Here is a 56695-nt window from a genome sequence, read left to right on the forward strand (position 1 = left end):
GACGGCCAAGGCGGACAAGGGCGCCACGTCGAACGGCGCCAGGGTCGACGCCCGGGTGTACCTGGCCGGCCGGGACGCCGCCGGCCTCGCCGCGTACGCGAAGGCGGTCGCCGACCCGTCCTCGCCCTCGTACGGCAAGTACCTGAGCGCCCAGCAGGCGCAGGCGCGCTTCGGCGCGACCAAGGCCCAGGTGGCCGCCGTCAAGTCGTGGCTGAAGTCGGCGGGCCTGAAGGTCACCTCCGTCACCCCGCACTACATCGCCGTGTCGGGCGACGTCGCCGCCGCCGAGAAGGCGTTCGGCACCCAGCTGCACGACTTCGCCAAGGGCTCCAGGACCTACCGCGCGCCGGCCCAGTCGGCCTCGGTGCCGGCCGGGCTCGCGGGCTCCGTCCTGACCGTCACCGGCCTGGACAACGCCCCGCACAAGGCGAACCACAAGGACCAGCTGCCGCCGCCGGACGCGGTGTTCAAGAACGCCGGGCCGTTCTCCTCGTACTACGGCTCGAACACCGCTAGCACGCTGCCGTCCGCCTACGGCACCAAGATCCCGTACGCTGTCAAGGGCTACACGGGCAAGCAGCTGCGCGCCGCCTACGGCGCCGGCGAGTACACCGGCAAGGGCGTCCGGGTGGCCATCACCGACGCCTACGCCTCGCCGACCATCGCCCTCGACGCGGCCTCCTACGCCAAGAAGAACGGCGACAAGGGCTGGAAGACCGGCCAGCTGCGCCAGGTCCTCCCGGCGGACTACACCAAGACCGAGGAGTGCGGGGCGGCCGGCTGGTACGGCGAGGAGACCCTCGACGTCGAGGCCGTGCACGCCGTCGCGCCCGACGCCGACGTCACCTACGTGGGCGCCGCGTCCTGCTACGACGACGACCTGCTCGACTCGCTCAGCAAGATCGTCGACAACCACCTGGCCGACATCGTCTCCAACTCCTGGGGCGACATCGAGGCCAACCAGACGCCGGACCTGGCCGCCGCCTACGACCAGGTGTTCCAGTTCGGCGCGGTGGAGGGCATCGGCTTCTACTTCTCCTCCGGCGACAACGGCGACGAGGTCGCCAACACCGGCACCAAGCAGGTCGACACCCCGGCCAACTCGGCGTGGGTGACCGCGGTCGGCGGCACCTCGCTGGCCGTCGGCAAGGGCGACAAGTACCTGTGGGAGACCGGCTGGGGCACCGAGAAGGCCACGCTGTCCGCGGACGGCAAGAGCTGGACGGGCTTCCCCGGCGCGTACACCTCCGGCGCCGGCGGCGGCACCAGCAAGACCGTGCCGCAGCCGTACTACCAGAAGAACGTCGTGCCCAAGGCGCTGGCCACGGCCAACAACGCCGCCGGCAACCGCGTCGTCCCGGACATCGCGGCGATCGCCGACCCGAACACCGGGTTCCTGGTGGGGCAGACGCAGACCTTCCCCGACGGCACGCAGCGGTACAGCGAGTACCGCATCGGCGGCACCTCGCTGGCCGCACCGGTCATCGCGGCCGTCCAGGCGCTCGCCCAGGAGGCCCGCGGCGGCAAGGCGATCGGCTTCGCCAACCCGTCGATCTACGCCAAGTACGGCTCGAAGCTCTACCACGACGTGGTGGACCAGCCGACCGGCAAGGAGCTCGCGGTCGTCCGGGTCGACTACGTCAACGGCCTCGACGCCACCGACGGTCTGAGCACTTCCGTCCGCAGCCTCGGCAAGGACAGCTCGCTCAAGGCCGTCAAGGGCTACGACGACGTCACCGGCGTGGGCTCCCCCGCCGAGGGCTACGTCGACTCCTACCGTCGCCACTGACGCCCGACCGGCCCCGCCGAGCGGCCGGGGCCGCACCGGCCGTGCGCCCGTCCCTCCACCCGGAGTGGCGGGCGCACCCGCGTGCGGCGGCGCACGGCCTCGCACCACCCCATCGCGTCGCTCTGACGATTACACTGGGGCGCGTGCCCCGACTACGTCTCGCCCTGAACCAGATCGACTCGCGCGTCGGCGACCTCGCCCGCAACGCCGAGGAGATCGTCCGCTGGACCCGGCGCTCGGCCGAGCGGGGAGCGCACCTCGTGGCGTTCCCGGAGATGGTGCTGACCGGGTACCCCGTCGAGGACCTGGCCCTCAGGTCCTCGTTCGTGACGGCCTCCCGGACCGCGCTGCGCGGCCTGGCCGCCCGGCTCGCCGAGGAGGGCCTGGGCGAGCTGCCGGTCGTCGTCGGCTACCTGGACCGCTGCGGGACCGCGCAGCCGAAGTACGGCATGCCGGCCGGCGCGCCGCAGAACGCGGCGGCGGTGCTGCACCGCGGCCGGGTGGTGCTGAGCTTCGCCAAGCACCACCTGCCCAACTACGGCGTCTTCGACGAGTTCCGCTACTTCGTGCCCGGTGACACCATGCCGGTCCTGCGGCTGCACGGCGTCGACATCGCGCTCGCCATCTGCGAGGACCTGTGGCAGGAGGGCGGCCGGGTCCCGGCCGCCCGCACCGCGCGCGCGGGACTGCTGCTCTCCGTCAACGCCTCCCCCTACGAGCGGCTCAAGGACGACACCCGCCTGGAGCTGGTCCGCAAGCGCGCCCAGGAGGCCGGCTGCACCACCGCCTACCTGGCCATGACCGGCGGCCAGGACGAACTGGTCTTCGACGGCGACTCCATCGTCGTCGCCCCGGACGGCGAGGTCGTCGCCCGGGCCCCGCAGTTCGCCGAGGAGTGCGTGGTGCTGGACCTGGAGCTGCCGGCCGCGGTGGCGGACGCGCCCACGGGCGTGGTCGACGACGGGCTGCGCATCGACCGGGTGGTGCTGTCCGAGGATCCGCCGCCGGCCCGCGAGCCGCGGCCGGCCGCCGGGTGCGCCGGGCGGCTGGACGACGCCGAGGAGGTCTACACGGCGCTGGTCGTGGGCCTGCGGGCGTACGTGCGCAAGAACGGCTTCCGGTCCGTGCTGATCGGCCTGTCCGGCGGCATCGACTCCGCGCTGGTCGCGGCCATCGCCTGCGACGCGGTGGGCGCCGAGAACGTGTACGGCGTCTCCATGCCGTCCAAGTACTCCTCGGAGCACTCCAGGGACGACGCGGCGGAGCTCGCCCGGCGCACCGGGCTGAACTTCCGCACCATCCCGATCGCGCCGATGTTCGACGCCTACATGGGCTCGCTGGGCCTGACCGGCCTGGCGGAGGAGAACCTCCAGTCCCGGCTGCGCGGCACCCTGCTGATGGCCCTGTCCAACCAGGAGGGGCACATCGTCCTCGCCCCCGGCAACAAGTCGGAGCTGGCGGTGGGCTACTCCACGCTGTACGGCGACTCGGTGGGCGCGTACGGGCCGATCAAGGACGTCTACAAGACCTCGGTCTTCCGGCTGGCCGAGTGGCGCAACCGGGCCGCCGCCGAGCGGGGCGGGACGCCGCCGATCCCGGAGAACTCCATCACCAAGCCGCCCAGCGCCGAGCTGCGCCCGGGCCAGGTGGACACCGACTCGCTCCCGGACTACCCGGTCCTGGACGCGATCCTGGAGCTCTACGTCGACCGCGACAAGGGCGCCGACGAGATCGTCGCGGCCGGCTACGACCCCCAGCTGGTCGCCAGGACGCTGCGCATGGTCGACACGGCCGAGTACAAGCGCCGCCAGTACCCGCCGGGCACGAAGATCTCCGCCAAGGGCTTCGGCAAGGACCGCCGGCTGCCGATCACGAACGGCTGGCGCGAGGACGGGTAGCCGCCGGGCGCCCTGCCGCGCTCGGCCGCCCCGCCGCGCTCGCCGTGCCGTCGCCGGCGGTCGCCGCGCCCGCTTCCCGGGCGACCGGGGCGGCGGGCGGCCAGGGCGGCGGGCGACCGGGGCGCCGGCACCGGTGGTGAGCGGCGGACAGCCCCGGCCGACGGGGGAAGATCGGCCGGGGCTGTCCTCGGTGTTTCCGCGGTGGTCCGGTGCCGCGGCGATCGGCCGCGGGGGTGCCCGATGGCGGAAGGGTCACGGGCGTGGCCCTAGTGGACGGAGTGCTCCTCCAGCGGGAAGGCGCCGCCGACGACGTCCTCGGCGAAGGCCTTGGCCGCGTTGCCCATGACCTCGCGCAGGTCGGCGTACTTCTTGACGAACTTGGGCACGCGCCCGCCGGTCAGCCCCAGCATGTCGGTCCACACCAGGACCTGGGCGTCCGTCTCGGGGCCGGCTCCGATGCCGACCGTCGGGATGTGCAGCACCCGTGTCACCTCGGCCGCCAGTTCCGCCGGCACCAGTTCCAGGACGACCGAGAACGCGCCCGCGTCCTGCACTGCCTTCGCGTCGCGCAGCAGCTGCTGGGCCGCCTCCTCGCCACGGCCCTGCACGCGGTAGCCCATGGCGTTGACGGACTGCGGGGTCAGGCCGATGTGCGCCATGACCGGGATGCCGGACTCCACCAGGAGCCGGATCTGCTCGTGCGAGCGCTCGCCGCCCTCCAGCTTCACGGCGCCGACGCCCGCCTCCTTCACCAGCCGGGTGGCCGAGCGCAGCGCCTGCGCCGGACCCTCCTGGTAGGAGCCGAACGGCAGGTCGGCGACGATCAGGGACCGCCGGGTGCCGCGGACCACCGCGGCGGACAGCATGGTCATCTCGTCGAGGGTGACGGGGACGGTCGTCTCGTACCCGAGGTGGCAGTTGCCGGCGGAGTCGCCGACCAGGATCACCGGGATGCCGGCCTCGTCGAAGACGGAGGCGGTCATCGCGTCGTACGCGGTGAGCATCGGCCACTTCTCGCCGCGTTCCTTGGCGAGGGCGATGTCGCGCACGGTGATGCGGCGCGTGCCCTTGCCCCCGTACAGCGTCCTGCCGTCGGAGGGCTTCGTCTGGGCAGCCGAAAGCTGCGTCATTGCAACGGCTCCTTCAGTCATCTCGAGGCGCCCTGACGGCGTCCCCGGACTCCCCTCCATGGTGGCACCTCGCGCCGGACGGGGCCAGAGGACCCCCCTGTGCGCAAGATCTCGGACCGCCCCGGCCGGTCGCTCCACTCAGCTTGTAAGTTCTGAGTAAAATCATTCCGATACGAGACGGTCTCGTATCGGAAATGGCCTAGTCTCGTCGGCATGACTACTCCTGCCGGCCCCGCCCGTCACGGCTCCCGGATACCGGAGGCGGTGCACCGGCGCCGCTGGGCGATCCTCGGCGTCCTCATGCTGAGCCTGCTGATCGTGGTGCTCGACAACTCGATCCTCAACGTCGCCATCAAGACGATCTCGACCCCGGCCCCGACCGGGCTGGGCGCGACGCAGAGCGAGCTGGAATGGGCGATCAACGCCTACACGCTCGTCTTCGCCGGTCTGCTGTTCACCGCCGGCCTCCTCGGCGACCGCGTCGGCCGCAAGAAGGTGCTGCTCGGCGGCCTCGTCGTCTTCGGCATCGGCTCCGCGCTGGCCGCCGAGTCCGGCTCACCGGGCCAGCTCATCGCCTACCGCGCCCTGATGGCCCTGGGCGCCGCGTTCGTCATGCCGGCCACGCTCGCCGTCCTGATGAACGTCTTCGAGCGCGAGGAACAGCCCAAGGCCATCGGCATCTGGGCCGGCGGCGTCGGCCTCGCCATCGCCATCGGCCCGATCACCGGCGGCCTGCTCCTCGACCACTTCTGGTGGGGCTCGGTCTTCCTCATCAACGTGCCGATCGTGATCGTCGCACTGGCGCTGATGGTGTGGCTGGTGCCCGACTCCCGCGACCCGCGCCCCGGCCGGCTCGACCCGGTCGGCGTCGTGCTGTCCGTCGTCGGCCTGGTCCTGCTGGTCTACGGCATCATCAAGGGCGGCGAGCTCGCCGACTTCACCGACACGACCGTGCTGGCGACCATCGTGGCAGGTGCGGTGGTCCTCGTGGCCTTCATCGTGTTCGAGAAGCGCAGCGACCACCCGTCCCTGGACGTGACCTACTTCCGGAACAAGGTCTTCTCGGCCGCCATGACCGCCATCGCGCTGGTCTTCTTCGCCCTGATGGGCGTGACCTTCTTCTCGGTCTTCTACACCCAGAGCGTGCGCGGCTACTCGCCGCTGGAGTCGGGTCTGCTGATGCTGCCGCTGGCCGCCGCGCAGATGGTCTTCGCGCCCCGCGCCCGGCTGGTCGTCGACCGGTTCGGCTACAAGGTGACCACCACGGCCGGCCTGGTGGTGCTGGCCGGCATGCTGGCCGCCTTCGCCGGCTTCGAGGCGGACACCCCGATCTGGGTGCTGGAGGTCGTCTTCTTCCTCATGGGCACCGGCATGGCGCACATCATGACGCCCACCAGCGTCGTCATCATGCAGGCCCTGCCCCGCGAGAAGGCCGGTTCCGCCTCCGCGCTGAGCAACACCTTCCGCCAGGTCGGCGGCGCCCTCGGCATCGCCGTCCTCGGCTCGGTGCTCTCGACGGCGTACCGCAACGGCATCGAGGGAAAGCTCGGGACGCTCCCGGCCGGCCTCAGGGACACCGCCGGCGAGTCGATCGAGGCCACCCTCGGCGTCGCCGCGAAGCTCGGCCCACGCGGCCAGGCCCTGGTGGACCCGGCCAACAGCGCGTTCCTGCACGCCATGCACGTCACCGCGCTGTGGGGAACGGTGGTCGCGCTGGTCGGCGCGGCCGTGACGGCGGTGTTCCTGCCCGGCAGGCCGGCGGCGCCGCGGGCGGGCGAGGAGGAGCAGGAGCTGGTGGCCGCGGTGGAGTAGCCGCCGCGCGGGGCCGGGTACGGCGGGGCCGCGGCGGCGCGGCGGCCGAGGGGCGGACGGAGAATGGTCACGGGGGCGGACGGACGGCGGTGCGAGGATCACCGCCGGCCGCCGGGCAGGACAGACCTCCCGGCACGACGAAAGGACGTCTTCAGTGAGCCTCCCCGACAGCCAAGCCGCCCCGGAGGCCCCCGCCCGCGGGCGCCCGCGGAGCGAGGCGGTGGAGCGCGCCATCGTCGAGGGGGTGATGAAGCTGCTGGAGGACGGCGTGCCGCTCGCCGAACTCTCCATCGAGCGCATCGCCCGCACCGCGGGGGTCGGCAAGGCCACCATCTACCGCCGCTGGAGCGGCAAGGAGGAGCTCTTCGTCGACGTCGTGCGGGCCGCCGAACCGCCCGACCCGGAACTGCCCGGCACCTCCGTGCGCGACGACCTCGTGGTCATCCTGGAACAGTTCCGGCAGCGCGGACTGGCGAGCCGCTCCTCCGCGATCCTGCACAACGTCTACGCCCAGATGAAGAGCAGTCCCAAGATCTGGTGCGCCTACCACGCCACCGTCGTCGAGCCGCGGCGCAGGCTCCAGATCGAGGTGCTGCGCCGGGGACAGCGCAACGGTGAACTGCGCACGGACATCGACGTGGAGGTGCTCAACGACATCGTCGTGGGCCCCATGCTGGTCCGCAGCGTCATGCGCCCCGACGCCGAACTCCCCGAGGACCTGCCCGAACAGATCGTCGACGCGGTACTGGAGGGGCTACGGCCCGTCAGCTCCCCGTCCTGATGTGCGCGTTTCGTCACAGACCATGATCGGAGCACCGTAACCGGAACTGTCCGCGCCGAGTTGTTCGTCCTCGTGCCCGTACGGTCGTCATGGGACGGCGGAACGGAGCCGATCATCCCCTAGGGTCATAACCCCACGGGGCGAACGGTGTGCACGGCAGGCAGTGAGGCGGCGGTATGGCGCAGCAGGCGTACATGGCGGAGACGGACAGCGGCGGCTCGGGTCCCGAGCGCCACAGAGACCGGCTTCGGCGCCTGGCGAACCGCCTCCTCGGCGGCTGGCGGAGCGACCGGCGGATCTGGCGCCGGGGCCTCGTGCTCGCCGCGGTCGCGGTGCTGCTGGCCCTGGTGATGCTGCTGCACTCGCGCATCCCCAACCGTGTCGGCAACCTCGGCAGCCTGACCGAGACGTTCCTGCCGTGGCTGGGCCTGCTGGTTCCGGTGCTGCTCGTGCTGGCGCTGGTGCGCAAGTCGGCGACCGCGCTGATCGCGGTGGTGCTGCCCGCGACCGTCTGGCTGAACCTCTTCGGCGGGCTGCTCTTCGACAAGTCGGCCGACGGCGGCGACCTGATGGTGGCCACGCACAACGTCAACGCCGACAACCCCGACCCGTCCGGCACCGCCCGCGAGGTGGCCGCCTCCGGCGCCGACGTGCTCGCCCTGGAGGAGCTGAAGGCCTCGGCGGTCCGGGTGTACGAGAGCGCGCTGGCCCCGACCTACAGGTACCACTCGGTGCAGGGCACGGTGGGGCTGTGGAGCAAGTACCCGATCAGCGGGGTGCGACCGGTGAACATCAGGCTGGGCTGGACCCGGGCCATGCGCGCCACGGTGGCGACCCCCGAGGGGCCGGTCGCTGTGTACGTCGCCCACATGCCGTCGGTCCGGGTGAAGATGAACGCCGGGTTCACCGCCGCGCAGCGCGACCAGAGCGCGGACGCGCTGGGCGAGGCGATCGCCCACGAGCGGCTGCCCCGGGTGGTGCTGCTCGGTGACCTGAACGGCACGATGAACGACCGCTCGCTCAACGCCGTGACCGCCCAGATGCGTTCCACGCAGGGCGCGGTGGGCAACGGCTTCGGGTTCAGCTGGCCCGCGTCGTTCCCGATGGCGCGGATCGACCAGATCATGGTCAAGGGGGTCGAGCCGGAGAGTTCCTGGACCCTGCCGCGCACCGCCAGCGACCACCTTCCGGTGGCGGCGCGTGTGAAGGTCACCACATCGGCAACGGCCTCGTGACCTGTTGGAATACCGGGCCCGGAAGGCTTTGTTCCGCAGCTGAACTTATTGATCGACCGCTGTGCGGAACTCACCCGAAAGGCCCCTCATGCCCCTGGCCCTGCTCGCCCTCGCCGTGGGCGCCTTCGGCATCGGCACGACCGAGTTCGTGATGATGGGCCTGCTGCCCGACGTCGCGGACGACCTGGACATCTCCATCCCCGCCGCCGGGCACCTGGTCTCGGCGTACGCCCTCGGCGTCGTCATCGGCGCCCCGCTGCTGGCCGCGCTCACCTCGAAACTCTCCCGCCGCGGGGTCCTCATCGGCCTGATGGCCCTGTTCGTCGCGGGCAACGCGCTGTCCGCGCTCGCCCCCGGCCACTACTGGCTGCTGGCCGCCCGCTTCCTGAGCGGTCTGCCGCACGGCGCCTTCTTCGGTGTCGGCGCGGTGGTCGCCACCGGCATGGTGCCGCCGGAGCGCAAGGCCCGCTCGGTGTCCCTGATGTTCCTCGGCCTCACGGTCGCCAACATCGCCGGTGTCCCGGCCGCCACGCTCATGGGCCAGCACCTGGGCTGGCGGGCGACCTTCCTCGGGGTGAGCGCGATCGGAATCGCGGCGATCGCCGCCCTCGCCCTGCTGATCCCCGCCGACCGCGCCCGGTCCGCCCCGGCCGCCAGCCTGCGCGGCGAACTGGCCGCGTTGCGCTCGCTGCCCGTCTGGCTGGCGCTGCTGACGACGGTCGCGGGCTTCGGCGCGCTGTTCGCGGCGTACAGCTACGTCACGCCGATGCTCACCGGCTCCGCCGGGTACGCCGAGACCAGCGTGACGCTGCTGCTGGCGCTGTTCGGCGTGGGCGCCACGGCCGGCAACCTGCTCGGCGGCCGCCTCGCCGACCACTCGATGCGCGGCACGCTGTTCGGCGGCCTCGCCTCGCTGGCGGCCGTACTGCTGCTCTTCCCGCTGCTGATGCGGGCCGAGTGGAGCGCGGCCGTCGCGGTGGCCCTGCTGGGGACGGCCGCCTTCGTCACCGGCTCGCCGCTGCAGCTCATGGTGATGGAGAAGGCGTCGGCGGCCCCCTCGCTGGCCTCCTCCGCCAACCAGGCCGCCTTCAACCTCGCCAACGCGGGTGGCGCGTGGCTCGGCGGCCTGACGCTGGCCGCGGGTCTCGGGGTCGTCTCCCCGGCGCTCGCCGGCGCCGCACTGGCCGTGCTGGGCCTGGCCGTCGCGGCCCTCGCCCACGCGGTGGACCGCCGCCGGGCCGGCGCCGCACAGCCGGGGCGGGTCGTGGCCGGCCACGTGCCGGACACGGCGGAGGCGCTGCGGCACTGACCCCTGGCCCGGGCCCGGGTCGGCCCCGGCCGCTGTCGGGCGGTTGTAGGCGGCCGGCACCGGCTGTCGGCGGGGTGTCGGTGGTTTGTCGGTGGGGGCTGGGAGCGTCATCGGCATGACGCGAACCGACAACAACCCCGGCGGCGGACGAGCCGCAGTGACCGTACGGGGGCTGGTCAAGCACTACGGCGAGACCAAGGCGCTGGACGGCGTGGACCTCGACGTGCGCGAGGGCACCGTGATGGGCGTCCTGGGGCCGAACGGCGCCGGCAAGACGACCCTCGTACGGATCCTCTCCACCCTGATCACCCCCGACGCCGGCCAGGCCACCGTCGCCGGCTACGACGTCGTGCGGCAGCCGAGGCAGCTGCGCCGGGTGATCGGACTCACCGGCCAGTACGCCTCCGTCGACGAGAAGCTCCCCGGCTGGGAGAACCTCTACATGATCGGGCGGCTGCTCGACCTGTCCCGCAAGGAGTCCCGCGCCCGCGCCGACGAGCTGCTGGAGCGGTTCTCGCTCACCGAGGCCGCCCGGCGCCCGGCGAGCACGTACTCCGGCGGTATGCGGCGGCGGCTGGACCTGGCCGCTTCCATGATCGGGCGGCCCGCCGTCCTCTACCTCGACGAGCCGACCACCGGGCTCGACCCACGCACCCGCAACGAGGTGTGGGCCGAGGTCAAGGCGATGGTCGGCGACGGGGTCACCGTCCTGCTGACCACCCAGTACATGGAGGAGGCCGAGCAACTGGCCTCCGAACTCACCGTGGTCGACCGGGGCAAGGTCATCGCCAACGGCGGCATCGAGGAGCTCAAGGCCAAGGTCGGCGGGCGCACGCTGCGGGTGAAGCCGGCCGACTCGGGGGAACTGCGCCCGCTCGCCGGGATGCTCGACGAGTTGGGCATCACCGGTCTCGCCACGACGACCGTCGACACCGAGACCGGCTCCCTGATGGTGCCGATCCTCAGCGACGAGCAGCTGACCGCGGTGGTCGGCGTGGTCACCGCGCGCGGTATCACGGTCTCCTCCATCACCACCGAACTGCCCAGCCTGGACGAGGTCTTCCTGTCCCTCACCGGCCACCGCGCCAGTGCCCCGCAGGACGCCCGCCCCGCCGACGCCCGCGAGGAGGTCGCCGCATGAGCACCCATCCTTCACCCACGACCGCGCCGCCCGAGGGGCGTCGCACCGCCCCGCCTTCCGGTGTCACCGCGCCCCCGGTCCTCCAGGCGGACGGCCGGATCCCGCTGCGCGGGCATCTGCGGCACACCGGCGCCCTGATCCGCCGCAATCTGCTGTGGATCCGCCAGGACCCCGAGTCGATGTTCGACGCACTGCTGATGCCGATCGTCTTCACCCTGCTCTTCGTGTACGTCTTCGGCGGCTCGATCGGGCAGGCGCTGGGCGGCGGGCAGGAACGCTACGTCCAGTACGTCGTCCCCGGCATGCTGGCGATGATGAGCATGACGCTGTCGCAGGGCGTCGGCACCGGTTTCAGCCAGGACTTCAACAGCGGTGTGATGGACCGCTTCCGGTCCCTGCCGATCGGGCGCGGCTCGGTGCTGTTCGCCAAGATCGCGGTGGAGCTGGCGCGGATGCTGTTCGCGACGGTGGTGCTGATGATCGTCGCCGTCCTGGTCGGCTTCCACATCACGCACTGGGCCGGCCTGATGGCGACCATGGGCCTGTCCGCGCTGTTCGCCTCGTCGATCATGTGGATCTTCCTCACGCTCGGCGTGGTCCTGAAGAACGCGCAGTCCGTGCAGGCGATGGGCTTCCTGGTGCTGTTCCCGCTCCAGTTCGGCTCGTCGATCTTCGCGCCGACCGATTCGATGCCGGGCTGGCTCCAGCACTTCACCGACTACAACCCGCTCTCCACGCTGGCGGACTCGGCCCGCGGCCTGATGACGGGCGGCGCGGTCGCCCACGACGTGTGGATCACCGTCGCCTGGTCCGTGGCGCTCACGGCGGTGATGGCCCCGGTCGCCATCCACAAGTTCCGTACCAAGAGCTGACCGGGAGGGGCCCGCACGGCTCCGGTCGGTACGCGTCGTCACACCAGGGCGGCGGCCTCCTGCGGGGAGAGGCCGCCGCCCTCGGCGTACGCGACCCGGTACTCCCGCTCGCCGAGCACGGCCCGGATCCGGGCCAGGACCTCTTCGTGGGCGTGGCGTTCCAGGTTGGAGCGGAGGTGTCCGGCCGGCAGCAGGGCGTCGGCGGCCCCCAGACAGCGGGCCGCGTCCCGGGCACGGGCGCCGCCGTCCACGCCGGCGACGGCCATCGCGCCGATGGTCAGGTAGGCCGAACGCATGTGCGGCGCGATGGCCAGGGAGATCGGGTCCGCGGCCCGCTCCAGCGCCCGGCGGATCTTGTCCAGGGCCTCCTCGTCGCGGTCGTCGACGGCCGCCAGCCAGGCCTCCACGCCGAGGATGAACCCGTCGAAGACGACGAAGTGGGTAAGGGTGAACTCCTCGCGCAACAGACGTAGTTGCTCACGCGCCTCGGGTATGCGATCGGTCATTCCGAGCCGGCCGGCCAGGCAGAGCCGGGCGAACGGCATCGCCTCGTTGACGGCGCCGGCCTGCTGACCGATCACCTCGCGCAGGATCCGTTCGCCGCGTTCGCTCTCGCCCGCCTCCAGCAGCGCGCCGCCCAGGCGCGCTCTCAACATGGCCACCTGGGCGTGCGCGCCGAGCCGATCGGCCTGCTCGACGGCCGCCTCGTAGTCGGCGGCGGCGCTGAGGTGCCGGCCGCCGTGCTCGTGGGCCTCGCCGCGGGCGGAGAGGGCCTCGGCGGCGCCCCAGGTGTCTCCGATGCGGCGGAAGATCTCCAGCGACTCGTCGGCGTCGCGGGTCGCGTCGCCCGCCCGGTCGGCGCGGTTGGCCAGCAGGTTGGCGCGCATCTGGAGGGCGTTGGCGAGCTCCCACTCGAATCCCGGGGTGTTGCGGCAGGTGTGCACGGCGGCGTCGACGATGGTACGGATCCGCTCCATGTCGCCGGTCATGACCACGGCGAACAACGACAGCATTCCGGGGCTGCGGCAGGCCTGCGGCAATCCGGGCTCGTAGACGTCTGCGATGACGCGGAGTCTGCGTTTGGCCGCCGGGGAGTCCCAGGCCTCCAGCTCGGTGTCCATGCAGGCCAGGTGGGCCAGGTGCAGGCCGCGCCGGGCCTCGGCGAGCACCTCGCCGGTCATCGGCGGCGGGGCGTCCGTGCACCGTTCCCACACCGGGGCGGCACGGCGCACCGGCTCGGTGAAGGGGTCGGGGCCGAGCGCCATGACCTCGCGGCACCAGTTGCGGGCCTCGACGCGCGCCTCGCGCATCTGCCAGTAGGAGATGAGCGAGAGGATCAGGCACAGGCTCTCCTGCTCGTCCCGCGCGGCGACGGCGTGCCGCAGCGCGGTGCGCAGGTTCTCGTACTCCAGCTCGAACCGGGCGATGGCGGCGCGCTGGCCGGGTCCGCGCAGCAGCGGGTCGGTGGTGCGGGCGAGTTCGCGGTAGTACGTGAGGTGGGCGCGTTCGGCCTCGATGCGGCCGCCCGTCTCGTCGAGGCGTTCGGCGGCGTACTCCGCGACGGTCTCCAGGAGCCGGTAGCGCATCCCGCCGTCACCGTCGGGGGCGGCCACCACCAGGGACTTGTCGACGAGGGAGCCGAGGGCGTCGAAGGCGGCGGGCCCGCACACGGCCTCGGCGGCGGCGAGGTCCGAGCCGCCGGCGAAGACGGACAGCCGGCTCAGGACGTCCCGCTCCTCAGCGTCGAGCAGGTCCCAGGACCAGTCGACGACGGCACGCAGGGTCTGCTGGCGGGGCAGGACGGTACGGCTGCCGGAGGTGAGCAGGCGGAAACGGTCGTCGAGCCGGTCGGCGATCTGCCGGGGAGCGAGCATCCGCAGCCGGGCCGCGGCCAGTTCGATGGCCAGGGGCAGGCCGTCCAGGCGGCGGCAGATCTCCGCGCAGGCGGCCGCCGTCTCGTCGTCCGCGTCGATCCGGAAACCGGGCCGTACGGCCGCCGCCCGGTCCGCGAGCAGCCGCAGCGCGACCGGCTCGGGCAGCGGTTCCACCGGCCGCAGCAACTCGCCCGGCACGCCCAGGGGCGCGCGACTGGTGGCGAGGACGGTGAGGTACGGGCAGCGGGCGAGCAGTTCCTCGACGAGGTGGGCGACGGCGTCGACGACGTGCTCGCAGTTGTCGAGCAGGAGCAGCATGCGGCGCCGGGCGCAGTGCTCGACGAGCCGCTCGACGGGATCGTCGTGCCGGTCGGCCACGGCGGCCCGCATCTCCTCGGCTCCTGCGCCGTACAGGACGGTCTCGCGGGCGCCGACGGCAGTCAGCACGGCCGCCGGCACGGCGTGCGGATCGTCGACGGGAGCCAGCTCGGCCAGCCACACCCCGTCCCGGCACACCGGCCGCACGGCTTCGGCCGCCTCCTGCGACAGCCGGGTCTTCCCGGCCCCGCCGGGCCCGAGCAGCGTGACCAGCCGGGCGGCCCCGAGGTCGGCGCGTATCGCCTCGATGTCGGCCTCACGGCCCACGAAGGAGGTGAGACGGGCGCGGAGGTTGCCGGGGGGCCGTGCCGGGCTCCCGGGGAACTCGCCGGGCGCCACCTGGGCGCCCTCGTCGACGGAGAGGGCGGGGCCACGGGGCGCGGGGACGGCGGGGGCGGGACGCTCGGCAGGGGCACGGTGTGCCGCCGGGACGCCGGAGCAGGCTGCCGGGGCGTCGGGCCGCTCAGGGGCACGGTGCCCGGGCTCCCCGCCGAAGCGGGAATCGGACGTCTCGCTCGCGCCGGGGCCCGGCCCCCCGCCCGCTCGGGCCCCGGCCACCCCGCTTGAACGGGTCCCGGGCTCCCCGCCGGCGGCACCGGACTCGGGCGTCTCACCCGCGCCGAGGCCCGGCGCCCCGCCCACACCGGACCCGCCCGCACCGGGCCCGGGCACTCGGCTCCCGCGGAGTCCGGGCGCCCCGTCGGTACGAGGCTCGGCGGCCCCGCCGAAGTCGCGTGCGGTGGCGGTGGACCGGTCGCCGAACGGACCACTCCGGCCCGGCGCCCCACCGGCCGACGCCGGACCCGCCTCGGCACCCGCCTCCGTACCGGCGGCCTCATCGGCGCCCGCGCCGGCGGTCGTACGCGTGCGCGTACCGGCGTCCGTGCCGACGTGCCCGGCCGTCCAGCGTGTCGCCGTGTCCGCGCGCCGCTCCCCGGCGGACCGCCGACCGCCGGCCGGCCCGCCGGGACCCTGCCCGTACGACTCGTCCGGGCGCAGCAGCTCTCCGTGCAGCGCGCGCAGTTCGGGCCCTGGGTCCGAGCCGAGCCGGTCGGCCAGCAGACGTCGTAGGTCCTCGTAGGCGGCCAGGGCCTCCGCCGTGCGGCCCGCGTCGCGCAGGGCGCGCAGCCGCAGTGTCTGGAGGGGTTCGTCGAGGGGGTGGGCGTCGCACAGGGAGCTCAGCTCGGGCAGGGCCCGCTCGGCCCGACCGAGGGCGATCGCGGCGGCGAGGCGGGTGCGGCGCGCGTCCAGGTGGCGCGCCTCCCAGCGGGCCGCCTCGGCGGTGCGGTCGGGCAGGTCGGTGAGGGCGGGGCCGTGCCACAGGGCGAGGGCGTCGTCGAGCACGCCGACCGCCTTCGCGGGGTCGCCGTCGGCCAGCGCGCGGGAGCCCTCGTCGGCCAGCCGGTCGAACCGGTGCAGGTCTATGTCGTCGGGCGCGGCGGTGAGCCGGTAACCGCCCTCGGCGGAGGCGACCGCGTCCGCGCCGAGGGTCCTGCGCAACCGCCCGACCAGTGCCTGCAACGCGCCCGTTGCGTCGCCGGGCGGGTCTCCGTCCCACACCTCGTCGACCAGGACGCGCACCGGGACGATACGGCCGGGGCGCAGGGCGAGCACGGTCAGCAGGGCACGCAGCCGCGCTCCGCCGACCGGTACGGCCGTGCCGTCGGGGCGGAGTGCCTGGGTGGTGCCGAGGATCCGGTAGCGCACGGGGTCCATTGTCTCCAGGGACGCCCGGTCACCGCTCGGGGGTTTCCTCGGCCCGGCGTGTCCGGGGGGCGTGCGGGGCGTGGCGGGCACTGCGGGCGTCGCGGGCACGGCGAGCACGATAGGCACCGCAGGCACCGCAGGCACGGCAGGCACCGCAGGCACGGGAGCACGGCAGGAGCGGCGGAGCGGCGGAGCGGCGGAGCGGCGGAGCGGCGGAGCGGCGGAGCGGCGGAGCGGCGGAGCGGCGGAGCGGCGGAGCGGCGGAGCGGAAACTCCTGGGCCGCCCGGGGCGTTCCTCCCCCGTCACCGGTACGGTCGACCCGCCCCGCCCGACACGCCTCTCAGGAGTTCGCCCCCATGACCACCGCCACCACCCGCCACAGCGACCGGCGGATCAGTCCCGTCTTCGTCGGGATCCTGGCCGTCACCGCCGTCACGGGCTGGGCCACCTGGACCGGATTCGCCGAGCAGCCGGGCGTGGCGGTGTTCCTGTTCGTGACGGCGGCCTGGATCGTGTCGCTCTGCCTGCACGAGTACGCGCACGCCCGTACCGCGCTGCACAGCGGGGACATCACGGTCGGCGCCAAGGGCTACCTCACGCTGAACCCGCTGAAGTACACCCACGCCCTGCTGAGCATCGTACTCCCGGTGATCTTCGTGATCATGGGCGGGATCGGCCTGCCCGGCGGCGCCGTGTTCATCGAGCGCGGGCGGATCCGGGGCCGCTGGCGACACAGTCTCGTCTCCGCGGCCGGTCCGCTCACGAACGTTCTGTTCGCGGTGGTGTGCACGGCCCCGTTCTGGCTGCACGCGCTGGACGGGGTGCCCCGTGACTTCCGCTTCGCGCTGGCCTTCCTCGCGCTGCTCCAGGTCACGGCCGCGATCCTGAACTTCCTGCCGGTTCCGGGCCTGGACGGCTACGGCGTGATCGAGCCCTGGCTGTCGTACGACGTCAAGCGGCAGGTGGCGCCCTTCGCGCCGTTCGGCCTGCTGTTCGTCTTCGCGCTGCTGTGGGTGCCCTCGGTCAACAGCGCGTTCTTCGACGTGATCGACACGATCCTGCGCGCGCTGGGCATCACCGACCTGGACACGTACTGCGGCCAGGACCTCTACCGCTTCTGGGAGGGCTCCGACGAGTTCTGCTCGATCATCCCGTGACCGAGCCGCCGTGCCGCACCGCCCTACCGCGGCGGATGTAGTACCAGGTCATGTTGGACGACAGGCCTGCCAGCAGCACCCACACGATCCCCAGCCAGCTGCCCTGGACGAAGGAGACGACGGCCGCGGCCACGGCGAGCACGCAGACGATCAGGGCGTAGAGGGCGAGGCGGGGCATGGCGGTCGGCTCCTGTCGGGGACACTGTGCGGAACTGCTTCGCGGACCAGTGTCCCCCATGCACAGGGTGGACTCACACGTCCGTGACCCGCAGGCCGGCGTGTGCCTTGTAGCGGCGGTTGACGGAGATCAGGTTCGCGACCAGGGACTCCACCTGGTGGGCGTTGCGCAGCCGGCCGGCGAAGACGCCGCGCATGCCGGGGATGCGGCCGGCCAGCGCCTGGACGGTCTCCACGTCGGCGCGCTCCTCACCGAGGACCATGACATCGGTGTCGATCTCGTCGATCTCCGAGTCCTGCAGGAGGACCGCCGACAGATGGTGGAAGGCCGCCGTGACCCGTGAGTCCGGCAGCAGGGACGCGGCCTGTTCGGCGGCGCTGCCCTCCTCCGGCTTGAGGGCGAAGGCGCCCTTCTTGTCGAAGCCGAGCGGGTTCACGCAGTCCACGACGAGCTTGCCGGCCAGTTCCGCGCGCAGCGATTCGAGGGTCTTGCCGTGGCCGTCCCAGGGCACGGCGACGATCACGACGTCACTGCGGCGGGCGGTCTCGGCGTTGTCGGCGCCCTCGACTCCGTGTCCGATCTCCTCCGCCGCCGCCTGTGCGCGCTCGGCGGCCCGGGAGCCGATGATCACCTTCTGGCCCGCCCGGGCGAAGCGGTAGGCGAGTCCCTTGCCCTGCGGGCCGGTCCCGCCGAGCACGCCGACGACCAGCCCGGAGACGTCGGGCAGGTCCCAGGGGTCCTTGGCGGAGGCCTTCTGTGCACTGTCGGTTGAGGTCATGGGGCGACTCTACGTCCGCCCTCCCGCGGTCGGCCGATCAGGTGCACCGGTCACGCGGGTACACCGACGGTGTGGTCCGATGCCCCGCGGGTGTCCCCAGGGCGGGCGAATCCGGGCCGAACTCCGCATTCGGCGCGGCGGTTCCGGGCAGGATGCGCGCGTATGGACGCCGTACGGGTCGCGTTGCTGCGCGAAGTGCTCGCAGGGACCGAGTGGTTGGACGCCACCCGGCGGTTCGCGGGGGTGCTGCGCGGGTCCGTCGTGTCGCACGGGGGCGGACTGCTGCTCGTCGGTACGCCGGACTACGAACCGTGGCACCTGGCGGCGCACTTGGTGGACGAGGCCGCGTGGTCGGGCACACCGGAGCTGGCTCCCACCCTGGTACGGCACCACGCGCGCCCCTCGGACCCGGCGCACCTCGCCGTCGGGCTCGGCCGGCTGGAAGCGGCTCGGCGGGGGGAGACCCTGCTGGTGGTGGCTCCGGGGGACTCCGGACCGCTGCTGGAGCGGGTGCACGAGGCGCGGCGGGCCGGGTCGACGGTGCTGGCCCTCGGATCGGGCGAGGGTGAACTGACGGCGATGGCTCACGAGGCGCTGACGGTGCCGGAGGGTGCCGAGCTGGACCTGGACACCGTGCAGCATCTGGTGAGCGCGGCGACCGGGGAGAACGCGCTGCCCGCGCCACGGGGGCGCCGACGGTTCCGGGACCGGTTGTCGAGGCTGACGGAGCAGCTGACGGCTCCGCCACCCCCGCGCTGGTAGTGGGCTCGTCGCAGGGGCGACGGGAGGAGGACCGGCTGCCCGCGCCCGCCGTCGGACTCAGCGTGGCCCGTCGCGGCGGGACTGCCGCCGTGCCTGCCCGTGGCGCCCCTACCGGTGCTGTGTCTACCGCAGCTGTGTCTACCGCAGCTGTGTCTACCGGTGCCGCGCCTGCCGGTGCCGCGTCGCCTGTCGCGGCACCACCGGCGCCCGGGTGTCGCCCGACCTGCCCACCACTTCTTCTGCGGCTCGGGGCGGCCTCGGGTCACGGCTCGTCGTCGTGTCACCGTCGCCGGGTGGGGCACCTCCGGGCCAAGACGAAGACACTCGACCGGTCGAGTGTCTCCAGCCCGCTCATCTGTCGACGCAGGGAGCACTCAACCGGTCGAGTGTCTTCGGTTCCGTACAAGCATCAGGGGGCCACCGCGTCCTGGTCCGGATGCCCGTGCGCGGCCAGGCCCTCCGCGCCCTTCCGGGTTCTCGGGGACCGGTCAGTCGTCCTCGGCGCCGCCCGCCGGGGCGTCGTGCCACCGCGCGTCGTTCTCCCACTGGAGGTTGCGCTCGCGGGCGGTCTCCATCGCGTGCTGGGCCTCCTGCCGGGAGACGTACGGGCCGAACCGGTCCTTGGCGGGACACTCCGGCCCCTCTTCGACCTTCTTGTGTTCCAGGCAGTAGAACCACTCGCCCGGTTTTCCCGCGGTCCGCTTCTTGAACAGGGCCATGACCAGCTCCTCTCGCCACCGACATGTTCCCCCATCGCCCCTCGATAGACTCGCGGGCATGTCTGGCCAGTCACTGCTCGTGCCCGGGGAGCTGTCCCCCACCCGTTCCGTGCCCGGAAACATCCGCCGCCCGGAGTACGTCGGCAAGCCCGCACCGAAGCCGTACACCGGGCCGGAGGTGCAGACTCCGGAGACCGTCGAGGCGATGCGGGTCGCCGGGCGGATCGCCGCTCGGGCGATGGCGGAGGCTGCGAAGCACATCGCGCCGGGCGTCACCACGGACGAGTTGGACCGGGTCGCGCACGAGTACATGTGCGACCACGGCGCCTATCCCTCGACGCTCGGCTACCGCGGCTTCCCCAAGTCCCTGTGCACCTCGATCAACGAGGTGATCTGTCACGGCATCCCGGACTCCACAGTGCTGCGGGACGGCGACATCATCAACCTCGACGTGACGGCGTACATCGGCGGAGTGCACGGCGACAACAACGCGACGTACCTCGTCGGCGAGGTGGACGACGAGAGCCGCCTGCTCGTCGAGCGCACCCGCGAGTCCCTGAACCGCGCCATCAAGGCGGTCAAGCCGGGCCGGCAGATCAACATCATCGGCCGGGTCATCGAGTCCTACGCCAAGCGCTTCGGCTACGGCGTGGTCCGCGACTTCACCGGCCACGGCATCAGCACGTCCTTCCACTCCGGCCTGATCGTCCCGCACTACGACAGCCCGCACGCCACGACGGTCATGCAGCCCGGCATGACCTTCACCATCGAGCCGATGCTGACCCTCGGCAGCTACGAGTACGACGTCTGGGACGACAACTGGACGGTCGTCACCAAGGACCGCAAGCGCACCGCCCAGTTCGAACACACCCTGGTGGTGACGGAGACGGGCGCGGACATCCTCACCCTGCCGTAGGTCTCCACGGGGCGGTACGGAACGGAGATGTGCGGACGGGGACGGGGCAAGAGGGAGGCGCGACCGTCCGCACGCTTCCGGAAGACCCGAGGGAGACGACCTCACCTCGGGCAATGGGCCACGCGCTGGGCAGTAGGCAGTAGGCAGTAGGCAGTAGGCAGTAGGCAAACGATTCATTGACAACAGGCTGTTTGCACGCCAGGGTGGACCCATGCCACCGACTCCGCAGCAGCCCACCGACGCCTTCACACCACCGAGCGCGGACCAGGCGAGGGCGCGACGTGCGCCCGCCGCCCTGTTCCGCATCGCAGAACGGCACGCGGGCACCGACGAGCAGCGCCGACGGCAGGTCAACCCCCGCGTGATCAGCCCGCACGAGGCGGTCAGGATCGTGTCGTTCCTGCTCAGCGGCGCCGCGCTGCTGGAGGACGGCGAGGCGGAAGTGGACCGCGCGGACATCACCGCCGCACTGAGCCTGCTTCCGCTCGTCCGGTCCGAGATGGACGAGCTGGAAGTCGGACTCCTCCAGATGGCCCGGGGCCGGGGCATGACCTGGCCCGAGATCGCCTTCGGTCTCGGCCTCGAGACCCCCCAGGCCGCGCGGCAGCGCTACGAACGCCTGGCGGCCCGCACGGACACCGGCGCCGAGAAGGACGCCGAGTAGCGGGCGGAACCGGCGGACCGGACGGCGGCCGCGCCCGTCCGCTCAGCGCTCCAGGAGCACCCGGCCCCCGACCTCCACCCAGCCCTCCGGCTGGGGCGCCGTCAAGATCTGGGAGCCCGCCCCCTGAACGATGTTGAGGGCGCGGCCCAGACGGGCCGTCAGCAGCAGGGCCGCGGCACCTGTCGCCTCGTCCTCCTCGATACCGTCGTCGCGGCCGGGGAAGGCTCGGGCGCGCACACGGCCGGCCGCCTCGTCCTCCCACGCCCACGCGTAGATCCACTCGCCCGGCGGCGGGACCGGGAGGTCGTCGACCTTGGCCGAAGTGGCGTACTGGCGCAGCGTGCGCGGCGGAGCCCATTCCGGACGCGCCTCGATCCAGCTGAACTCGCCGTCCTGCCGGGCGCCGACCGTACCGGCGGGGGTGACCAGTTCGGGAACGTCCAGCAGCCAGGCCGTGCCCACGCAGGGGTGGCCGGCGAAGGGCAGGCGCAGAGTGGGGGTGTAGATGTCGATGACGCCGCGCTCGGGGTCGTCGACGAACACCGTCTCGCTGAAGCCGAGCTTCCCCGCGAACGCCTGGCGGTCGTCCCGGTCGGGGATCAGCGAGCCGTCGCGGACGACGCCCAGCTCGTTGCCGTAGCCACCGCTGGGTCCGCAGAAGACCCGCAGCACGTCGTAGTCAGTCACCCGGGCATTGAAACATCACGCGGGCGGTGAGCGCGTCCATGCGTTGGGGCCGCCGGGTGGAGGCCGGGCGGGGGCTGTACGGCTCCTCGGAGGGCGGCAAGGACACGGTGTCGGAGAACGCCGTCCCCCTGGCGGCTTGTCGGCGGGCGCGGTCGCCGCGGCGGTCCGGGCGGGCCGCCGGGCGGGCCATGTGCTCCTCGCGCTCCTCGCGACTCCTCGTGTGCATCGTGCTCCTCGTGCTCCTCGTGGGCATCGGTGCCCCGTGCCGTCTCGCACCGCCACTCCGTCTCGTCCGGCGAGCGGGTCGGCAGCACGCGCGGTGGCGGGCTGCCCTCCGCCGGCGCGGCCACCGCCCGGCCGCAGCCACCGCCCGGTCGCGGCCCTCGCGGACGGGGCCGGCCGTCCAGGATCGGCACCCACCCCACAGCAGGACCGGCGCGAGCGTTCCCTCGCGGTACGCCTTCACACGCGGCGCGTCACGGAAGGAGACGCGGCGCAGCGGCAGCACACGTGCCGGTCGCCGCCGCAGAGGGGTTCGAGGCGGACGGCCGGCCAGTCGCGTACGAGGTCCGCCGTCCAGGTGTCAGGGCCGGGCGGTGCGGGCCGAGAATCTTTCCCCGCGCCCTCTCCGCGCGGACAAGGCCCGCCCCGCCACCCTCACTGCTTTGCCTCTGATTGACCCCACATTGACGATTGCATGAGATTTTCGACACCAAGTCGTGTCTGTGATCCTCCTGTGCGCGCGTGCGAGCTGAATCACGGCACCTGGCGGGTATGGATGAGGTAAGCCTCAGGTAAGTTAGGCAAGCCTCACCGTAGCGTCCTGCCGACCGTTGCCACCTGGAGCCTGCATGCGAGCCGCCCGCCTCTCCGTCGTCACCGCCGCCGCCACCGCGGCCGCTCTGACCGCCGTGACGGCCTGCACCGCGAAGAGCGACGCCGCGGACGGCAAGGCGATCCAGGTGACCGCCGCCGACTCGACGTGCGAGACCTCGGCGAAGACCGTCCCGGCCGGTCAGGTCACCCTCAAGATAGAGAACAAGGGCTCCCGGGCGACCGAGGTCGAGATCGTCTTCCCGGACGACCGGATCGTGTCGGAGAAGGAGAACATCGGCCCGGGCACCAAGTACACGCTGACCGCCGAGGTGAAGGCCGGCTCCTACGAGATCGCCTGCCGCCCGGGCATGAAGGGCCACGGCGTGCGCCAGAAGCTCACCGTCACCGGTGAGGGCGCCGCCGCCAAGCGGGACCCCAAGCTGGACCAGGCCGTCGCCGACTACCGCCAGTACGCGCAGGACCAGGCCGACGAGACCCTGCCCCGGGTCGAGACCTTCGTGAAGGCCGTCAAGGCAGGCGACGTCGCCGCCGCCAAGAAGGCATACGCCATCTCCCGGCTCGGCTGGGAGCGCACCGAGCCGGTCGCCGAGTCCTTCGGCGACATCGACCCCCAGGTCGACGTCCGTGAGGACGGCCTGGAGGACGGCCAGAAGTGGACCGGCTGGCACCGGCTGGAGAAGGCCCTGTGGAAGGACGGGAAGATCGGCGCCGAGGAGAAGACCCTCGCCGACCAGCTCGTCACCGACCTGAAGGACTGGCAGAAGCGGGTCGGCACCGCCGAGATCACCCCGTCCTCCATGGCCAACGGCGCCAAGGAGCTCCTCGACGAGGTCGCCACCGGGAAGGTCACCGGCGAGGAGGACCGTTACTCCCACACCGACCTGGTCGACTTCAAGGGGAACGTCGAGGGCGCGCAGAAGGCGTACGACCTGCTCAAGCCGGTCGCCGCGCAGAACGACCCGGCGCTGACCAAGGAGCTCGACAAGCAGTTCCGCGCGCTCGACGCGCTCCTCGACAAGTACCGCGCGGACAAGACGTCGTACGAGTTCGTCTCCTACGACAAGGTCGGCAAGGACGACCGCAAGGAGCTCTCGGACGCGGTGAACGCGCTCGCCGAGCCGCTGTCCAAGCTCGCCGCCGCGGTCGTGAAGTAGGCAGGCCATGACCGAGACCGACAGCAGCGCCTCCCCCTCCCGCCGGGCCCTCATCGGCTGGGGCGGGGCCGGGCTCGCCCTCGGGGCCGTCGCGGCCGGCGGCGCGGTGGCGATGGCCAGGAACGATGACGGCACGGACTCCGGCGGCGACGGCGCGGGCGGCGCGGTGGAGTTCCACGGCGCGCACCAGGCGGGCATCGCCACGCCCGTGCAGGACCGGCTGCACTTCGCCGCGTTCGACGTGAAGACCGACGACCGCGCCGAACTCGTGCGGGTCCTGAAGGACTGGACGGCCGCCGCGCGGCGGATGACCGCCGGAAAGGCGGTCGGCGAGGGCGCGTACGGCGGCCTGGCCGAAGCGCCGCCCGACGACACCGGCGAGGCCCTGGGGCTGCCGCCCTCGCGGCTGACCCTCACCATCGGCTTCGGCCCGTCGCTGTTCGACAGGTTCGGCCTGGGGAACCGGCGGCCCGCGGCCCTGGTCGACCTGCCCAAGTTCCCCGGCGACAACCTCGACCGGTCCCGCACCGGCGGCGACCTGTGCATCCAGGCCTGCGCGGACGACCCGCAGGTCGCCGTGCACGCGATCCGCAACCTGGCCAGGATCGGCTTCGGCAAGGTCGCGATCCGCTGGTCACAGCTCGGTTTCGGCAAGACCTCCTCGACCACCCCGGACGCGCAGACCCCGCGCAACCTCTTCGGCTTCAAGGACGGGACGCGGAACATCGCGGGCACCCAGACGGACCGGCTGGAGAAGCACGTGTGGGTCGGGGACGGGGACGGCGGGGCGAAGGACGCCTGGATGCACGGGGGTTCGTACCTCGTCGCCCGGCGCATCCGGATGCACATCGAGACCTGGGACCGGACCTCGCTGCAGGAGCAGGAGGACGTCTTCGGCCGGGACAAGGGCGAGGGCGCGCCGGTCGGCAGGGCCAAGGAGCACGACGAGCCGTTCCTGAAGGCGATGAAACCGGACGCGCACGTCCGGCTCGCGCATCCCGACGCCAACGGCGGGATCACGATCCTGCGCCGGGGCTACTCGTTCACGGACGGCACGGACGGTCTGGGCCGGCTGGACGCGGGCCTGTTCTTCCTGGCGTACCAGCGCGATCCGCGCAACGGGTTCATCCCGCTGCAGCGCAGGCTGTCGGCGCACGACGCGCTCAACGAGTACATCCAGCACGTGGGTTCGGCGGTCTTCGCGATCCCGCCCGGCGTCCGCGACGCGGACGACTGGTGGGGCCGCACACTGCTGTCCGAGGAGGCGTAGGTCCGTGTTCTCCAACTATCTGATCGGTCTGCGCGAGGGGCTGGAGGCCAGCCTCGTCGTGTGCATCCTGATCGCCTATCTGGTCAAGACCGGCCGCAGGGACGCCCTGAGGCCGATCTGGACCGGCATCGGCATCGCGGTCGCCATCGCCATGGGCTTCGGCTGCGTCCTGGAGTTCGGCTCCCAGGAGTTGACGTTCGCGGCGCAGGAGGCGCTCGGCGGCTCGCTGTCGATCCTCGCGGTGGGCCTGGTGACCTGGATGGTCTTCTGGATGCGGCGCACCGCCCGGCATCTGAAGTCCGAGCTGCACGGCAAGCTGGACCAGGCGCTGGCGATGGGCACGGGCGCGCTGGTCGCCACCGCGTTCCTGGCCGTGGGCCGGGAGGGTCTGGAGACCGCGCTGTTCGTGTGGGCGTCCGTGCACGCCGCTTCCGACGGCACACCGCGCCCGCTGGTCGGTGTCGCGCTGGGCCTGGCCACCGCGGTCCTGCTGGGCTGGCTGTTCTACCGTGGCGCGCTGCGGATCAACCTGGCGAAGTTCTTCACCTGGACCGGTGCGATGCTGGTCGTGGTGGCGGCGGGCGTGCTGGCGTACGGCGTGCACGACCTCCAGGAGGCCGACTGGGTGCCGGGTCTGACGAACCTGGCCTTCGACATCAGCGGCGCTATCCCGCCGGACAGCTGGTACGGCACGCTGCTGAAGGGCGTGTTGAACTTCCAGCCCGACCCGACGGTCCTCCAGGTCACGGTGTGGCTGCTGTACCTGATCCCGACGCTCGCGATCTTCTTCGCCCCGGTAGGGTTCGCCTCCGGGAAGGGGAAGGTGACGGTAGCTGATGAGCAGGGTCCGCGGCCCCCGGAGGCTTCGCAGGCTTGAGCGGAACGTACTGACGGCGGCCTCGGTGACCGCGCTGTCGCTGACGGCGGGCGGCTGCGTGGTGGTGCACGGGGAGCGCGAGGTGCTTCCGGCCACCACCCGCGCCGAGGCCGCCGAGGCGCTCCAGCAGTTCACCGACGCGTACAACAAGGCCGACAAGGCGTACGACAGTTCGCTGGACGCCGGTTTCGTCACCGGCGCTCTCGGCGTGATCGACGCGGCGCGGCTGAAGGCCGGGCACGCCAACAACCCGGCCGGCAACCCCGCGCACACGCCGCTGACGCTGACCGACGCGAAGTTCACCATCCCCAAGAAAGCGGGCTGGCCGCGCTGGTTCGTCGCCGACGCCAAGGGCAACAAGGGCGGCGGCGCGCGCTGGCTGCTGGTGTTCACCCGCGACGGTCTGACCGAGAAGTGGCGGGCGGCGTACCTGACGCTGGTGGCTCCCGGCGCCGTACCGGAGTTCCGGAAGGACAAGGACGGCTGGGCCCAGGCCCTGCCCGCGGACTCCCCCGAACTGGCCGTGGCGCCCGAGGACCTCAGCCAGGGCTACGCCACGTACCTCAAGCAGGGCGGCGCCGCCTTCGCCGCCGGCCCGCACACCACCGCCTGGCGCGAGCAGCGCGCCAAGAACTCGGTCAAGCCGGGCCTGGCCACCCAGTACATCGACGAGCCGCTGACGAACGGCGCCTACGCCCCGCTGGCGCTGCGCACCGCCGACGGCGGTGCGCTGGTGTTCTTCGCCACGCACCACTACCAGAAGCAGACGGCCGCCGCCGGCGCCTCGGTGCCTACGCCGAACCAGAGCGTGCGGGCGCTGACCAAGGGCGAGATCAAGCAGTCGCTGACGATGGAGTTCGTCTCCAACGAGGTCGCCCTCGACCCCGCCCGGGGCACGGGCGCCGGGAAGATCTCGATGCTGGGCCGGGTGCAGGGGCTGACGTCGGCACAGGGCGGGTGACACACCCGGCCTCGGAGGGGTACGGGGGCCGGCGGGTCCGGTGACGCACACGGGCGGGCGGTCCGGACGCGCGCGGGGCCCGGTGGGCCAGGTACGCGCAGGGGCGGATGGTCCGGACGCGTGTGGGGCCCGGTGGGACCGGTGACGCACACGGGCGGGCGGTCCGGACACGCGCCGGGCCCGGAGGTCAGGTACGCCCGGAGGTCAGGTACGCGCGGGCGCCGGAGGCCGGGTCGCGCAGGGGCCGTGCGTCAGCGCCGCATGGGCCAGGCCGTGCCCACGTGGCCGGGATCCTCGCCGACGTGGCGGGCGCACGCGTCGGTGAGGACCTCCAGGAGGCTGAGCGGGTCGGGCAGCGGATGCTCGGGACCGCGGACCCAGCGCACCGACCGGCCGTCGTCACCGGGCAGCCGGGCCGGGGGTACGAGGACGTAGGAGCCGCGGCAGTGCCACCGCAGTCCCGGGTGCTCGTCCATGGTCTCCGGGTGGCAGTCCAACTCGCACGGCCACCACTCGTCCTCGTCCTCGGGGGTGCCCCGGGTGAGGGTGAAGAACAGCATGCGGCCGTCGTCGCTCTCGGCGACCGGGCCGACCTCGACACCGGCCCCGAGCAGCCGGTCCAGGGCCTGCCGCCCGGCCTCAAGGGGCACGTCGAGGACGTCGTGCACCATTCCGGTCGCGGTGATGAAGTTCGCCTGCGGCTGGTGCCGGGCCCAGCGCTCGATCTGCGCGCGGTCGGTCGTGGACTGCGTCTGCCAGGCGAACGACACCGGGTGCCGGGCCGGCGTGGGGCAGCCGACGCGGTCGCAGGAACAGCCGTAGCCGGTCCCCGGGTGCGCGGCGGGCGCCAGGGGCAGTCCCGCGGCGGCGGCGGCGAGCAGCAGGGCCTCACGGCCGCCGTCGTCGGCGGCCTCCTTCGGGCGGCGTCCGCGCAGCCACTGGGAGAGTTTGCCCTGCCGGCCGGTGCGGCCGCCGAACTGCGCGCTCATCTATCCCCTCGCCTCGCTGGTGTGGACAGCATGCTCCATGGTCCCACCATCCTGCGCCTTCGGTGGACGGCGCCCGCGTCCGGGGTGGGGCGGCGGGGAGCAGGGCGGGAGGCAAAGGGCGCACGCCGGGGCTCAGCACGGGCTCAGCGCCGTGCCCGGCTCGGCCCTCGCGCCGCCCTCGCGCAGGGCTCGGGCGGGTCTCCGGCAGGGTCCGGCGAGGAGCCGGCACGCGGCTGCGTCCGGGGTGCCGGTACGAGCCCGACGGCGGGGAGCGCCCTGCTCCGGAGGACCCGGCGCGGGAGGGCTCAGCTCGGGAGGGCTCAGCTCGGGAGCTCAGCGCGGGGCGAGTCCGTGCAGCGCGTAGTCGACGAGGGTGTCGGTGTAGTCGTAGGAGATCGGCCCCGTGTACTGCAGCCAGCGCTGGGCGAGCGGGGAGACGAAGAGTTCCAGGGCGATGCGCGGGTCCAGGTCGGGCCGTACGGCTCCGGTGTCCTGGGCGGCGCGCAGCCGGCGCACGTACAGCTGGAGCTGCGGCTCGAGCAGTTTGCCCACGAACTCCCTGCCGAGCTTCTCGTTCACCACGCCCTCGGCGGCCAGCGCCCGGTACGGCATCTCGAACCGGGGGTCGAACAGTTCGTCGACGGTGGCGCGCAGCACGCTCTTGAGGTCGGCGGCCAGGTCGCCGGTGTCCGGGATCCCGCGGGACTCGTGTCCGGGCAGCCGGGCGGCCTGCTCGCCGAGGTCGAGGAATGCCTCCAGCAGTACGTCCGCCTTCGACGGCCACCAGCGGTAGATCGTCTGCTTGCCGACTCCGGCACGGGCGGCGATCGCCTCGATGGTGGTCTTCCGGTAGCCGGTCTCGCCGACGAGTTCGAGGGCGGCGGCGTAGATCGCGCGGCGGGCCCTCTCACTGCGGCGGGTGGCGTCTGGGGCGGACTTGTCGACCATGGGGCCGACGCTAGCAGGGGCGAGAGACGGGGCGTCTCGCCGCGCTCCCCGCCCCCGCCGCCCTCCCGCCGCACCGCTGCGCCCCCCCGCCGCCCTCCCCGCCGCACCGCTGCGCCCCCCCCCGCCGCGCTCCCCGTGCTCCGTGCGCGCCCCCGACCACACTCCATGCTCCGGACGGGCGTGCCCGCCTCGCGCCGCGCGGAGCCCGCGCGCCCGGCCCGAAAGCCACTCAGGCGGGCGAAGACGGCCGTCCGGCCCGCGCGCGCCGGGCGCGGGCGGCGCACCATGGGCACCAGACAGCCCTGCGGCACCCGAGGAGCACGCCTTGGCCCGTTCCCGCCGCGCCACGCCCCGGCGCTATCTGATGTGCCCGCCCGCGCACTTCGACGTGACGTACTCCATCAACCCCTGGATGGACCCGACCAAGCCGGTCGACGTGCCGCTGGCCATGGCCCAGTGGGAGCAGCTGCGTGAGGTGTACCGGTCGCTGGGCCACACCGTGGAGGAGCTGGAGCCCCTGCCCGGACTGCCGGACATGGTGTTCACGGCCAACGGCGCGACGGTGGCCGACGGGCGGGTGTTCGGCGCCCGGTTCGCCCACCCGCAGCGGGAGCCGGAGGCCGAGGCGCACCTGGAATGGTTCGCGGAGCACGGTTTCGCGCACCTGCACGTGCCGGTCCACATCAACGAGGGCGAGGGCGACTTCGCCGTCACCGCCTCGTGCCTGCTGGCCGGGCGGGGCTTTCGGACGAACCCCCTCTCGCACGGCGAGGCCCAGGAGTTCCTCGGCCGCCCGGTGATCGGCCTGGAACTGGCCGACCCCCGCTTCTACCACCTCGACCTGGCGCTGGTGGTGCTGGACGACGACGAGGACGAGATCGCCTACTACCCGCCCGCCTTCTCCCCCGGCAGCCGGGAGGTGCTGCGGCGGCTGTTCCCGGACGCGCTGGTCGCGACCGAGGAGGACGCCACCTCGTTCGGTCTGAACGCGGTCTCCGACGGCCTGCACGTGGTGCTGCCGCAGGCGGCGGGCGGGCTGTACGGGCCGTTGCGCGAGCGCGGCTTCGAACCGGTCGGCGTGGACGTGAGCGAACTGCACCGGGGCGGCGGCAGCGTGAAGTGCTGCTCGCTGGAGCTGCGGAGCTGAGGCGGCCGGACCGGAGTCGGACCACGGGTCCGCGCCCCCGCGAGTCCGCGCCCGCGGGCCCGAGCCACGAGGCGCGGCTACGACTGCGCGGTGCGGCACGAGGCCGGGCTGCGGGGCCGGGCTGCGGGGCCGGGCTGCGGGGCCGGGCTGCGGGGCCGGGCTGCGGGGCCGGGAGCTACGCGTCCGAGGCGTCCGGCGGCGGCCAGCCGTCGCCCCAGTCCGCGTCACGGGCGGCCTTGTAGAGGTCGCCGTGGCGTTTGGTGACCGTACGGCGGCGCAGCCGCTCGTGCCCCGGCCGGACTCGATCGCCGGTCCCACCGCTCTCCCGCGCGGGAGGGGCTTCGCCGGTCCCGACCGTTTCGCACAGGTCGAGCAGGACCTGCCCCTTGCGGATCTGCGGGCGCCTTACGACGCGGGAGGGCGCGGGGGCGACCGGGAACCGGGCGGCGGCCACGTACGCGAACTTCTCGTCCTCGTAGGCGAGGGAGCCGCCCTTGACCTGCCGGTGCAGGGAGGAACGGCTGACCCGGGCCGAGAAGTGGCACCAGTCGGTGCCTGGCACGATGGGACAGGCGGCGCTGTGCGGGCAGGGCGCGGCGACCTGGAAACCGGCGGTGATCAGCCGGTCGCGGGCCTCGATGACGCGGGCGTAGCCGTCGGGCGTGCCCGGCTCCACGACGACGACGGCCTGCGCGGCGGCAGCGGCGGCGTCCACGACCGCGGTGCGATCGGCCGCGGTCAGCTCGCCGAGGACGTAGGAGACGGTGACGAGGTCGGTGGCGTCGAGGGTGAGGGCCGTGCCGATCCGGGCGCGCTGCCAGCGGGCGCCGCGCAGCGCGGGGTCGGCCTCGGCGATCTCCCGGCCGAGGGCGAGGGCGGGCTCGGCCCAGTCCAGCACGGTCACCGGCCGGGTGCCCTCCCAGGTGGCGGCGACGGCCCAGGTGGCTGCGCCCGTCCCGCCTCCGACATCGGTGTGGCTGCCCGGCGTCCATCCGGGGGCGGCGTCGGCGAAGGCCGCGAGCGCGGAGCGTACCGCCTCGAAGGTGGCGGGCATCCGGTACGCGGCGTAGGCGGCGACGTCGGCACGGTCACGGAGGATCGGGGCGTCGGTCGGGGTGGTGCCCCGGTAGTTGTCGATCAGCCGCTCCACGGCTCCCGCGGCCTGCCGGGGCGGCAGTCCGTCGAGCAGTGCGGACAGCGCGGCGCGGAGGGTCTCCGACGGGGGGACGGGCTCGTTCACGGTGCGATTCTCTCAGCTCCGACTGCGGACGCGGACCAGTGGCGTCGTCGCGGGACGGGGGCGCCGGGCCGGTCGCGCCCCGCGGCGCGAGGACGCCGGGCCGGGTCCTGCCCGCGGCGCGAGGACTCGGGACCGGCGCCCCCGCTCGGCGAGGCGCCGTGGGCCGGCACCGTCCTTCGCACCGCACCGCACCGGGCGCGGGCACCGCCGCGGGCTCAGGTGGCCCGGACCGCTCGGGCAAGACGGGTGGCCGCCGCCGCTCTCGGTCTGCTGTCCGGTCGGCGGCGGCGGGGGTGGACCCGGTTGGTCAGGAGTACCAGGAAGGTGTCGGTGGCCGGGTCCAGGACCAGGGAGGTGCCGGTGAAACCGGTGTGACCCGCCGCTCCCCGGCCCGCCAGTTCGCCCATGAACCACGGCTGGTCCACGGCGAAGCCCAGGCCCGGCGGGGCGAGCAGGAGCTCCACGAAGTCGGGGCCGAGGATCCGGGCGGGGCCGTAGGAGCCGCCGGCCAGCAGCGTGCGGCAGAGCACGGCGAGATCGGCCGCCGTGGAGAACAGGCCCGCGTGACCGGCCACGCCGCCCAGCGCCCACGCGTTCTCGTCGTGGGCCTCGCCGCGCAGCATCCCACGATCCGCCTTCCCCCACGGCCGCCGCTGGTCCTCGGTGGCCGCGGCGCCGGGACACGGGCCGAAGCGGGTGGCGGTCATGCCCAGCGGGCGGGTGATCCCGTCGCGGACCAGGACGTCCAGGGGGCGGCCCGTGACGCGCTCCAGGAGGTGTTGCAGGAGCAGCGGGTTGAGGTCGGAGTAGGTGTACATGCCGGGTACGCCGACCGGCCGTTCCGCGCGCAGCATCGCCAGCCGGGCGGCGGTGTCGGGGCATTCGTACAGCGGGAGTTCGGGCCGCAGCCCGGAGGTGTGGGTGAGCAGGTGCCGTACGGTGACGCCGTGCGCGGCGACGGCGCCGAACTCCGGTAGGTAGGCCCCCACGCGCGCGTCGATGCCCAGCGTGCCCCGCTCGATCTGCTGGACCGCGGCCACCGCCGTGAACAGCTTGGTGAGGGAGGCCAGGTCGAAGGGCGTGTCCGGGGTCATCGGCACCCAGGCGCCCGGCGGGAGTTCGACCCCCCGGTCGGCCCCGGGGTCGTAGGACCCGTACCGCACGGCCCAGCCCGCCGCCTCCTCGACGGCGATCACCGGGCCGCGTCCGGCGACCACGACGGCGCCGGCCGCCCAGGGCCGCTCCCCGGCGGTGAGGGCGCGCACCTCGTGGACGAGGTGCCGCAGTTCGCCGGGGTCGAGTCCGGCTCTCTCCGGTGTGTCCCGGCGCAGTCTCGGTGCGCTCAGCTTCCTGCTCCCTCCGCGCCCGCGGGTCCGTTCCAGGGACGGCACATTCCCACGAAGCAGCCCAGCGCCACCAGGGCGGCCGCCAGTTGGACGACCGCCATGGGCACGGCGGTGCGTTCCCCGGCGATCCCGACCAGCGGGGAGGCCACCGCGCCGATGAGGAAGGAGACGGTGCCGAGCAGGGCGGACGCGGAGCCGGCGTTGTGCCGGGTGCGCATCAGGGCCAGTGCCTGGGTGTTGGGCATGGTGACGCCCATGGCGGACATCAGCACGAACAGCACCGCGGCGACGGGCGCGAGCCCCGTCTCGCCGAACGCCCCGGCCGCCATCAGCAGCAGCGCGGTCGCCGCGACGACGACCACCACGAGGCCGACGGCCAGCACCCGCTCCAGGCGGACCCGCCCGACCAGCACCTTGCCGTTGATCTGGCCGACGGCGACCAGACCGACCGAGTTGAGCCCGAACAGCAGGCTGAACGTCTGCGGGGAGGCGCCGTAGATCTCCTGGATCACGAACGGCGAGGCGGACACGTACGCGAACAGCGAGGCGAACGCGAAACCGCCCGCGATCACATAGCCGGTGAAGACGCGGTCGGCGAGCAGACCGCGCATCGAGGCGAGCGCCTCCCGGACCCCGCCCTCGTGGCGCTCTCCGGGCGGCAGGGTCTCGGGGAGTTTCGTCCACACGACGGCGCCGAGCAGGACGCCGACCGCCGTGAGCGCGACGAACACACCCCGCCAGTCCGTCACCCGCAGGATCTGCCCGCCGATCAGCGGCGCGACGATCGGGGCGACTCCGGAGATCAGCATCAGGGTGGAGAAGAACCGGGCCATGGCCACGCCGTCGTACAGGTCTCGGACGACGGCCCGGGCGATCACGATGCCGGCCGCGCCCGCCAGGCCCTGCGCCAGCCGGAGGACGACCAGCGTCCTGACGTCGGTCGCGAGCGCGCACAGGAAGGTGGCGAGGACGTAGACCGCCAGTCCGGTCAGCAGCGGGCGGCGGCGGCCCCAGCGGTCGCTCATCGGGCCGACCACGAGCTGCCCGAGGGCCATGCCGGCCAGACAGGCGGTCAGCGTGAGCTGCACGGTCGCGGCGGGGGCGTGCAGGGAGCGGGTGACCTCCGGCAGCGAGGGGAGGTACATGTCCATCGCCAGCGGGGGCGTGGCGGTCAGGCCGCCGAGGATCAGGGTCACCAGGAGGCCGGCGCGGCGGGCGGCGGGGGCGGAGCCCCGCGCCTCGGCCGCGCGCCCGGCCCGACCCGTCGCCACGGGGGCGGCCCCACCCGTCGCCGCTGACACGGCCGGGCCGGTCGCCGCGGAGGCGGCCGGACCCATGGTCGTGGACGCGGCTTGACCCGTGGCCGCGGAGGCGGCTTGACCCGTGGCCGTGGGGGCCGCCGCTCCCGTCGTCCCGTGCACCGCCGGCCCCGGGGTCCCGGGTACGGCCGCCGTCTGCGGCGTGCGCGAACCCCGCGCCCCACCCTCGGACATCTGTCCCTCCCTCTCCGGCCGGTCCGCCACCTATGCTCTCAGCTCGTACACCGTGCCGAGGAACGCATGAGCGAGGGTGGGGTCCGGGATGTCCGGTATGACGGAAGAGAAGGTGCGCTGGGGGATTCTCGCGACCGGCGGCATCGCCGCCGCGTTCACCGCGGACCTGGTGGACCTGCCGGACGCCGAGGTGGTGGCGGTGGGCTCACGTCGGGCGGAGCCGGCGAAGGCGTTCGCGGAGCGGTTCGGGATCCCGCGGGCGTACGGCTCCTGGGACGAGCTGGCGCACGACGCCGACATCGATGTCGTCTACGTCGCCACCCCGCACACCGCGCACCGGGCCGCCGCCGGGCTGTGCCTCGCGGCCGGACGGAACGTGCTGTGCGAGAAGCCGTTCACGCTGAACCTGCGCGAGGCCGCCGAACTGGTCGCGCTGGCCCGGGAGCACGGACGCTTCCTGATGGAGGCCATGTGGATGTACTGCAACCCGCTGGTACGGCGACTGAAGGCGCTGGTCGACGACGGCGCCATCGGCGAAGTGCGCACCGTCCAGGCGGACTTCGGGCTGGCCGGCCCGTTCCCGGCCGCGCACCGGCTGCGCGACCCGAACCTGGGCGGCGGCGCGCTGCTCGACCTCGGCGTCTACCCGGTGTCGTTCGCCCAGCTGCTGCTCGGTGAGCCGTCGGACGTCACGGCGCGGGCGGTGCTCTCGCCGGAGGGCGTCGACCTGCAGACCGGCGCGCTGCTCTCCTGGGACAGCGGTGCGCTCGCCCAGCTGCACTGCTCCATCACCGGCGGGACGGCCAACGGCGCCTCGGTGACCGGCTCTCAGGGGCGCATCGACATCCCGTCGGGCTTCTTCCACCCGGAGCGCTTCGTGCTGCACCGGGACGGCCGCGACCCCGAGGAGTTCGCCGCCGACCCGGCGGACGGCCCGCGCACCAGCATGCGGCACGAGGCGCTGGAGGTCATGCGCGCCCTGCGCGCGGGCGAGACCGAGTCGCCGGTCGTACCGCTGGACGGCACCCTCGCGGTGATGCGGACGCTGGACGCCGTCCGGGAGCGGATCGGCGTGCGCTACCCCGGCGAGTCCGGCCCCACGGACCGCCCCGCGGGCGGCTCCGTGGACCGTCCCGCGGACGGCTCCGGCCTTTCGGGCGTGCCCGGTCTGCCCGGTCCCTCGGGCGTGCCCGGCCACCCGGACGGAGCCGGGCGGCCGGACGGCGCCGGGGAGATGGCGGTCACGCCGGCTTGAGCCCCTGGTCGCCCACCTCGGTCACGAACGAGGCGGCGGTCGTGAGCGGCGCGCCCTGCGTGGTCACGCGGGACACCGTCTTGAAGTCGGCGCGCGCCAGCTTCCGGCCCAGGGACACCGTCGCGTAGCCGCGCAGCCCGTTGAAGAACCTCAGGTGCGGGTTGGCGGCCATGAGGGTGTTCCAGTTGGACGGCTTCGCGGAGCCGTTGCCGCCGCTGGTGACGGAGGAGGTGACGATCTCCGTGCCCAGGGTCCTGGAGTCCGGGTCGGAGAAGTCGCGCTTGATGTCGAAGCCGTAGTGCACGTGCACGTCGCCGGTGAGCACCATGAGGTTCTCGACACCGGCTGCCCGGGCCCCGGCCAGCACCCGCTCGCGGGAGGCCGGGTAGCCGTCCCAGGAGTCCATGGAGACCTTCGAGGGCACGGCGGTGGAGTTGTGGCGCTGGGAGAAGGTGACCTGCTGGGGCACCACGTTCCACAGCGCGTCGGAGCGGCGCCAGCCGTTGATCAGCCACCGCTCCTGGGCGTCGCCGGTCAGGGTCCGCTTCGGGTCCTCCGACTCCGGGCCGGAGTACTGCCAGCCGTCCCCGTAGGCCTGGTTGGAACGGTACTGACGGGTGTCGAGCACGTCGAACTGGGCCAGCCGACCCCAGTGCAGGCGGCGGTACAGCTTGAGGTCGGGGCCGTCGGGGAGCTGGGGGCGGCGCAGCGGCATGTTCTCCCAGTAGGCCCGGTAGGCGGCGGCGCGGCGCAGCAGGAACTCGTCGGTGGGTCCCTCGGTCTCGGAGACGTCGTCGGCGTAGTTGTTCTCGGTCTCGTGGTCGTCCCAGGTGACGACGAAGGGGTGCGCGGCGTGCGCGGCCCGCAGGTCGGGGTCCGACTTGTAGAGGGCGTAGCGCAGCCGGTAGTCCTCCAGGGTCACGGTCTCGTGGTTGAACAGCGTGGGCAGGGTGCCGCTCGGGTAGGCGCGGGAGCCGCCGACGGGACTGACGGCGTACTCGTAGAGGTAGTCGCCGAGGTGGAAGACGAGGTCCACGTCGTCCTCGGCGAGGTGCTTGTAGGCGGTGAAGTAGCCCTGGTCGTAGCGCTGGCAGGAGACCAGGCCGAAGGTCAGGCCCGCGGTCCGGCTGCCGTGGGCGGGCGCGGTGCGGGTGCGGCCGACCGGGCTGGTGAAGCGGCCCGACCGGAACCGGTAGTAGTAGACGTGGCCGGGGGCGAGGTGGCCGACCTCGACGTGCACGGTGTGCTGGAACTCGGGGTGGGCGGTGGCCGTGCCGCGTCTGACGACCCGCCGGAACCGCTCGTCGAGCGCGAGTTCCCAGCTGACCGGGACGCGCTGGGCGGGCAGCCCGCCGTCGGGCTGGTAGGGGGCGGGCGCGAGGCGGGTCCACAGCAGCACGGAGTCGGGCAGCGGGTCGCCGGAGGCGATGCCGAGGGTGAACGGGTCGGCGGTGAGCCGGGCCGGGTCGAGTCCGGCGGCGCTCGCGGCGCCGGCGGCCGGCAGGTTCACGGAGAAGGCGAGCGCGGCGGCGGCGCCGGTGACGGTCAGGAAGCGGCGGCGCCCCAGGGAGCGGGCGGCGGCTCGGAGTTCGGCGGTGTGCGAGGGCTCGCGGTTCGCGGGGGTCATCCGGGTCCTCCCCTTGCGGTGGATGCACGGTGCGAGGACATTCGAGCGGCCGGGGACGTCCCCCACTTGGCACGGACATGGCGACCCCATGGCGGAAGGATGAGTTCCGCATGATTCGGCGCGAGGCCGACGCGTACGCTGCGGAGCCATGAACACCGTGAACAACGCCGCGACGGGTCCGGCCGGCGGCGAGGACGAGGCCGGGCGCGTCGCCGTGGTGACGGGTGCCGGCTCGGGCATCGGCCGGGCCGTCGCCGTCGAACTGCTGCGCGCGGGCTGGTCGGTGGCGCTCGCCGGCCGACGCCCCGAGACCCTGGGGGAGACGGCCGCGCTGGCCCCCGGCCGCACCGCGCTCGCCGTACGCGCCGACGTGTCCCGGCCCGAGGACGTGGCGGCCCTGTTCACCGTCGTGCGCGACCGGTTCGGCCGGCTGGACCTGCTGTTCAACAACGCCGGGACGTTCGGTCCCGGCGGCGTGCCGGTGGAGGACCTGTCCTACGAGGCGTGGCGGCACGTGGTGGACACCAACCTCAACGGGGCGTTCCTGTGCGCGCAGGCGGCGTACCGGCAGATGAAGGAGCAGGACCCGCAGGGCGGCCGGATCATCATCAACGGCTCGATCTCGGCGCACACGCCCCGCCCGCACTCGGCGCCCTACACCGCCACCAAGCACGCCCTGACCGGCCTGACCAAGGCGCTCTCGCTGGACGGGCGGCCGTACCGCATCGCGGTCGGGCAGATCGACATCGGCAACGCGGCCACCGACATGACGGCCCGGATGGAGACGGGCGCCCTCCAGGCCAACGGCGAGGTGGTCGCGGAACCCGTGATGGACGTCGCCGACGTGGCCCGCACGGTACGGCACATGGCCGAGCTGCCCCTCGAGGCGAACGTGCAGTTCGCCACGGTGCTGGCGACGACGATGCCGTACGTGGGACGCGGCTGAGCGAGGACTCCGGCGCGCTCCGACGTGCGGGGCCCGGACACGCGGGGCCCGGACACGCGGGGCCCGGACACGCGGGGCCCGGACACGCGGGGCCCGGACACGCGGGGCCCGGACACGCGGGCCTCAGCCGCGTCGGGGCGAGCCGAGCAGAACGCGGCCGCCGGGGACCGCGGGCACCCGGGCCAGGGCGACAGGCCGGGGCGACAGGCCAGGGTGACCGGCCAGGGCGACAGGCCGTGGCGACCGGCCGCGTCACCGGCGGTGGCGGCCCCCGGTGCCGGCCTCCGCCACCGCTGCCGCCCCGCCCCGGCCCCGGGCCCCGCTCCGAGTCCCGGCCTCACCCCTGCCCTGACCCTGGACCCGGCCCTGCCCCTGCCCCTCTACCTGGTTCCGGGCGCGGACCCGTCGGCGCAGCGCCCACACCCCGCCCGCGAGCAGCGCGGCCGTCCCGCCCGCGCCCTCCAGCAGCCGCCAGGTCGAGGGACCGCCGTCAGCCGCCGCACCGGACGCACCGGCGGTGGCGGCGGCGCCGGCGGCCTCGTGCCCGGGTGGACCGCCCGCCTTCGCGCCGCCCTCGCTCAACGGTTCGACCAGCGTGCCCACCGCCCGTGCCGCCCCGCCCTGGGCGAAGCCCCAGTCGAGCAGGGCGGCCGCCTCCTCGTAGACGGCGTTGGCGCCGGCCGCGGGGTTCAGCACGGTGACGAGGAGGGTGCGGCCCCCGCGGACGGCGGCCCCGGTGAAGGTGTTCCCGGCGTGCGTGGTGTAGCCGTTCTTCACGCCGATCATGCCGTCGTACGTCCTCAGGCCCCATGATCCGGTCAGCAGGCGGTCGGTGTTCTGGATCTGGAAGGTTTTCTTCCCGCCGGCCGGGAAGTCGGCGGTGCGCTTGCCGCAGTAGCCGCGGAAGTCGGCGTTCCGCAGCCCGTGCCGGGCGAACAGGGTCAGGTCGTAGGCCGAGGACAGCTGGCCCGGGTGGTCGTAGCCGTCCGGGCTGACCACGTGAGTGTCGAGGGCTTGCAGGTCCACCGCCCTGGCCTGCATCTCGGCGACCGTCCTCGCCACGCCGCCGTTCATGGCGGCGAGCACGTGCACCGCGTCGTTGCCCGAGCGCAGGAACACGCCCTGCCACAACTGCTCGACGGTGTAGGTGGTGCCGGGCTGGATGCCGACGAGACTGGACCCGGAGGGGATGCCGGCCAGGTCGGCTTCGGTGACCGTGTGCCGTTCGGTACGGGGGAACTTGGCCAGCACCGTGTCGGCGAACAGCATCTTCAGCGTGGACGCGGGCGCCAGGCGCTGGTGTGCGCGGTAGGCGGCGAGTACCTCGCCGCTCTCCCAGTCGGCGAGGAGCCAGGCGCGGGCGGTGAGCTTTCGGGGCAGGCCGGTGGCGCCGCGCACCTGAACGCCGGGCCGGGCCAGCAGCGCGCCGCCGACCGTGGCCGTGCTCGCGTCGGTACTCGTGGTGGCAGCGGCTCCGGTCCCGGCGGCCGAGGCCGGGCCGCCGGCCGCCACCGCGGCGAGCGGGGCGGCGGCGGTCAGGGCGAGCAGGGAGCGCCGGGACAGCCGGGGGGACATCGCAGACCAAGAGGAATCGCGCACTCCGGGACCGTACAGAGCGAGCCCGGCCCGATGCACGACGGGTCACCAAAGCCTGATCAAAAGATCATCAAAAGGAGGGAACGGGACCGTGTTCGGGATGCGTTGGGGCCACTCCTCGGGTGCGCCCCGGGCGTGTCCCGTGTCCCGCCGAACGGCACCGGGCGGGCCGGTCGGGACCGGCACACCGGCACACCGGCTCACCGGCTCACCGGCTCACCGGCTCACCGGCTCACCGGCCGAGGATCCGATCGACCTCGGCCAGTTGCCCAGCGGTGAGCGGCCCCTTCGCGAGGGCACCCGCGTTCTCCTCCGCCTGCGCTACCGAGCGGAAGCCCGGGATCGGCACGGTACGCGGACTGCGCGCCCACAGCCAGGCCAGGGCGCCCTGGGCGAGCGTACGGCCGCCGCTGGTGAGGATGTCGCGCACCGCCTCGACGCGGGCCAGCCACCGCGGGTCGGCGCCGGTTCCGGCCTGGAAGCCGGGCAGCCAGACGGGCGGCCTGCTGCGGATGTCCCCCGCCTCCAGGGGTGCCCCGCCGGCATGCTTGCCGGTCAGTACACCCATGGCGAGCGGGCTGCGGTTGACGCTGGCGAGGTCCGACTCCTCGCACAGGGCCAGCATCTCGGGCGCGTCCTGGAGCAGGTTGAGCGCGTGCTGTACGGCCGTGCAGTGGTCGCCCTCGGCGAAGACGGCCGCGCGGGCCGGGTCGTCGGTGCTCCAGGCATAGGCGCGGATCAGGCCCTCGCGGACGAAGTCCTCGCACAGGTCGCGCAGTTCGGCCGCCTCGTCCAGCCGGGCGTCGGAGATGTGCAACTGGTACAGATCGATGTGGTCGGTGCCGAGGCGGGTGAGGGACGCGGTGAGCGCGCTGCGGGCGTGCTCCGGGGAGGCGTTCTGGCCGTCGGCGGTGCGGGTGCGTTCGTCGAAGAGGTTGCCCCACTTGGTGGCGACGACGACGTCGTCCCGGCCCTTGCCGAGGGCCCGTCCGAGCAGCCGCTCGCTGTGTCCGCAGCCGTAGGCGTCGGCGGTGTCGAAGAAGGTCACGCCGAGGTCGAGGGCGCGGCGCACGGCCCGCACGGACTCCTCGTCGTCGACCTTGCCCCAGCCGAGGGGCTGTCCGTCCGGGGTCTGCCACTCCCCGCCGATCGCCCAGCAGCCGAAGCCGAGCGCGCTGACCTCGATCCCGCTGCGGCCCAGGGTGCGTGTGCCGGTGAATGTGCGCGTGAAGGTGGTGGTCTCCATGCCCGTGAACGCTAGGAGTTGAAGCGCACGCGAAGACAAGCGGTCGTACGGAACCGTCTTCTGCTCAGGCCTGGCCGGTCTCGAACCGGCAGATCCGCCCGTCCTCGGCGACGGTGAAGAACCACCGGGTGCGCATCTCGCCCCAGGTGTCGTTGCGGTGGCGGGCGACCAGGGCACGGCCGCCCCTGGACTCGTTGTCGACCTCCAGGCGCCCGTGCGTGGCGAAGATCTCCGCCTCGACCCACTCGGCCAGATCGCGGTCGGAGCCGTCGTCCGACATGGTGGCGCCCGGTGCGAGGAGCCGCATGAAGCCCTGCCGGTCATGGGCGTTGACGGCGGTGACGAAGGCGCGGACGGCCGGGTCGCTGAGTTTGGCGGTCTGAATCGTCATGTCGGCAACGGTCACACCGGTTCCGGCGGCCCGCCACCCGAACGGCGCCCCGGACGGGCCGTACGGGTGCGAAGGGTGCGACGGTTGAGGCGCGGGGGGATGCGTTGGGGCTGTTCGTGCTGTTTCCGCCGTCTTCCCGGGGAGTGACCGTGACCTGTTACGACCGACGTGATCTGGGCCTGCTGCTGCTCCGGCTGGGAACCGGCGGGGTGCTGGCCGCGCACGGCGCGCAGAAGCTGCTCGGCTGGTTCGGCGGGGCCGGCCTCGAGGGCACCGGCCGGTTCATGGAGTCCGTCGGCTACCGGCCGGGGAAGGCGAGCGCGACGATGGCGGGCCTCGCGGAGGCGGGCGGCGGCCTGCTGCTGGCGCTGGGCCTGGCCACCCCGGCGGCGGGCTCGGCGGCGGCCGGCGCGATGGCGGGCGCCGCGGCGGTGCACGCGCCCAACGGCTTCTTCGCCCAGGAGGGCGGTTACGAGTACGCCGCCTCCCTGGGCCTGACGGCCGCAGGCCTCTCGGTCACGGGCCCCGGCCGCCTCTCCCTGGACCACGCCCTCGGCCACGGGGTCAACCGCGGCTGGATGGTCCCGGCGGCGTTCGCCACGACCGCCGCGGCCACGGCGGTCGTCCTCGGTGCACGTGTGCGCCAACTGCGCCGACAGAAGGAGGGGCAGCAGGAACCTCTGTTCGAGGAGTGACCCGGCCCGGGAAACCCGGTCCGCACGTCTGCGCGACCGTGCGAGGCTGCGCGCCATGAGCTATCAGCACCCGGACACCGCGCCTACGCCGCCCGCCGACCTGTGGAACTCCATCGACGACCTGTGGAACTGGCTGGACACCCACGACACGCGCGACGGCCGCGCGCCCGACGACCGCCGGGGCCTGCTGCTGGGCATGCTCAAGCTGTCCGAGGAGGTCGGCGAGGCCGCCCAGGCGGTGATCGGCGCCACCGGCCAGAACCCGCGCAAGGGCACCACCCACACCTGGGCGGACGTGGAGGCGGAACTGTGCGACGTGGTGATCACGGCCCTGGTGGCCCTGCGCACCCTGACCCCCGAGGCCCGCGAGGTCTTCGCCCACCACCTGGCGAGGGTCAGGCAGCGGTCGCTGGGGGCGGACGCGCCGGCGCCCCGATCGACCCGGCGCGACTGAACACGGCACACCCCGCCCCGGTCACGGACAAGGACCCGGGCCCGTCGGCGGTGAGCCCCAGCAGCGGGGGCATACTCTCTGGAACCGTGAACACTCAACCGGTTGAGTGCTCACGACCGTGAACAGACCCCCGCCCTCGGAGGCCCTCGGAGCGGCAGAGCCGCGGACAGCGGCAGACGAGTCGGGCTGTACGCCGGGTTCTGTTCCGGAGGGTCCTCGCGGGCCCTCCGGCGACGGCCATCCATCTAGGACCGGCGTTGCCGCCGGTCTCGTGCGGTCCACCCGCGGACTCGGGCGGGCAGCCCTCGAACGTCCGCGCAGAGCGCGCCTCGCGGCGGCTCCTTTTGACCTTGCTCCGGGTGGGGTTTACCTAGCTGCCCAGGTCACCCTGGGCACTGGTGGTCTCTTACACCACCGTTTCACCCTTACCGAGGACCGAGGTCCCCGGCGGTCTGTTTTCTGTGGCACTGTCCCGCGGGTCACCCCGGGTGGCCGTTAGCCACCACCCTGCCCTCTGGAGCCCGGACGTTCCTCGGGAAGTCCCCTGGGGAACTCCACGCGGCCGCCCGCCCGGCTCGTCTGCCGTGCCGACCATGATACCGGGACGCACACCGCAGTTCGTCCGCCCCGACCGCCGCGGTCAACCGTCACGGCCAACCGTCACGGCCAACCATCCGCCGTCGGCCGTCCGACGCCGGTCCCTGCCGAACGCGGCCGCTTCAGGAGACCGACGACGGGAAGGCGAGGAGGCCGACCTGCTGGTGCGCACCCTCAGTACGCTGGCGCGGAGTGCTACCGAAGGAGAGACCCCGTGCTTGTGCTGCTGCCGCCGTCCGAAGGCAAGGCCTCCGTGGGCCGCGGGGCCCCGCTGACGATGGAGTCGCTGTCGCTGCCGGGACTGGCCGCCGCCCGCGAGGCCGTGCTGGGTGAGCTGGTCGAGCTGTGCTCCGGCGACGAGGGCAAGGCCCGGGAGGTGCTCGGGCTGAGCGAGGGCCTGCGCGGCGAGGTCGCCAAGAACGCGGGGCTGCGCACGGCGGGGGCCCGGCCCGCCGGGGAGATCTACACCGGAGTGCTCTACGACGCCCTCGGCCTGGCCTCCCTCGACCCGGCCGCCAAGCGCCGTGCGGCGGGCTCGCTGCTGGTCTTCTCGGGGCTGTGGGGTGCGGTGCGGGTGACCGACCGGATCCCTTCCTACCGCTGCTCGATGGGGGTGAAGCTGCCCGGGCTCGGGGCGCTGGGCGCGTACTGGCGCACACCGATGGCCTCGGTGCTGCCCGAGGCGGCCGGTGACGGGCTGGTGCTGGATCTGCGGTCCGCCGCGTACGCGGCCGCGTGGAAGCCGAAGGGCGAGGTCGCGACGCGGACGGCGACCGTACGGGTGCTGCACTCGCAGGTCGTGGACGGCGTGGAGAAGCGCTCGGTGGTCAGCCACTTCAACAAGGCGACCAAGGGCCGGATGGTGCGCAGCCTCCTGGCCCAGGGAGTCTCTCCCCGGAGCCCTGCCGAACTGGTCGAGGCGCTGCGCGACCTCGGGTACGTCGTGGAGGCCGAGCCGCCGGCCAAGGCCGGGAAGGCCTGGGCGCTGGACGTGGTGGTGACGGAGATCCACTGACGACCGACCGCAGTCCAATGCATTGCATCATGCGCAACGGCCTTTGCGCATGATGCGGAGGGCGGGCAGGATGTGGCCATGTCCACTCCCCTGCCTTCCTCCGCCGTGCCCGCCTCCGTGCTGGACCTCGCCACCGTCATGCCCGTGGTCGTCCTGGAGGACGCCGCTCTCGCCGTGCCTCTGGCGCGGGCACTGGTCGCCGGCGGGCTGCCCGCGATCGAGGTGACGCTGCGGACGGCCGCCGCGCAGGATGCCGTCCGGGCGATCGCCGCCGAGGTGCCGGAGGCGGTGGTGGGCGCCGGGACCGTGGTCGGGGCGGAGCAGGTGACCGCGTCCGTGGCGGCCGGGGCGCGGTTCCTGGTCAGCCCCGGCTGGACCGACGCCCTGCTGGCGGCCATGACGGAGTCCGGGGTGCCGTTCCTGCCCGGGGTGTCGACCGCGTCGGAGGTCGTGGCGCTGCTGGAGCGCGGGGTGCGGGAGATGAAGTTCTTCCCGGCGCAGGCGGCCGGCGGCACCGCCTATCTCAAGTCGCTCGCCTCCCCGCTGCCGCAGGCCCGCTTCTGCCCCACCGGAGGCATCGGACCGGACACCGCTCCCGAGTACCTGGCTCTGCCCAACGTCGGCTGCGTCGGCGGCAGTTGGATGGTCCCGGCGGACGCGGTGGCCGCCCGCGACTGGCCCCGTATCGAACGTCTGGCCCGCGAGGCGGCAGCCCTCGGCTGAGGACGGACGGACTTCGGCGGGAGGGACACCCCTGGGCCAGGGGAGGGCATCCCCATGGGCCGGGGGCGAACGGCCTTCGGCCGGGAAGGCGGCCGTGGATCCCGGACGCGGACAGACCCTCGGCTCGGACAGGACCGCCTTCGCCGGGACCCGGACAGTCTCCCGCCCTACGGGCAGGACCACCCCCGACCAGACCCCGGAAAGACCCTCGGCCCGGGCAGGACCGCCCTCGCCGGAACCCGGACAGACCCCCGCCCCGGACAGGACCGCCCTCGCCGGGACCCGGACAGACCCCCGCCCCGGACAGGACCGCCCTGGACCAGGCCCCGGACAGGCCCTCGGCCCGGGCAGGACCGCCCTCGACCGGGGCGCGGACGGCCTTCGGCTCGGCGAGGGTGCCTCTCGGCCGAGGCGGGCCGGGCCCCTGGCCGGGGCGGAGGCTCAGCGCAGGTGCGAGGTGTCGTTGAGGAGCCGAACGCTCGCGTTGCCGTCCGCGTAGTACGCCACCGCCGACAGCGAGGCCGCCGACAGTTCCATGCGGAACAGGGACTCCGGCGGCGCGCCGAGGGCCAGGCGGACGAACGTCTTGATCGGGGTGACGTGGGTGACCAGCAGGACGGTGCGCCCGGCGTACGCCGCGACCAGTTTGTCGCGGGTGGCGGCGATCCGGGTCGCGGTCGTCGCGAAGCTTTCGCCACCGCCGGTGGGTTCGGCGTCCGGGGAGGCCAGCCAGGCCCTCAGGTCGTCCGGGTACCGTTCGCTCACCTCGCCGAAGGTGAGCCCCTCCCAGGCCCCGAAGTCGGTCTCGCGGAGTCCGTCGTCGACCGTCACGTCCAGCCCCAGGCGGGCGGCGACGATCCGGGCGGTCTCCCGGGTGCGGGCGAGCGGTGAGGACACGACGGCCTGGACCGTGCCGCGCCGGGCGAGCGCCGCCGCGGTCTTCTCCGCCTGCTCCCGGCCGATGCCGGACAGCGAGGGGTCCGCACCGCCGCTGCCGGAGAACCGCTTCTGCGGGGTCAGCGGCGTCTCACCGTGGCGCAGCAGCACGAAGGTGGCGGGGGCGCCGAGGTCTGCGGGCGCCCATCCGGGCGTGGCGACCGCCCGGGCGGCCCGCGTGTCGGCCGCCGCCTTCGCGTCGGCAGCGCCCGCCGCGTCGATGTCCGGAGCGCCCCTGTCCCCCGCGAGCCCCTCCACCACGCCCCCGTCCACCGCGGAGCCGGCGGTCGCGGAGCCGGCGGTCGCGGAGCCGGCGGTCGCGGACGCGGACGTGTCCAGTGCGGCCGTCGACGCCGACGGCGACCACTGCTCGCCCCGGGCGCCCGCGTCCATCGCCTCGTTGGCCAGCCGATCGGCGTGCTTGTTCCGCTCGCGCGGGATCCACTCGTACGTCACCTGTCCGGGCGGGAAGACCCGGGCCGCCACCGCGGCGAGCGGCTTGAGGTCGGGGTGCTTGATCTTCCAGCGGCCCGACATCTGCTCGACGACGAGCTTGGAGTCCATCCGGACGTGCACGCGCGCCGCCGGGTCCAGGGCGTGCGCGGCCCGCAGGCCGGCCAGCAGGCCCCGGTACTCGGCCACGTTGTTGGTGACGGTGCCCAGGTACTCGGCCGCCTCGGCCAGGGGCTCCCCCGTCGTCGCGTCGAGCACGACGGCGCCGTAGCCCGCGGGCCCGGGATTGCCCCGCGACCCGCCGTCGGCCTCGACGACGAACTCCCGCACACCGGGCTCCCGCGGACCGGACTCAGGCACGCCCGTCCGCCCCCTACAGTCCGGACTCGGCGGTGCGGACCAGGATGCGGCGGCAGTTCTCGCAGCGCACCACCGTGTCGGGCGCGGCCGAGCGGATCTCGTTCAGCTCGGTGATGGCCAGCTCCTGGCGGCAGCCCTGGCAGGTGCGCTGGTACAGCTTGGCCGCGCCGATGCCGCCCTGCTGCTCGCGCAGCTTGTCGTAGAGCTTGAGGAGGTCCGCGGGGACGGACCCGGCGATGACCTCGCGCTCCTTGGTCACGGACGCCGCCTCGCCGTCGATCTCCTCGAAGGCCGCGTCCCGGCGGGTGGCGGCGTCGTCGGTCTTGGCCTGGACGGAGGCGACCCGCCCGGTCAGCTCGGCGACCCGCTCCTGCGCGGACTCGCGGCGCTCCATGACCTCGAGGACGACGTCCTCAAGGTCGCCCTGGCGCTTGGCGAGCGAGGCGATCTCGTGCTGGAGGTTGGCCAGGTCCTTCGGGGAGCTGACCGCTCCGGAGTCGAGGCGCTTCTGGTCGCGGGCGGCGCGGGTGCGCACCTGGTCCACGTCCTGCTCGGCCTTGGTCTGCTCGCGGGCGCAGTCGCTCTCCTCGGTCTGCGCGGCCACGAGCAGGTCGCGCAGCTGGGTGAGGTCCTTGGTCAGCGACTCGATCTCGGCGTGCTCGGGCAGCGACCTGCGCTTGTGCGCGAGCTGCTGCAGGCGGACGTCGAGGGCCTGGACTTCGAGGAGTCGGATCTGGTCGGCGGGCGCGGCGTTCAGTTGGGGGCTCCCGTTAGTTGTCGGTGGTGGCGGTGGACGCCGCGTGGGCGGTCCAGGGGTCGGTGACCGTCTTGGAGACGTGGACGCGCAGGTCCCATCCGTGCCGGTCGGAGATCTCGTCGAGCTGTGCGGCGGCCAGCTCGCACCAGGGCCACTCGGTGGCCCAGTGCGCCGCGTCGAGGAGCGCGAGCCGGGTGTGGGCGCGGGCCTCGGAGGCCGGGTGGTGACGCAGGTCCGCGGTGAGGAAGGCGTCGACGCCGGCGGCCCGTACGGCGTCGAAGAGGCTGTCGCCGCTGCCGCCGCTGACGGCGACCGTGCGCACCAGCGCCTCGGGATCGCCGGCGACCCGGATGCCCTGCGCGGTGGCGGGCAGCCGCTCGGCGGCGCGGGCGGCGAGTTCGCGGACGGTCAGCGGGTGGTCCAGCTCGCAGACCCGGCCCAGGCCCCGGCAGCCGTCCGGGTCGGTGGGGTCCGGCACGAGGGGCCGGACGACCCTGAGGTCCAGCGCGCCGGCCAGCGCGTCGCTGACACCCGGGTCGGCGGTGTCGGCGTTGGTGTGCGCCACGTGCAGGGCGACGTCGTTCTTGATCAGCGTGTGCACCACGCGGCCCTTGAAGGTGGCGGCCGCCACCGTGGTGGTGCCTCGCAGGTAGAGCGGGTGGTGGGTGACGAGCAGGTCGGCGCCCAGCTTCACCGCCTCGTCGACGATCTCCTGGACCGGGTCGACGGCGAACAGGACCCGGCCGACCTCCTGGTCGGGGTCGCCCACGACGGTGCCGACCGCGTCCCAGGACTCGGCCCGCTCGGCGGGCCACAGGTTCTCCAGCGCGGCGATGACTTCAGACAGACGGGGCACGAGTGCAAGGCTACCTGGGTGTTCGCCCCGGCTGAACCGGTGCCGCCGCCCCGGCCGGGGTCGCCGGCGTCCAGCACAAACGTTCCGCTTTTCTCAGGCGAATCGTTACTGGGCCACCCGTTGGTGTGAAGCCTCCGCCCGCCGGAGCCCCGCCTGTGCGTACGAAAACTAGCGTCCTCACAGGAGGTGACCGAACGATGACAGTCTGTGCCTCTCCGGGGGTCTCGGCCGCACGCGAACAGGAGGGCGCCCCACCGCCGTCACCGGCCGACGAGGACGGCGGTCCGCCACGGGCCGCCTGCGCGATCACGGTGGACGGCGCCTACGCGGCCCGGCTGGCCCGCAGCGGCGACTCCTGGTACCCGGAGCGCTGGACGCTGGGCGGCCCGGAGCCGTACGCGGTGCCGCTGCCCGGCAACCAGCCCGAGGAACCGGGCACCGAGGTGCAGCCGATGGGCGACGGCCGGGTGCTGATCCGGCGGCTGGTGGCCGGCCGGAACACGTTCTCGCTGCTGTACCCGACCGGCCCGGGCACCGGCGAGCTGCCGCTGGGCGCGGTCGAGTGCCCGGAGGGCACCCGGCTGCGGATGCTGCCCCCGGCGCCCGGCGGCGAGCGGGCGTACGCGCTCGCCGTGGGCTCGCGCTCCTCGGCGGTGTGGCTGGTGGCGGGCGGGCCCTTCGGGCCGGAGCTGCTGGCGGAGGTGGAGGGGCACTGCTCGGGCGGGGTCTGGCTGGACCGCGCGGGGCGGATGCTGGCCCTGGACCGACGGGCCGCCGGGCGCACCAAGACGGTCGTGGTGGACCTGGGCCGCGGCGGCGCGGTGTCGCCACTGCTGCAGATCGCGCCGCACAGCGACGACCGGCTGCTGCTCGCCGATCCGGACAGCGGGCTGCTGCTGATCCGCTCGGACGCGCCCTGTCCCGGGGAGCAGCGGCTGGGCTGGGGCGTGCTCGGCAGCACGCTGCCGGTGCGGTTCCCCCAGTGGCTGCGGCTGCCGGACTGCGTGGTCACGCCGTTCGCGATCCAGCCGGGGCAGGTGCTGACGCCGGAGCAGTGCGCGGTGGCGTTGCGCTGCGACGGCGCGTTCGGCAGCTGGGTGGGCGTGTGGCGGCCCGCCGAGCGCCGGGTGCGGCATCTGCCCGCGCCCGAGGGATGGCTGACCGGCGCCGGACTGTGGACGGACGAGGGTGTGCTGCGGCTGCCGTTCGCCACCCGGGCGGTGCCGTGCGGGGTGGCCCGGTGGACGCCTCCGGGGCGGGAACCCGCGCAGGCGGCCCGCGCGCCCCGGGCAGCACAGGCGCCACGTTCGGCGCAGCTGCCAGGGTCGGCGCAGATGCCACGACAGGCGCACGTGCCACAGCCGGCGCAGGTACCCGAGTCGGCACAGGTGCCACGGCCGGCACAGGTGCCACGGCCGGCGCAGATGCCGGCGTCGGCGCAGGCGCCGCGTTCGGCGCAGTTGCCACGGGCTACGCAGGCGGTACGGACGGCACGGGCCGCGCGCATGCCGCGCCGGGCCCTGCTGCCACCGCCCTCCGCCACGGACCCGACGAGCGACGCGCCGCCGCAGGGCGTACCGCCGAACACCTCCCGCGACACGGCACGGGACACCTCTCACGAGCTCCCGCGGGGCGCGTCGCCGGATGCGCCGCGGGGCCCGTCCCGGGACTCCTCGTCCGACGCGCTCCCCGGCTTGGCGCCCGGCGCTCCGGACCGCGGCGCACCGGCAGCGCTCCCGGATGCGGCGTCTGAGGCAGTGGCGGAGGCGCTCCCGGAAGCGGAGGGTCCGGGACCGGTCGTAACGCGCCCCCTCACCCTGCAACAAGCGGCGCTTACCGGGCGTATGACAGGGCATATGACGGGACGTATGGCAACAAGATAACGAAGTCGTGCCGGTTGGCGTGGCCGTCTGGATTCGACCCGAGGTGTGCCGGTTAGACTCGCCCGGCTGTACGAAAGATCATGTTGACGGGGTGAATTCTTCCGATGAGCGACGCCAGTACGACCCAGCCGCTGTCAGCCGGCGCCCAGGAACACCCGGGCCACGGTAAGCACCGCGGCCCGGTCTCCGCCCAGGACGGCGAGACGGCCCCCAGGGGTCGCCACCGCAAGCCGGCCGAGGAGATGACCGAAGTGGCCGCCTGACGGCACAGCGCACGACGAACGGCCCCGCCCCTCCACCCGAGGGGCGGGGCCGCTTCGTGAGCGGACCCGCCGCGTCACCTCCCGCGCCGCCTCCCGCATCCCTTTCCCGGACCCGCCCGAACGCCCCGCCGCGTGCCCATCGGGTGCCGGCCGGTGTGCCCTCGGTCGCGCCCTCGGTCGCGCTCTCAGGTGTGCTCGACGACCGTGTCGACCAGGACCGGCGCGTCATCGCGTTCGACGGCGCCCACCGCCACCCTCACGGCGCCGTCCCCTCGCCACATGCGCACGCGCAGGGTCTCGCCGGGGTACACCACCGAGGCGAAGCGCGCGGTGTAGGACCGTACGCGGGTGACGTCGCCGCCGAGCAGCGTGTCGACGACCGCCTTGAGCGTCATGCCGTAGGTGCACAGGCCGTGCAGGACCGGGCGGTCGAAGCCGGCGGACCGGGCGAAGCCGGGATCGGCGTGCAGCGGGTTGCGGTCGCCGGTGAGGCGGTAGAGCAGGGCCTGGTCCTCACGGACCGGTCGTCGGACCGTCCGGTCCGGAGCACCGGCGGGCGGGGCGGGCCGTGCGGAGGGGCCGCGGTCGCCGCCCCAGCCGCCCTCCCCGCGCACGAAGATCCGCGCGTCGTCGGTCCACAGCGGGCCGTCGGCGTCGGCGACCTCGGTGCGCAGGGTGAGCAGGGCCGCCTCACCTTTGTCGTGGACGGCGGTGATGCGGCTGGTGGCGGTCGCGGCGCCCCGCACGGGCACGGGCCGGTGCACCGTCAGCGTCTGACCGCCGTGCAGGACGCGGGCGAGGTCGACCTCGACGCCCGGCATGGACAGGGCCCGGATCACGCCGGGCGCGCCGCCGCCCGCGACGGTGGCGAAGCTCGGCAGGACGTGCAGCCGGCTCTCCAGGGTGTAGCGCAGTTCTCCCGGATCGGTCGCCGGGACGCCCGCGCCGATGCCGAGGTGGTAGAGCTGCACGTCCGTCGGCCCCCAGGAGATCCCGTCGGTCCGGGGTGCGGCCGCGACGGCCTTCGCTGCGTCGATGGGCATGCCTTTTCCGTCTCCCCTGTCTCTCCCGGTCACCGCGGACCGTGCCGACCGGACACCGTCCGATGCCTCCCGACCACCGCGGACCGCGCCGGACGCGCAGCGGCCACCGGCCGACCCGTCACGGACCACGCCGGACGTCCATCCAACACCCGGGCGCCACGCACCACACCGGACCAGCATCCGGCACCGGTCGACCCGCCACGCGCCACGCCGGACAAGCATCCGGTATCTTCCGCGCCGTGCCGGGCGTGCCCGCGGGGTCGGCCAGGACATTTGTCCTGCCCGAGTCCGTACAACAGCATCTGCCCGCCGTGCTGCGCGCACCGTAGCGTCGTAGACATGACAGCAGGCGGGAAGGCAGGCGCGGCACGGACAGAGCGCGCCGCGTCCCGCGCGGGGGCGGTCGAGACCTTCGGCGGCCGACCGCCCGGCTCGTGGTTCGTACGCCGCGCTGTCGTACCGCCGGAACGCGGGGAACATCTGATCGGGGGAACGGGAACATGAGCCGGACGAGAGAACTCGCCTGCCACGTGGAGTCGTGGCGGACGGCCTTCCGGGAGACGCGGCGGGCACAGCGGCGCTGCGAGGACGGGAAGGAGCGGCTCAAGGCCGAGCGGAAGGCCGCGCGGAGGACCGGGAAGGCGGCCGAGAACCCCGGCCCGCCCCCCACCGGTTTCACCCTGGTGCCCTGGCTGCTGATGGGGATGGGCTCCCTCTCCAACGTCCTCCAGGGCGAGACGCCCGACCCGTGGATCGGCGGGCTCGGCCTGCTCGCCTTCAACTCGCTGTACGTCTACGTCGTCTTCCGCGCCTTCGACAAGGAACGGCGCGAGGCGGTCTCCACCCGGGTGGCGCTGTTGCTGATGGGCTCGGTGACCACCGGACTGGCGCTCGTCTACGGCGGCAACTGGCTGCTGTTCTTCCCGCTGCTGGGCCTGGCGACGGGCGCGATCCTGCGCGGTCCCTGGCTGGGTCGGTCCGGTCTGCTGCTGGCCGCGTTCGCCGGGACGGTGTCGGCCTTCCGCGACGGCTGGGACGGGATCAACATCGGCTACGCCACGTTCCTGTCCACCATGGTGACCGCCGCGATCCTGGGCCTGAGCGAGGCCGTGCGGGAACTGCGGGCCGCCCGCGAGGAACTGGCGCGCCGGGCGGTGGAGGAGGAGCGCATGCGTTTCTCCCGGGACCTGCACGACCTGCTCGGCCACACGCTGTCGGTGATCGTGGTGAAGTCGGAGGCGGCCCGCCGGCTGGCGGACCGCGACATGGGCGCGGCGCTGACGCAGATCACCGACATCGAGTCCGTCGGGCGGCAGGCGCTCACCGAGATCCGAGAAGCGGTCACCGGCTACCGCGAGGGCAGTCTCAGCACGGAACTGGACCGGGCCCGGTCGGCGCTGACCGCCGCCGGCATCGAGTCCGACGTACGCCGATCGGGGCCGCCGCTGACCCCGCAGACCGAGGCGCTGCTGGGCTGGGTGGTGCGCGAGGCGGTCACCAACGTGGTGCGGCACAGTGGCGCGGGCCGCTGCGAGATCACCGTCGCCGGCGCGGCCGAACGGGTCCGGCTCACGATCGCCGACGACGGGGACGGAACATCGGCCCGGCCTGCCGTGCCGGGCGTCGGGGGCACCGGTCTGAAGGGTCTGACCGAGCGCCTCGCGACGGCGGGCGGCTCCCTGCGGGCCGGCCCGTCGCCACGCGGCGGCTTCGCGGTCACCGCGGAACTCCCCAGGGAACCGGGCGAGTTGTCACCGGCGGCGCTCCCGGTCGCGGGTCCGGGTACGAGCACGGGTACGGCCGCGCGCACCCGTGGGGGAACGGGTACGGCTACGGCGCCCAGGGCGCGGTGACCTGCCAGCTCACGTCGGCCGGCCATGAGGTGGCACTGTCCCAGGCGTTGGAACCACCGTCGCTCGCGATGTACACGTCGTAGTCGTAGTGCCGCAGGTAGCGGGTCGGGTAGTTGTACGACGCGAGGGACGTGGTGCCGCTGCCGCTCTTGCCGGCGGTGGGGCAGAAGGTGGCGTCGGCGCGGAACTGGGCGGTGCCGTCCATGGGCTGCCGCCTGAGGCGGTAGTCGAAGTGCCGCAGGAAGTCCCCGGGGTAGTTGCGCGACTCGAAGGAGACGCAGGAGGCGCTCGCCAGGCCCCGGCGGACGATCCAGGTGGCGTCGTTCCTGTCCAGGCTGGAACTGCTCGACGTCACCGCGGAGATCACCGCCGCGTCGTTCTGGTGCCGCAGGTAGTCGCCGGTGCAGCAGGAGGTCGTCGCGCGCAGCGAGATCTCCGAGCCGGGGGTGAGCGAGCCGGTGCTGCCGGTGGCGCCGCCGTAGCCCGCGGAGACGATGTCGGCCTGGACGGCGTTGTCGGCGGCGTCGGTCGGGATGCCTGAGGTCATCACGCCCTCGAAGAACGAGCCGATGGAGCCGTTGCTGTTGTCACCGCCGGTGCCGAGGACGATGGCGCCCTCCTGGTGCATGGGCGAGTAGCCGGAGGCGGTGGGCTCGGAACCGGAATACGTCGTGGTGAGTCCGCCCGATTGCGCGTTGCCGTATTTCAGCGCGAAATGGTTCTGGCCGTTGTTCTTGAGCAACGCGGTCACGAACGGCAGCGGTCCGGTGCCGGTGTTGGAGGTGTTCCTGCTGTAGCCGGCGTCCGACTGGAACAGCCCGTTCTCCAGGTCGGCCTGCACCCAGGGTCCCTGTCCGTAGCAGGGCGCGAACCAGCACTCGGTGCCGAAGTTGATGGCGTCCATGTGGCCGTTGCCGGTGTCCATGTTGTTGGTCTCGGCGTTGCCGTAGTCGAAGCAGCAGCGGCCGTTGACGTGGGTGCCGGAGGTGACCATGTACATCCCCTCGGCCTGCCCGTTGACGGCCACGCCCGAGGTGGAGTTGTCCCGGTAGCCCATGCCGGCGGAGATCTCCAGGCCGTAGACCTGGTGCCCGCCGACGGTCACCGGCAGCGCGTCCGCCGGGGCCGCGACGTCGGCGGCTCCGGCCCCGCCGGCCCCCTCGACGGTGAGGTCGTTGTGGCGCGCCGACTGGTCGTGGATCTCGGTGATGACGCAGGTGGTGCCGGCGCAGAAGGAGTCCTGGGCGGCAGCGTTCGCGTACCCGCCGGTGGCGAGCAGTCCTATGTCGGCGGTGGCGCCGTCGGAGGCACGCCGCACCTGGTACAGCGGCCCGCCGTACGACGAGTACAGCGCCCGTACGAGGCTGTGCGCGGCCACACAGGGGGTGCCGGCGGCGGCGTAGACGTCGCACGGGAGCGAACCGGCGGCCGAGGCCTGCGGCACGCCGACGGCGAGCGCGACGACGGCCGCGAGCACCGAGAGCAGGGCCAGGGCGGCGCTGCGGAGTCTGGAGAACAAGGGGTGCCCCTTTCGTTCCGGGTCGGACGATACGGGTGCTTGGCTTGATGCTTGGGCTGTGCCGCGTGCTGGGACCGTGCCGTGCGCTTGAGCTGTGCCGTGGGCTCGTCCTGCCGGGCCGGGGCCCGTGGGCGGGTCCTGCCCCGGGGGCCGACGCCGACGCCTCGCGCCGTTCGAAATACCGGACAACGTTCGGACGAAATCCCGAACATTCCCGCATCTGAAATACCGAACATCGCGGAAGCACGAAGAACGGCACCGGAACGAAACGGTCCGGCGCCGAATTCAGAGCCGATTGTTTGCCCGCCGCCCCGGCGCGTCAAGACACCCGGAGCCCAACCGGTCGATTTGTTCAATACCCTTGGGGCGTGAACGAGATGCCCCGGGACCACCGGCCCGCCGAGTCCGTCCGCGTCCTGCTCGCCGAGGACCAGGGCATGATGCGGGGGGCGCTCGCCCTGCTGCTCGGCATGGAGGAGGACCTGGAGGTCGTCGCCCAGGTCTCACGTGGTGACGCGATCGTGGACGCCGTGCTGGCCCACCGGCCCGACATCGCCCTGCTGGACATCGAACTGCCGGGGATGAGCGGTCTGGACGCCGCCGCCGCGCTGCGCGGTCGGGCGCCCGACTGCCGGGTACTCATCCTGACCACCTTCGGCCGCCCCGGCTATCTGCGCCGGGCCATGGAGGCGGGCGCGGCCGGTTTCCTGGTCAAGGACGGTCCGGTGGAGGAACTGGCCGCCGCGATCCGCCGGGTGCTGGCCGGCGAGACGGTGGTCGACCCGGCGCTCGCGACGGCGGCCCTGAGCGCGGGCCCGAACCCGCTCACCGCGCGCGAGTGCGAGGTGCTGAACGCGTCGGCCGACGGGGCGACCGTCGCCGACATCGCCGCCCGGCTGCGCCTGTCCGAGTCCACCGTCCGCAACTACCTGTCCTCCGCCATCGGCAAGACCGGCACCCGCAATCGCACGGAGGCGACGCGGGAGGCGCGCCGGCAGGGCTGGCTGTAGCCCCCGGCGGCCGTCCGTCCGGCCCGTGCGGCGCCCCGGCGTCCGGGCGCCCCGGGCGGCCCCCGGCGTCCGTCCGGCCGTGCGGCGACCCGGCGTCCGGGCGGGGCGGTTGGCCGCCGGGCGCACCGGTGTCCGGCCAGCATGACCTCACTCGCGCAGCCGTCTCCCACGCATGGGCTCGCGCACCGGCCGCCCGGGGCTTCCCGCACAACCTGACGGCAAGTCATATCTGACGAGCAGTCAGAGTCTCTGGAAACGGTCAAGAATTCGTTAGTGAGCCGAAGCATCGGAATAGCCGCTCCGGCGTACGGCGTTGCCCGGTCATATGTTCCGCACGGCCGACCGCCGATCCGCGCTCGCGACGGGTCGTCGGTCCACCCGCACGACTGAACGACGATCCGCTCCCACGACGGCCTGGAGGCCTTCCTCAATGACGCTCACGACGACCAACCGGCCCACCCGGAGCGCGAGCGGGGCCGTCGTCCCGGTGCTCGCCTTCGCGGGCATCGTTGTCGCGGTGATGCAGACCCTGCTCGTCCCGGTCATCAAGGACTTGCCGCAGCTACTGGACACCTCGCCCAGCAACGCCACCTGGGTCCTGACCTCCACCCTCCTCTCGGGCGCCGTGGCCACGCCGATCATGGGCCGCCTCGGCGACCTGTACGGCAAGCGCCGCATGCTGATAGCCAGCCTCGCGGTCATGGTGGCCGGCGCGCTCGTCAGCGCGTTCACCAGCGCGCTGCTGCCCATGATCGCGGGCCGTACGCTCCAGGGCTTCGCCATGGGCGCGATCCCGCTCGGCATCGGCCTGATGCGCGACATGCTGCCGCGTGAGCGGCTCGGCTCGGCGATGGCCCTGATGAGCTCGTCGATCGGCGTCGGCGGCGGACTCGCGCTGCCCGCCGCGGCCCTGGTCGCCCAGCACACCGACTGGCACGCCCTGTTCTACGGCGCCGCCGGCCTCGGCGTGCTGTCCATCGCCCTCACCCTCTGGGCCGTGCCGGAGTCCCCGATGCGCGCCGAGGGCTCCTTCGACCTGCTCGGCGCGCTCGGCCTCTCCGCCGGCCTGGTGCTGTTCCTGCTGCCCATCACCAAGGGCAGCGACTGGGGCTGGTCGTCGGCCACCACCCTCGGCCTGTTCGCCGCCGCCGCGGTCGTCCTGCTCGC

General features: G+C 73.5%; 48 protein-coding genes, 1 other RNA gene and 1 pseudogene (2 of these 50 only partly in view). 28 read left to right on the forward strand and 22 right to left on the reverse strand.

Annotated features, from left to right (window positions below; all coding sequences use genetic code 11):
• On the forward strand, positions 1 to 1789 hold the 3' portion of the coding sequence (locus tag ACF061_RS02250) for a protease pro-enzyme activation domain-containing protein (RefSeq protein ID WP_392264880.1). Its footprint begins 152 nt before the window's first position; 1789 of the gene's 1941 nt are visible here — the last part of the coding sequence; its start codon lies off the left edge, out of view; its stop codon occupies positions 1787 to 1789.
• 143 nt (positions 1790 to 1932) lie between these two features.
• Complete coding sequence (locus ACF061_RS02255; RefSeq protein ID WP_392264881.1) at positions 1933 to 3687, forward strand: NAD+ synthase; 1755 nt, start codon at positions 1933 to 1935, stop codon at positions 3685 to 3687.
• A gap of 266 nt (positions 3688 to 3953) precedes the next feature.
• Here the strand turns inward: ACF061_RS02255 and panB are convergent, their stop codons facing one another.
• Positions 3954 to 4817, reverse strand: coding sequence for a 3-methyl-2-oxobutanoate hydroxymethyltransferase (panB, locus tag ACF061_RS02260; protein ID WP_392264882.1), 864 nt, complete (start codon positions 4815 to 4817; stop codon positions 3954 to 3956).
• 213 nt (positions 4818 to 5030) lie between these two features.
• Between panB and ACF061_RS02265 the strand changes: the two genes are divergently transcribed.
• The 6 genes from ACF061_RS02265 (at position 5031) to ACF061_RS02290 (ending at position 11967) form a co-directional block, all read left to right on the forward strand.
• Entirely contained in the window at positions 5031 to 6629 is a 1599-nt protein-coding gene (locus ACF061_RS02265) for an MFS transporter (RefSeq protein WP_392264883.1), read from the forward strand.
• Positions 6630 to 6783: 154 nt separating this feature from the next.
• Positions 6784 to 7410 (forward strand): TetR/AcrR family transcriptional regulator, encoded by a 627-nt coding sequence (locus ACF061_RS02270; protein WP_392264884.1) that lies wholly within the window; start codon positions 6784 to 6786, stop codon positions 7408 to 7410.
• A gap of 176 nt (positions 7411 to 7586) precedes the next feature.
• Positions 7587 to 8645: an endonuclease/exonuclease/phosphatase family protein gene (locus tag ACF061_RS02275; protein ID WP_392264885.1), complete on the forward strand. Its 1059-nt coding sequence runs from the start codon at positions 7587 to 7589 to the stop codon at positions 8643 to 8645.
• Positions 8646 to 8733: 88 nt separating this feature from the next.
• Positions 8734 to 9954 carry an MFS transporter gene (locus ACF061_RS02280; protein WP_392264886.1) on the forward strand — a complete coding sequence of 407 codons (1221 nt, stop codon included), beginning with the start codon at positions 8734 to 8736 and terminating at the stop codon, positions 9952 to 9954.
• A 115-nt stretch (positions 9955 to 10069) separates the two neighbouring features.
• The gene (locus ACF061_RS02285; RefSeq protein WP_392264887.1) at positions 10070 to 11095 is read left to right on the forward strand and encodes an ATP-binding cassette domain-containing protein; all 1026 of its coding nucleotides are present in this window, start codon (positions 10070 to 10072) and stop codon (positions 11093 to 11095) included.
• On the forward strand, positions 11092 to 11967 hold the full coding sequence (locus tag ACF061_RS02290) for an ABC transporter permease (protein WP_392264888.1): 876 nt from the start codon (positions 11092 to 11094) through the stop codon (positions 11965 to 11967). The genes ACF061_RS02285 and ACF061_RS02290 overlap by 4 nt, the downstream gene beginning before the upstream one ends.
• Before the next feature lie 38 nt (positions 11968 to 12005).
• Here ACF061_RS02290 and ACF061_RS02295 read toward each other — a convergent pair whose 3' ends face one another.
• Entirely contained in the window at positions 12006 to 15935 is a 3930-nt protein-coding gene (locus tag ACF061_RS02295; protein WP_392264889.1) for a BTAD domain-containing putative transcriptional regulator, read from the reverse strand.
• A 348-nt stretch (positions 15936 to 16283) separates the two neighbouring features.
• On the opposite strand from ACF061_RS02295, the gene ACF061_RS02300 reads away from it, so the two are divergent.
• A complete protein-coding gene (locus tag ACF061_RS02300) occupies positions 16284 to 17084 on the forward strand; it encodes a site-2 protease family protein (protein ID WP_392264890.1) in 801 nt (266 codons plus the stop codon).
• Here ACF061_RS02300 and ACF061_RS02305 read toward each other — a convergent pair.
• Together ACF061_RS02305 and npdG are read right to left on the reverse strand one after the other, a co-directional pair.
• Positions 17074 to 17322, reverse strand: coding sequence for a hypothetical protein (locus ACF061_RS02305; protein WP_392264891.1), 249 nt, complete (start codon positions 17320 to 17322; stop codon positions 17074 to 17076). The genes ACF061_RS02300 and ACF061_RS02305 overlap by 11 nt on opposite strands.
• Before the next feature lie 13 nt (positions 17323 to 17335).
• A complete protein-coding gene (npdG, locus tag ACF061_RS02310; RefSeq protein WP_392264892.1) occupies positions 17336 to 18040 on the reverse strand; it encodes an NADPH-dependent F420 reductase in 705 nt (234 codons plus the stop codon).
• Between the two features lie 162 nt (positions 18041 to 18202).
• Between npdG and ACF061_RS02315 the strand changes: the two genes are divergently transcribed.
• The gene (locus ACF061_RS02315) at positions 18203 to 18802 is read left to right on the forward strand and encodes a hypothetical protein (protein WP_392264893.1); all 600 of its coding nucleotides are present in this window, start codon (positions 18203 to 18205) and stop codon (positions 18800 to 18802) included.
• 488 nt (positions 18803 to 19290) lie between these two features.
• On the opposite strand, the gene ACF061_RS02320 is transcribed toward ACF061_RS02315, so the two are convergent.
• A complete protein-coding gene (locus tag ACF061_RS02320) occupies positions 19291 to 19521 on the reverse strand; it encodes a hypothetical protein (protein ID WP_392264894.1) in 231 nt (76 codons plus the stop codon).
• A 58-nt stretch (positions 19522 to 19579) separates the two neighbouring features.
• On the opposite strand from ACF061_RS02320, the gene map reads away from it, so the two are divergent.
• Both map and ACF061_RS02330 read left to right on the forward strand, forming a co-directional pair.
• Complete coding sequence (map, locus tag ACF061_RS02325) at positions 19580 to 20437, forward strand: type I methionyl aminopeptidase (protein ID WP_392264895.1); 858 nt, start codon at positions 19580 to 19582, stop codon at positions 20435 to 20437.
• Between the two features lie 211 nt (positions 20438 to 20648).
• Positions 20649 to 21101, forward strand: a complete 453-nt coding sequence (locus ACF061_RS02330; RefSeq protein WP_392264896.1) for a DNA-binding protein — start codon at positions 20649 to 20651, stop codon at positions 21099 to 21101.
• 42 nt (positions 21102 to 21143) lie between these two features.
• Here the strand turns inward: ACF061_RS02330 and ACF061_RS02335 are convergent, their stop codons facing one another.
• Positions 21144 to 21788: a PhzF family phenazine biosynthesis protein gene (locus ACF061_RS02335; RefSeq protein ID WP_392264897.1), complete on the reverse strand. Its 645-nt coding sequence runs from the start codon at positions 21786 to 21788 to the stop codon at positions 21144 to 21146.
• Positions 21781 to 22014 (reverse strand): hypothetical protein, encoded by a 234-nt coding sequence (locus tag ACF061_RS02340; protein WP_392264898.1) that lies wholly within the window; start codon positions 22012 to 22014, stop codon positions 21781 to 21783. The genes ACF061_RS02335 and ACF061_RS02340 overlap by 8 nt, the downstream gene beginning before the upstream one ends.
• Before the next feature lie 625 nt (positions 22015 to 22639).
• On the opposite strand from ACF061_RS02340, the gene efeO reads away from it, so the two are divergent.
• From efeO to ACF061_RS02360, 4 genes are read left to right on the forward strand one after another with little or no spacing between them, the layout of a single operon-like run.
• Positions 22640 to 23779: an iron uptake system protein EfeO gene (gene efeO, locus ACF061_RS02345; protein ID WP_392264899.1), complete on the forward strand. Its 1140-nt coding sequence runs from the start codon at positions 22640 to 22642 to the stop codon at positions 23777 to 23779.
• A 7-nt stretch (positions 23780 to 23786) separates the two neighbouring features.
• The gene (gene efeB / locus ACF061_RS02350) at positions 23787 to 25049 is read left to right on the forward strand and encodes an iron uptake transporter deferrochelatase/peroxidase subunit (protein WP_392264900.1); all 1263 of its coding nucleotides are present in this window, start codon (positions 23787 to 23789) and stop codon (positions 25047 to 25049) included.
• A gap of 4 nt (positions 25050 to 25053) precedes the next feature.
• Positions 25054 to 25926 carry an iron uptake transporter permease EfeU gene (efeU, locus tag ACF061_RS02355; protein WP_392264901.1) on the forward strand — a complete coding sequence of 291 codons (873 nt, stop codon included), beginning with the start codon at positions 25054 to 25056 and terminating at the stop codon, positions 25924 to 25926.
• Positions 25886 to 26887, forward strand: coding sequence for a hypothetical protein (locus ACF061_RS02360; RefSeq protein ID WP_392264902.1), 1002 nt, complete (start codon positions 25886 to 25888; stop codon positions 26885 to 26887). The genes efeU and ACF061_RS02360 overlap by 41 nt, the downstream gene beginning before the upstream one ends.
• A gap of 251 nt (positions 26888 to 27138) precedes the next feature.
• On the opposite strand, the gene ACF061_RS02365 is transcribed toward ACF061_RS02360, so the two are convergent.
• Together ACF061_RS02365 and ACF061_RS02370 are read right to left on the reverse strand one after the other, a co-directional pair.
• Positions 27139 to 27876 carry a bifunctional DNA primase/polymerase gene (locus ACF061_RS02365; protein ID WP_392264903.1) on the reverse strand — a complete coding sequence of 246 codons (738 nt, stop codon included), beginning with the start codon at positions 27874 to 27876 and terminating at the stop codon, positions 27139 to 27141.
• 333 nt (positions 27877 to 28209) lie between these two features.
• Positions 28210 to 28824, reverse strand: coding sequence for a TetR/AcrR family transcriptional regulator (locus ACF061_RS02370; protein WP_392264904.1), 615 nt, complete (start codon positions 28822 to 28824; stop codon positions 28210 to 28212).
• Between the two features lie 325 nt (positions 28825 to 29149).
• Here ACF061_RS02370 and ddaH point away from each other — a divergent pair, with 325 nt between their 5' ends.
• Positions 29150 to 29971 (forward strand): dimethylargininase, encoded by an 822-nt coding sequence (gene ddaH, locus ACF061_RS02375; protein ID WP_392264905.1) that lies wholly within the window; start codon positions 29150 to 29152, stop codon positions 29969 to 29971.
• A gap of 175 nt (positions 29972 to 30146) precedes the next feature.
• On the opposite strand, the gene ACF061_RS02380 is transcribed toward ddaH, so the two are convergent.
• From ACF061_RS02380 to ACF061_RS02390, 3 genes are all read right to left on the reverse strand, one after another.
• Complete coding sequence (locus ACF061_RS02380; protein ID WP_392264906.1) at positions 30147 to 31211, reverse strand: small ribosomal subunit Rsm22 family protein; 1065 nt, start codon at positions 31209 to 31211, stop codon at positions 30147 to 30149.
• Positions 31212 to 31426: 215 nt separating this feature from the next.
• A complete protein-coding gene (locus tag ACF061_RS02385) occupies positions 31427 to 32602 on the reverse strand; it encodes a serine hydrolase domain-containing protein (RefSeq protein WP_392264907.1) in 1176 nt (391 codons plus the stop codon).
• A complete protein-coding gene (locus ACF061_RS02390) occupies positions 32554 to 33894 on the reverse strand; it encodes a multidrug effflux MFS transporter (protein ID WP_392264908.1) in 1341 nt (446 codons plus the stop codon). Before ACF061_RS02390 ends, ACF061_RS02385 begins: the two co-directional genes overlap by 49 nt.
• A gap of 253 nt (positions 33895 to 34147) precedes the next feature.
• On the opposite strand from ACF061_RS02390, the gene ACF061_RS02395 reads away from it, so the two are divergent.
• Positions 34148 to 35305 (forward strand): Gfo/Idh/MocA family protein, encoded by a 1158-nt coding sequence (locus tag ACF061_RS02395; protein ID WP_392264909.1) that lies wholly within the window; start codon positions 34148 to 34150, stop codon positions 35303 to 35305.
• Here the strand turns inward: ACF061_RS02395 and ACF061_RS02400 are convergent.
• Positions 35292 to 36932 carry an alkaline phosphatase D family protein gene (locus tag ACF061_RS02400; protein WP_392264910.1) on the reverse strand — a complete coding sequence of 547 codons (1641 nt, stop codon included), beginning with the start codon at positions 36930 to 36932 and terminating at the stop codon, positions 35292 to 35294. The two genes, ACF061_RS02395 and ACF061_RS02400, sit on opposite strands and share 14 nt — an antisense overlap.
• 148 nt (positions 36933 to 37080) lie before the next feature.
• Here ACF061_RS02400 and ACF061_RS02405 point away from each other — a divergent pair, with 148 nt between their 5' ends.
• A complete protein-coding gene (locus ACF061_RS02405) occupies positions 37081 to 37878 on the forward strand; it encodes an SDR family oxidoreductase (RefSeq protein WP_392264911.1) in 798 nt (265 codons plus the stop codon).
• Positions 37879 to 38130: 252 nt separating this feature from the next.
• Here ACF061_RS02405 and ACF061_RS02410 read toward each other — a convergent pair whose 3' ends face one another.
• The 3 genes from ACF061_RS02410 to ACF061_RS02420 all read right to left on the reverse strand — a co-directional run bounded on the left by ACF061_RS02410 (position 38131) and on the right by ACF061_RS02420 (position 41111).
• A complete protein-coding gene (locus ACF061_RS02410; RefSeq protein WP_392265374.1) occupies positions 38131 to 39453 on the reverse strand; it encodes a D-alanyl-D-alanine carboxypeptidase family protein in 1323 nt (440 codons plus the stop codon).
• 253 nt (positions 39454 to 39706) lie between these two features.
• Positions 39707 to 40720 (reverse strand): aldo/keto reductase, encoded by a 1014-nt coding sequence (locus tag ACF061_RS02415; protein WP_392264912.1) that lies wholly within the window; start codon positions 40718 to 40720, stop codon positions 39707 to 39709.
• Between the two features lie 64 nt (positions 40721 to 40784).
• Positions 40785 to 41111 (reverse strand): nuclear transport factor 2 family protein, encoded by a 327-nt coding sequence (locus tag ACF061_RS02420; protein ID WP_392264913.1) that lies wholly within the window; start codon positions 41109 to 41111, stop codon positions 40785 to 40787.
• Positions 41112 to 41260: 149 nt separating this feature from the next.
• On the opposite strand from ACF061_RS02420, the gene ACF061_RS02425 reads away from it, so the two are divergent.
• Both ACF061_RS02425 and ACF061_RS02430 read left to right on the forward strand, forming a co-directional pair.
• Complete coding sequence (locus tag ACF061_RS02425) at positions 41261 to 41806, forward strand: DoxX family protein (protein WP_392264914.1); 546 nt, start codon at positions 41261 to 41263, stop codon at positions 41804 to 41806.
• Between the two features lie 55 nt (positions 41807 to 41861).
• Positions 41862 to 42260, forward strand: a complete 399-nt coding sequence (locus ACF061_RS02430; protein WP_392264915.1) for a MazG-like family protein — start codon at positions 41862 to 41864, stop codon at positions 42258 to 42260.
• A 173-nt stretch (positions 42261 to 42433) separates the two neighbouring features.
• Here ACF061_RS02430 and rnpB read toward each other — a convergent pair.
• An RNA gene (rnpB, locus tag ACF061_RS02435) (RNase P RNA component class A) lies at positions 42434 to 42838 on the reverse strand.
• 233 nt (positions 42839 to 43071) lie between these two features.
• Here rnpB and yaaA point away from each other — a divergent pair.
• Complete coding sequence (yaaA, locus tag ACF061_RS02440) at positions 43072 to 43872, forward strand: peroxide stress protein YaaA (RefSeq protein WP_392264916.1); 801 nt, start codon at positions 43072 to 43074, stop codon at positions 43870 to 43872.
• Between the two features lie 78 nt (positions 43873 to 43950).
• The gene (gene eda, locus ACF061_RS02445) at positions 43951 to 44595 is read left to right on the forward strand and encodes a bifunctional 4-hydroxy-2-oxoglutarate aldolase/2-dehydro-3-deoxy-phosphogluconate aldolase (protein WP_392264917.1); all 645 of its coding nucleotides are present in this window, start codon (positions 43951 to 43953) and stop codon (positions 44593 to 44595) included.
• A gap of 441 nt (positions 44596 to 45036) precedes the next feature.
• Here eda and ACF061_RS02450 read toward each other — a convergent pair whose 3' ends face one another.
• The 3 genes from ACF061_RS02450 to ACF061_RS02460 are packed head-to-tail and all read right to left on the reverse strand — an operon-like array spanning position 45037 to position 47957.
• Positions 45037 to 46314: a bifunctional RNase H/acid phosphatase gene (locus ACF061_RS02450; protein ID WP_392265375.1), complete on the reverse strand. Its 1278-nt coding sequence runs from the start codon at positions 46312 to 46314 to the stop codon at positions 45037 to 45039.
• 43 nt (positions 46315 to 46357) lie between these two features.
• On the reverse strand, positions 46358 to 47101 hold the full coding sequence (locus ACF061_RS02455) for a zinc ribbon domain-containing protein (protein WP_392265376.1): 744 nt from the start codon (positions 47099 to 47101) through the stop codon (positions 46358 to 46360).
• Positions 47102 to 47114: 13 nt separating this feature from the next.
• Positions 47115 to 47957 carry a Nif3-like dinuclear metal center hexameric protein gene (locus tag ACF061_RS02460; RefSeq protein WP_392264918.1) on the reverse strand — a complete coding sequence of 281 codons (843 nt, stop codon included), beginning with the start codon at positions 47955 to 47957 and terminating at the stop codon, positions 47115 to 47117.
• A 197-nt stretch (positions 47958 to 48154) separates the two neighbouring features.
• Between ACF061_RS02460 and ACF061_RS02465 the strand changes: the two are divergent.
• Both ACF061_RS02465 and ACF061_RS02470 read left to right on the forward strand, forming a co-directional pair.
• Positions 48155 to 49213, forward strand: a pseudogene (locus tag ACF061_RS02465) (hypothetical protein); the annotation flags it as partial.
• A 731-nt stretch (positions 49214 to 49944) separates the two neighbouring features.
• Complete coding sequence (locus ACF061_RS02470; RefSeq protein ID WP_392264919.1) at positions 49945 to 50103, forward strand: hypothetical protein; 159 nt, start codon at positions 49945 to 49947, stop codon at positions 50101 to 50103.
• 185 nt (positions 50104 to 50288) lie between these two features.
• Here the strand turns inward: ACF061_RS02470 and ACF061_RS02475 are convergent, their stop codons facing one another.
• On the reverse strand, positions 50289 to 51146 hold the full coding sequence (locus ACF061_RS02475; RefSeq protein ID WP_392264920.1) for a MaoC/PaaZ C-terminal domain-containing protein: 858 nt from the start codon (positions 51144 to 51146) through the stop codon (positions 50289 to 50291).
• A gap of 500 nt (positions 51147 to 51646) precedes the next feature.
• Between ACF061_RS02475 and ACF061_RS02480 the strand changes: the two genes are divergently transcribed.
• The gene (locus ACF061_RS02480; RefSeq protein ID WP_392264921.1) at positions 51647 to 52999 is read left to right on the forward strand and encodes a sensor histidine kinase; all 1353 of its coding nucleotides are present in this window, start codon (positions 51647 to 51649) and stop codon (positions 52997 to 52999) included.
• Here ACF061_RS02480 and ACF061_RS02485 read toward each other — a convergent pair.
• The gene (locus ACF061_RS02485) at positions 52977 to 54518 is read right to left on the reverse strand and encodes an alpha-L-arabinofuranosidase B (RefSeq protein WP_392264922.1); all 1542 of its coding nucleotides are present in this window, start codon (positions 54516 to 54518) and stop codon (positions 52977 to 52979) included. The genes ACF061_RS02480 and ACF061_RS02485 overlap by 23 nt on opposite strands.
• Positions 54519 to 54895: 377 nt before the next feature.
• Here ACF061_RS02485 and ACF061_RS02490 point away from each other — a divergent pair, with 377 nt between their 5' ends.
• Positions 54896 to 55528: a response regulator gene (locus ACF061_RS02490; RefSeq protein ID WP_392265377.1), complete on the forward strand. Its 633-nt coding sequence runs from the start codon at positions 54896 to 54898 to the stop codon at positions 55526 to 55528.
• A gap of 430 nt (positions 55529 to 55958) precedes the next feature.
• On the forward strand, positions 55959 to 56695 hold the 5' end (the start) of the coding sequence (locus ACF061_RS02495) for an MFS transporter (protein WP_392264923.1). 1042 nt of this gene lie beyond the right edge of the window; the window shows 737 of its 1779 coding nt (coding positions 1–737); it begins with the start codon at positions 55959 to 55961; its stop codon lies beyond the right edge, outside the window.

Source organism: Streptomyces sp. NPDC015220 (assembly GCF_043079345.1).
Lineage (GTDB): Bacteria > Actinomycetota > Actinomycetes > Streptomycetales > Streptomycetaceae > Streptomyces.

Excerpts from the sequence above, each read along its gene's own strand:
- ACF061_RS02430 (WP_392264915.1), top strand. The coding sequence starts at position 41,862 with ATGAGCTATCAGCACCCGGACACCGCGCCTACGCCGCCCGCCGACCTG.
- ACF061_RS02300 (WP_392264890.1), top strand. The coding sequence starts at position 16,284 with ATGACCACCGCCACCACCCGCCACAGCGACCGGCGGATCAGTCCCGTC.
- ACF061_RS02285 (WP_392264887.1), top strand. The coding sequence starts at position 10,070 with ATGACGCGAACCGACAACAACCCCGGCGGCGGACGAGCCGCAGTGACC.
- ACF061_RS02405 (WP_392264911.1), top strand. The coding sequence starts at position 37,081 with ATGAACACCGTGAACAACGCCGCGACGGGTCCGGCCGGCGGCGAGGAC.
- ACF061_RS02320 (WP_392264894.1), bottom strand. The coding sequence starts at position 19,521 with ATGGCCCTGTTCAAGAAGCGGACCGCGGGAAAACCGGGCGAGTGGTTC.
- ACF061_RS02390 (WP_392264908.1), bottom strand. The coding sequence starts at position 33,894 with ATGGGTCCGGCCGCCTCCGCGGCGACCGGCCCGGCCGTGTCAGCGGCG.
- ACF061_RS02280 (WP_392264886.1), top strand. The coding sequence starts at position 8,734 with ATGCCCCTGGCCCTGCTCGCCCTCGCCGTGGGCGCCTTCGGCATCGGC.
- ACF061_RS02340 (WP_392264898.1), bottom strand. The coding sequence starts at position 22,014 with ATGCACACGAGGAGTCGCGAGGAGCGCGAGGAGCACATGGCCCGCCCG.
- panB (WP_392264882.1), bottom strand. The coding sequence starts at position 4,817 with ATGACGCAGCTTTCGGCTGCCCAGACGAAGCCCTCCGACGGCAGGACG.
- efeO (WP_392264899.1), top strand. The coding sequence starts at position 22,640 with ATGCGAGCCGCCCGCCTCTCCGTCGTCACCGCCGCCGCCACCGCGGCC.
- ACF061_RS02410 (WP_392265374.1), bottom strand. The coding sequence starts at position 39,453 with ATGTCCCCCCGGCTGTCCCGGCGCTCCCTGCTCGCCCTGACCGCCGCC.
- npdG (WP_392264892.1), bottom strand. The coding sequence starts at position 18,040 with ATGACCTCAACCGACAGTGCACAGAAGGCCTCCGCCAAGGACCCCTGG.
- efeB (WP_392264900.1), top strand. The coding sequence starts at position 23,787 with ATGACCGAGACCGACAGCAGCGCCTCCCCCTCCCGCCGGGCCCTCATC.
- ACF061_RS02290 (WP_392264888.1), top strand. The coding sequence starts at position 11,092 with ATGAGCACCCATCCTTCACCCACGACCGCGCCGCCCGAGGGGCGTCGC.
- ACF061_RS02415 (WP_392264912.1), bottom strand. The coding sequence starts at position 40,720 with ATGGAGACCACCACCTTCACGCGCACATTCACCGGCACACGCACCCTG.
- map (WP_392264895.1), top strand. The coding sequence starts at position 19,580 with ATGTCTGGCCAGTCACTGCTCGTGCCCGGGGAGCTGTCCCCCACCCGT.
- ACF061_RS02470 (WP_392264919.1), top strand. The coding sequence starts at position 49,945 with ATGAGCGACGCCAGTACGACCCAGCCGCTGTCAGCCGGCGCCCAGGAA.
- ACF061_RS02370 (WP_392264904.1), bottom strand. The coding sequence starts at position 28,824 with ATGGTCGACAAGTCCGCCCCAGACGCCACCCGCCGCAGTGAGAGGGCC.
- eda (WP_392264917.1), top strand. The coding sequence starts at position 43,951 with ATGTCCACTCCCCTGCCTTCCTCCGCCGTGCCCGCCTCCGTGCTGGAC.
- ACF061_RS02490 (WP_392265377.1), top strand. The coding sequence starts at position 54,896 with ATGCCCCGGGACCACCGGCCCGCCGAGTCCGTCCGCGTCCTGCTCGCC.
- ACF061_RS02275 (WP_392264885.1), top strand. The coding sequence starts at position 7,587 with ATGGCGCAGCAGGCGTACATGGCGGAGACGGACAGCGGCGGCTCGGGT.
- ACF061_RS02360 (WP_392264902.1), top strand. The coding sequence starts at position 25,886 with ATGAGCAGGGTCCGCGGCCCCCGGAGGCTTCGCAGGCTTGAGCGGAAC.
- ACF061_RS02480 (WP_392264921.1), top strand. The coding sequence starts at position 51,647 with ATGAGCCGGACGAGAGAACTCGCCTGCCACGTGGAGTCGTGGCGGACG.
- ACF061_RS02400 (WP_392264910.1), bottom strand. The coding sequence starts at position 36,932 with ATGACCCCCGCGAACCGCGAGCCCTCGCACACCGCCGAACTCCGAGCC.
- ACF061_RS02475 (WP_392264920.1), bottom strand. The coding sequence starts at position 51,146 with ATGCCCATCGACGCAGCGAAGGCCGTCGCGGCCGCACCCCGGACCGAC.
- ACF061_RS02265 (WP_392264883.1), top strand. The coding sequence starts at position 5,031 with ATGACTACTCCTGCCGGCCCCGCCCGTCACGGCTCCCGGATACCGGAG.
- ACF061_RS02305 (WP_392264891.1), bottom strand. The coding sequence starts at position 17,322 with ATGGGGGACACTGGTCCGCGAAGCAGTTCCGCACAGTGTCCCCGACAG.
- ACF061_RS02420 (WP_392264913.1), bottom strand. The coding sequence starts at position 41,111 with ATGACGATTCAGACCGCCAAACTCAGCGACCCGGCCGTCCGCGCCTTC.
- ACF061_RS02395 (WP_392264909.1), top strand. The coding sequence starts at position 34,148 with ATGACGGAAGAGAAGGTGCGCTGGGGGATTCTCGCGACCGGCGGCATC.
- ACF061_RS02295 (WP_392264889.1), bottom strand. The coding sequence starts at position 15,935 with ATGGACCCCGTGCGCTACCGGATCCTCGGCACCACCCAGGCACTCCGC.
- ACF061_RS02365 (WP_392264903.1), bottom strand. The coding sequence starts at position 27,876 with ATGAGCGCGCAGTTCGGCGGCCGCACCGGCCGGCAGGGCAAACTCTCC.
- ACF061_RS02330 (WP_392264896.1), top strand. The coding sequence starts at position 20,649 with ATGCCACCGACTCCGCAGCAGCCCACCGACGCCTTCACACCACCGAGC.
- ACF061_RS02315 (WP_392264893.1), top strand. The coding sequence starts at position 18,203 with ATGGACGCCGTACGGGTCGCGTTGCTGCGCGAAGTGCTCGCAGGGACC.